The 44972-nt window shown below is 69.4% G+C and carries 38 protein-coding genes and 1 tRNA gene; 28 read left to right on the top strand and 11 right to left on the bottom strand.

Annotated features, from left to right (window positions below):
* Window positions 1-171 precede the first annotated feature (171 nt).
* The 8 genes from ACSSVZ_RS25070 to ACSSVZ_RS25035 all read left to right on the top strand — a co-directional run bounded on the left by ACSSVZ_RS25070 (window position 172) and on the right by ACSSVZ_RS25035 (window position 7297).
* Window positions 172-456: a GIY-YIG nuclease family protein gene (locus tag ACSSVZ_RS25070; RefSeq protein WP_453973524.1), complete on the top strand. Its 285-nt coding sequence runs from the start codon at window positions 172-174 to the stop codon at window positions 454-456.
* A 418-nt stretch (window positions 457-874) separates the two neighbouring features.
* On the top strand, window positions 875-2056 hold the full coding sequence (locus tag ACSSVZ_RS25065; protein WP_453973523.1) for an ABC transporter substrate-binding protein: 1182 nt from the start codon (window positions 875-877) through the stop codon (window positions 2054-2056).
* Window positions 2057-2235: 179 nt separating this feature from the next.
* Window positions 2236-3105, top strand: a complete 870-nt coding sequence (locus ACSSVZ_RS25060) for a branched-chain amino acid ABC transporter permease (protein ID WP_453973522.1) — start codon at window positions 2236-2238, stop codon at window positions 3103-3105.
* A gap of 2 nt (window positions 3106-3107) precedes the next feature.
* Window positions 3108-4106: a branched-chain amino acid ABC transporter permease gene (locus ACSSVZ_RS25055; RefSeq protein WP_453973521.1), complete on the top strand. Its 999-nt coding sequence runs from the start codon at window positions 3108-3110 to the stop codon at window positions 4104-4106.
* Complete coding sequence (locus tag ACSSVZ_RS25050; protein ID WP_453973520.1) at window positions 4103-4897, top strand: ABC transporter ATP-binding protein; 795 nt, start codon at window positions 4103-4105, stop codon at window positions 4895-4897. Before ACSSVZ_RS25055 ends, ACSSVZ_RS25050 begins: the two co-directional genes overlap by 4 nt.
* On the top strand, window positions 4894-5643 hold the full coding sequence (locus tag ACSSVZ_RS25045) for an ABC transporter ATP-binding protein (RefSeq protein WP_453973519.1): 750 nt from the start codon (window positions 4894-4896) through the stop codon (window positions 5641-5643). Before ACSSVZ_RS25050 ends, ACSSVZ_RS25045 begins: the two co-directional genes overlap by 4 nt.
* Window positions 5644-6023: 380 nt before the next feature.
* Window positions 6024-6338, top strand: coding sequence for a hypothetical protein (locus ACSSVZ_RS25040; RefSeq protein ID WP_453962299.1), 315 nt, complete (start codon window positions 6024-6026; stop codon window positions 6336-6338).
* A 119-nt stretch (window positions 6339-6457) separates the two neighbouring features.
* The gene (locus ACSSVZ_RS25035) at window positions 6458-7297 is read left to right on the top strand and encodes a DODA-type extradiol aromatic ring-opening family dioxygenase (RefSeq protein ID WP_453973518.1); all 840 of its coding nucleotides are present in this window, start codon (window positions 6458-6460) and stop codon (window positions 7295-7297) included.
* A gap of 935 nt (window positions 7298-8232) precedes the next feature.
* Here the strand turns inward: ACSSVZ_RS25035 and ACSSVZ_RS25030 are convergent.
* The 4 genes from ACSSVZ_RS25030 to ACSSVZ_RS25015 form a co-directional block, all read right to left on the bottom strand.
* Complete coding sequence (locus tag ACSSVZ_RS25030; RefSeq protein WP_453973517.1) at window positions 8233-8859, bottom strand: cysteine hydrolase family protein; 627 nt, start codon at window positions 8857-8859, stop codon at window positions 8233-8235.
* A gap of 176 nt (window positions 8860-9035) precedes the next feature.
* On the bottom strand, window positions 9036-9998 hold the full coding sequence (locus ACSSVZ_RS25025) for an amidohydrolase family protein (protein WP_453973515.1): 963 nt from the start codon (window positions 9996-9998) through the stop codon (window positions 9036-9038).
* Window positions 9999-10200: 202 nt separating this feature from the next.
* Window positions 10201-10941, bottom strand: coding sequence for a GntR family transcriptional regulator (locus ACSSVZ_RS25020; RefSeq protein ID WP_453973514.1), 741 nt, complete (start codon window positions 10939-10941; stop codon window positions 10201-10203).
* Between the two features lie 148 nt (window positions 10942-11089).
* Complete coding sequence (locus ACSSVZ_RS25015) at window positions 11090-11362, bottom strand: hypothetical protein (RefSeq protein ID WP_453973513.1); 273 nt, start codon at window positions 11360-11362, stop codon at window positions 11090-11092.
* Between ACSSVZ_RS25015 and ACSSVZ_RS25010 the strand changes: the two genes are divergently transcribed.
* Complete coding sequence (locus ACSSVZ_RS25010; protein ID WP_453973511.1) at window positions 11361-12215, top strand: creatininase family protein; 855 nt, start codon at window positions 11361-11363, stop codon at window positions 12213-12215. The two genes, ACSSVZ_RS25015 and ACSSVZ_RS25010, sit on opposite strands and share 2 nt — an antisense overlap.
* A 34-nt stretch (window positions 12216-12249) precedes the next feature.
* Here ACSSVZ_RS25010 and ACSSVZ_RS25005 read toward each other — a convergent pair whose 3' ends face one another.
* Window positions 12250-14394: a glycoside hydrolase family 3 N-terminal domain-containing protein gene (locus ACSSVZ_RS25005; RefSeq protein WP_453973510.1), complete on the bottom strand. Its 2145-nt coding sequence runs from the start codon at window positions 14392-14394 to the stop codon at window positions 12250-12252.
* Between the two features lie 243 nt (window positions 14395-14637).
* Here ACSSVZ_RS25005 and ACSSVZ_RS25000 point away from each other — a divergent pair, with 243 nt between their 5' ends.
* From ACSSVZ_RS25000 to ACSSVZ_RS24960, 9 genes are all read left to right on the top strand, one after another.
* Window positions 14638-16470 (top strand): ABC transporter ATP-binding protein/permease, encoded by a 1833-nt coding sequence (locus ACSSVZ_RS25000; protein ID WP_453973509.1) that lies wholly within the window; start codon window positions 14638-14640, stop codon window positions 16468-16470.
* The gene (locus tag ACSSVZ_RS24995; RefSeq protein ID WP_453973508.1) at window positions 16467-17747 is read left to right on the top strand and encodes a glucoamylase family protein; all 1281 of its coding nucleotides are present in this window, start codon (window positions 16467-16469) and stop codon (window positions 17745-17747) included. Before ACSSVZ_RS25000 ends, ACSSVZ_RS24995 begins: the two co-directional genes overlap by 4 nt.
* A 19-nt stretch (window positions 17748-17766) precedes the next feature.
* Entirely contained in the window at window positions 17767-19188 is a 1422-nt protein-coding gene (locus ACSSVZ_RS24990; RefSeq protein ID WP_453973507.1) for a glycoside hydrolase family 15 protein, read from the top strand.
* 182 nt (window positions 19189-19370) lie between these two features.
* A complete protein-coding gene (locus tag ACSSVZ_RS24985; RefSeq protein ID WP_453973506.1) occupies window positions 19371-20333 on the top strand; it encodes a TAXI family TRAP transporter solute-binding subunit in 963 nt (320 codons plus the stop codon).
* A gap of 6 nt (window positions 20334-20339) precedes the next feature.
* Window positions 20340-22283, top strand: coding sequence for a TRAP transporter permease (locus ACSSVZ_RS24980; RefSeq protein ID WP_453973505.1), 1944 nt, complete (start codon window positions 20340-20342; stop codon window positions 22281-22283).
* On the top strand, window positions 22280-23053 hold the full coding sequence (locus ACSSVZ_RS24975; RefSeq protein ID WP_453973503.1) for an IclR family transcriptional regulator: 774 nt from the start codon (window positions 22280-22282) through the stop codon (window positions 23051-23053). The genes ACSSVZ_RS24980 and ACSSVZ_RS24975 overlap by 4 nt, the downstream gene beginning before the upstream one ends.
* A 48-nt stretch (window positions 23054-23101) precedes the next feature.
* Window positions 23102-24121 (top strand): amidohydrolase family protein, encoded by a 1020-nt coding sequence (locus ACSSVZ_RS24970; RefSeq protein WP_453973502.1) that lies wholly within the window; start codon window positions 23102-23104, stop codon window positions 24119-24121.
* On the top strand, window positions 24118-25722 hold the full coding sequence (locus tag ACSSVZ_RS24965; RefSeq protein WP_453973501.1) for an FAD-dependent monooxygenase: 1605 nt from the start codon (window positions 24118-24120) through the stop codon (window positions 25720-25722). Before ACSSVZ_RS24970 ends, ACSSVZ_RS24965 begins: the two co-directional genes overlap by 4 nt.
* Before the next feature lie 183 nt (window positions 25723-25905).
* A complete protein-coding gene (locus ACSSVZ_RS24960; protein ID WP_453973500.1) occupies window positions 25906-26340 on the top strand; it encodes a hypothetical protein in 435 nt (144 codons plus the stop codon).
* 66 nt (window positions 26341-26406) lie between these two features.
* Here the strand turns inward: ACSSVZ_RS24960 and ACSSVZ_RS24955 are convergent, their stop codons facing one another.
* Together ACSSVZ_RS24955 and ACSSVZ_RS24950 are read right to left on the bottom strand one after the other, a co-directional pair.
* Window positions 26407-28722 (bottom strand): FdhF/YdeP family oxidoreductase, encoded by a 2316-nt coding sequence (locus tag ACSSVZ_RS24955; protein WP_453973499.1) that lies wholly within the window; start codon window positions 28720-28722, stop codon window positions 26407-26409.
* A 141-nt stretch (window positions 28723-28863) separates the two neighbouring features.
* Window positions 28864-29181, bottom strand: coding sequence for a hypothetical protein (locus ACSSVZ_RS24950; RefSeq protein ID WP_453973498.1), 318 nt, complete (start codon window positions 29179-29181; stop codon window positions 28864-28866).
* 287 nt (window positions 29182-29468) lie between these two features.
* Here ACSSVZ_RS24950 and ACSSVZ_RS24945 point away from each other — a divergent pair, with 287 nt between their 5' ends.
* From ACSSVZ_RS24945 to ACSSVZ_RS24920, 6 genes are all read left to right on the top strand, one after another.
* Window positions 29469-30542, top strand: a complete 1074-nt coding sequence (locus ACSSVZ_RS24945; protein ID WP_453973525.1) for an HlyD family secretion protein — start codon at window positions 29469-29471, stop codon at window positions 30540-30542.
* Entirely contained in the window at window positions 30539-33322 is a 2784-nt protein-coding gene (gene rbbA, locus ACSSVZ_RS24940) for a ribosome-associated ATPase/putative transporter RbbA (protein WP_453973497.1), read from the top strand. Before ACSSVZ_RS24945 ends, rbbA begins: the two co-directional genes overlap by 4 nt.
* Window positions 33323-33324: 2 nt before the next feature.
* The gene (locus tag ACSSVZ_RS24935; protein ID WP_453973496.1) at window positions 33325-34446 is read left to right on the top strand and encodes an ABC transporter permease; all 1122 of its coding nucleotides are present in this window, start codon (window positions 33325-33327) and stop codon (window positions 34444-34446) included.
* 356 nt (window positions 34447-34802) lie between these two features.
* Window positions 34803-34943 (top strand): hypothetical protein, encoded by a 141-nt coding sequence (locus ACSSVZ_RS24930; RefSeq protein ID WP_453973495.1) that lies wholly within the window; start codon window positions 34803-34805, stop codon window positions 34941-34943.
* A gap of 96 nt (window positions 34944-35039) precedes the next feature.
* Window positions 35040-36977 carry a TRAP transporter large permease subunit gene (locus ACSSVZ_RS24925; protein WP_453973493.1) on the top strand — a complete coding sequence of 646 codons (1938 nt, stop codon included), beginning with the start codon at window positions 35040-35042 and terminating at the stop codon, window positions 36975-36977.
* Between the two features lie 25 nt (window positions 36978-37002).
* A complete protein-coding gene (locus ACSSVZ_RS24920) occupies window positions 37003-38376 on the top strand; it encodes an amidohydrolase family protein (protein ID WP_453973492.1) in 1374 nt (457 codons plus the stop codon).
* Between the two features lie 56 nt (window positions 38377-38432).
* Here the strand turns inward: ACSSVZ_RS24920 and ACSSVZ_RS24915 are convergent, their stop codons facing one another.
* Window positions 38433-39407: a cation diffusion facilitator family transporter gene (locus ACSSVZ_RS24915; protein ID WP_453973491.1), complete on the bottom strand. Its 975-nt coding sequence runs from the start codon at window positions 39405-39407 to the stop codon at window positions 38433-38435.
* Between the two features lie 447 nt (window positions 39408-39854).
* Here ACSSVZ_RS24915 and mepA point away from each other — a divergent pair, with 447 nt between their 5' ends.
* Both mepA and ACSSVZ_RS24905 read left to right on the top strand, forming a co-directional pair.
* On the top strand, window positions 39855-40874 hold the full coding sequence (gene mepA / locus ACSSVZ_RS24910) for a penicillin-insensitive murein endopeptidase (protein WP_453973490.1): 1020 nt from the start codon (window positions 39855-39857) through the stop codon (window positions 40872-40874).
* Between the two features lie 162 nt (window positions 40875-41036).
* Window positions 41037-41510, top strand: a complete 474-nt coding sequence (locus tag ACSSVZ_RS24905; RefSeq protein WP_453973489.1) for a DUF4188 domain-containing protein — start codon at window positions 41037-41039, stop codon at window positions 41508-41510.
* Between the two features lie 14 nt (window positions 41511-41524).
* Here ACSSVZ_RS24905 and ACSSVZ_RS24900 read toward each other — a convergent pair whose 3' ends face one another.
* From ACSSVZ_RS24900 to ACSSVZ_RS24890, 3 genes are all read right to left on the bottom strand, one after another.
* Window positions 41525-42391 (bottom strand): CHAD domain-containing protein, encoded by an 867-nt coding sequence (locus ACSSVZ_RS24900; protein WP_453973488.1) that lies wholly within the window; start codon window positions 42389-42391, stop codon window positions 41525-41527.
* Between the two features lie 42 nt (window positions 42392-42433).
* The gene (gene msrA, locus ACSSVZ_RS24895) at window positions 42434-43099 is read right to left on the bottom strand and encodes a peptide-methionine (S)-S-oxide reductase MsrA (RefSeq protein WP_453973487.1); all 666 of its coding nucleotides are present in this window, start codon (window positions 43097-43099) and stop codon (window positions 42434-42436) included.
* A 95-nt stretch (window positions 43100-43194) separates the two neighbouring features.
* Window positions 43195-43518: a hypothetical protein gene (locus tag ACSSVZ_RS24890; RefSeq protein ID WP_453973486.1), complete on the bottom strand. Its 324-nt coding sequence runs from the start codon at window positions 43516-43518 to the stop codon at window positions 43195-43197.
* A 1009-nt stretch (window positions 43519-44527) separates the two neighbouring features.
* On the opposite strand from ACSSVZ_RS24890, the gene ACSSVZ_RS24885 reads away from it, so the two are divergent.
* Window positions 44528-44617: transfer RNA gene (locus ACSSVZ_RS24885), tRNA-Ser, on the top strand.
* Window positions 44618-44729: 112 nt separating this feature from the next.
* Window positions 44730-44888, top strand: coding sequence for a hypothetical protein (locus tag ACSSVZ_RS24880; protein WP_453973485.1), 159 nt, complete (start codon window positions 44730-44732; stop codon window positions 44886-44888).
* Window positions 44889-44972 lie beyond the last annotated feature (84 nt).

Below are 44972 nucleotides of genomic sequence, written 5' to 3'. Positions count from 1 at the left end.
GCAAGCTCATCACCCATCTCAACGCCATCGTCCGCAACGCCGAAACAGCACAGACCATCGCACCCTAATCCGACACGGTTGCTCATTCCAGCGAAAGCGGGAATCCAGGGCAACTTGCTCCACGCGCTGCTGTAGAATGCCACACATCGGCGTGGAAACGGACCGGTTTCGATGGCATTCTACGTCTATATACTGGCGAGCGGGCCGAACGGGACGCTCTATACCGGCATGACCGACGACCTCGCCCGCCGCATCTACGAGCACCGCGAGAAGGTCCGACCCGGCTTTACGCGGGCCCACGGGGTTGCGACGCTCGTCTGGTACGAGGGCCACGACACGCGCGAGGCGGCGTTCGTCCGGGAACGCCAGATCAAGAAATGGCGCCGCCGCTGGAAGCTCGAGCTGATCGAGGCAATCAATCCCATCTGGCGCGATCTCCACGACAGCCTGATCTGAGCCCTCTGGCCCTGGATTCCCGCCTTCGCGGGAATGAGCGGAGTGTTTGGCTGCCTCGCGCCCCCCCAATGCTCACTCTCCGGACGGCACCCGGAAGCGGGCGCGCCGGCCGAGCCATCGCCGAAGGGGGCCCCTGCGGGTGCCGGCCGTGACGATGTTCGATGGAGCTCCGGCCGGGTATGCACAACCTCCAACGCGAGCGAACCAGCAAGAGCGGACAAGGAAACCACCGCACCCGCCCCCACCCACCTCACCCCAAAAAAATCGAAAATCGCCCCCTCCTCCGCCCGCGCTCCCCGCAAAAACCACGGGACAGCCCGAAACCCTGAAAATGGATTTCTTTGACAAATTCGTTTTTCTGCTTTTTTCTGGTCGCGCCATCTTTGCAGGCGAAGACGCCGCATTCCGGAGGACCACCATGAAGATTTCCGCCCTCGCGGCCGCGCTCGGCGCCGTGCTCGTTGCCGGCGCCGCCCAGGCCGATCCCATCAAGATCGGCTTCATCTCGACCTTTTCCGGCCCCGCCGCCTTTTCCGGCGACTACGCCAAGAAGGGCGTCGAGCTGTTCCTCAAGGAGAACCCCGACGCGTTCGGCGACCACGAGGTCGAGATCATCGAGCGCGACGACACCGGCCCGAACCCGGAAGTCGCCAAGCGCCTCGCCCAGGAGCTGGTCGTCCAGGACGGCGTCGACGTGATCATGGGCATCCAGTGGTCCAACAACGCCTTCGCCATCCTCGACGTCGCCAACGAGGCGGAGGTGCCGGTGGTGATCTTCAACGCCGCCACCGCCTCGATCACCGAGGCCTCGCCCTACGCGGTGCGCGTCAGCCGCACCATGTGGCAGTCGTCCTACCCGCTCGGCGCCTACGCCTACGACACCCTCGGCCTGCGCAAGATCGCCACCGTGTTCGCCGACTACGCCCCCGGCAAGGACGCCAACCAGGCGTTCGCCGAGGGCTTCGAGAAGGCGGGCGGCGAGATCGTCGACCAGATCCCGCTGCCGTTCCCGCAGACGCCGGACTTCACGCCCTTCCTGCAGCGCATCAAGGCGTCGGGCGCCGACGGCGTCTACGCCTTCATGCCGTCGGGGCCCTACTCCACCTCGTTCGTGAAGACCTACGTCAACCTCGGCCTGAAGGACTCCGTCAAGCTGATCGGCCCCGGCGACATCGCCCCGCCGTCCGAGCTCGACAAGATGGGCGAGGGCATCGAGGACGCCATCATCGCCTTCCACTACTCCGCCGCCGTGCCGGGCGACGCCAACGCGAAGTTCCTGAAGGCGTGGAACGAGGCCTATCCGGACACCCCGGTCGATGCCTTCGCCGTGCAGGCCTATGACGGCATGGCGGCGATCGCCGCGGCCATCGAGAAGACCGACGGCGACTTCGACGCGGAAAGCTTCGTCGACGCGCTGAAGGGCTGGACGTTCGACAGCGCCCGCGGGCCGATCACCATCGATCCGGAAACCCGCGACATCATCGAGAACCAGTACATCCTCACCATCGTCAAGAACGACGACGGCAAGCTGGTCGAGAAGCTGGTCGACACCCTGCCGGACGTGAAGGATCCCTGGAAAGAGCTCCACTCCACCAAGTAGCGCTCCCGGAACCGGCGGCGGGCCGCGATCGGCGCCCGCCGCCTCCCGGCTCCCGGGCACAGGTCCCGTCCGGCTCGAACCGGCCGCGCCGGGCCTGCCCGCTTCCGACTGCGGTATCATTCCCCTCCGGTCCGGCCCTCGCCCGGCCGGGCAAGGCTCCAGGGCGGCCCGATCGGTTCATGACGAACCTCTTTTTCTCCATCGCCTTCGACGGCATCGCCTACGGCATGCTGCTGTTCACCATCACCATCGGCCTGTCGATCACGATGGGGGTGATGAACTTCGTCAACCTCGCCCACGGCGCCTTTGCCATGGGCGGCGGCTACCTGCTGGTGGTGCTGGCCGGCGATCTCGGCATCCCGTTCGTCCCGGCGCTGGTGCTGATCGCGCTGGTCTTCCTGGTGCTCGGCGCCGGCATGGAGGCGGTGCTGTTCCGCCGCTTCTACGGGTCGAGCCCGCTGCTCCAGGTGCTGCTCACCATCGGCATCGTGTTCATCTCCATCGCCGCCGCCACCTACGCCTTCGGTCCGCTCTCGGCCGGCATCCGCATCCCGGACTGGCTGCAGGGCCGCTTCGCCGTCGGCACCATGAGCTTCCCCGTCTACCGCACCATGGTGGTGGGCTTCGGCGTCGCCCTGGCGCTGGTGCTGTGGCTGGTGCTCGACCGCACGCTGGTCGGCGCCCGGGTGCGCGCCGCCGTGTCGAACCGGGCGATGGCGGAAAACGTCGGCATCAACGTGCCGCTGCTGTTCTCACTGCTGTTCGGCGTCGGCTCGGCGCTCGCCGCCGTCGGCGGGGCGCTCTCCATCGAGATCTTCGGCCTGTCGCCCACCTACGCCCTCGACTACCTGGTGCTGGTGCTGCTGGTCGTCATCGTCGGCGGCATGGGCTCGATCCGCGGCGCCTTCGCCGCCTCGCTGCTGATCGGCATCATCGACAACGCCGGCAAGTTCCTGCTGCCCCAGTCGGGCGCGTTCCTGATCTATCTGGTGGCCTTCGCCGTGCTGTTCTGGCGCCCGTCCGGGCTGTTCTCGACCGTGGAGCACTGACGATGGCGACCGGATCCACGCCGCGCGCGAAGTTCACCCAGGTCGAAGGCCCGATCTGGCTGATGATCCCCGTCTACCTGGCGGCGATCGCCTTCTATCTCCTGATGGGCAAGCAGCTGCATCTCGGCATGGCGGTGGTCAACATGATCATCCTGGCCCTGTCCATCGACTTCATCCTCGGCTTCGCCGGCATCAACTCGCTCGGCCAGGCGGCGCTGTCGGGCGCCGGCGCCTACATGGCGGGCTTCCTGCCGGTCTATTTCGGCTGGGCGGAGCCGATCACCGGGCTCCTCATCGCCGGCCTCGTCGGCGCCGGTATGGCCTACGTCACCGGCATCATCGCGCTGCGCGGCGGCGAGCTCACCGTGCTCGCCATGACCATCATCGTCGCCGCCATCCTCTACAAGTTCGCCAACACCTTCCAGGGCATCACCGGCGGCTTCGACGGCCTGCGCGGCATCGAGATCGACAAGCTCCTCGGCACCTTCAAGTTCGACCTGTGGGGCCGCACCGGCTTCCTCTATTCGCTCGCGGTGCTGTTCGTCGTCCACCTGGCGCTCCGCGTCATCGTCACCTCGCCGTTCGGGGTGATGATGCGGGGCCTGCGCGAGAACGCCACCCGCATGCGGGCGCTCGGCACCCCGGTGTTCCAGCGGCTGCTCGCCATCTACGCCATCGGCGGCTTCGTCGCCGGCGTCGCCGGCGGCCTGCAGACCCAGACCAGCGAGTTCGTCTCCATGGAGGTGTTCGCCTTCCATGTGTCGGCCACCGCCCTCACCGTCGTCATCATCGGCGGCCTCGGCCGGCTCTACGGCGCCTTCATCGGCGCCATCGTCTACGTCGTCTTCCAGGACGTGTTCGCCAAACTCGCCCCGCAGTACTGGTATTTCTGGCTCGGCCTGCTGCTCGTCCTCGTGGCGCTGTTCGCCCAGGGCGGCGCCGTCAGCCTGATCGACCGGACCGCCGCCCGGCTCGGCCTGGCGGGGAGGCGCGGCAAATGACGACGCTCACGCATCCCGCCGCCGCGTCCGCCCCGACCGGGACCGAGCCGCCGGTCCTCCAGGTTCGCGACCTCTGCCTGTCGTTCGGCGCCATCCGGGTCGCCCGCGACATCTCCTTCGACCTCGCCCGCGGCGAGCGGCTGGCGCTGATCGGCCCAAACGGCGCCGGCAAGACCACCCTCATCAACCTGCTCACCGGCATGCTCCGCCCCGACAGCGGCACCGCCACCCTCGCCGGCCGCAACCTCCTCGCTCTGAAGCCGCACCAGCGGGTCCGCGCCGGCCTCGGCCGCACCTACCAGATCACCTCGCTGTTCCGGGCGATGACGGTGTTCGAGAACATCTTCGTGGCGGTGTCGGAGCGGATGGGCGGCGCCGCGGTCCTCTGGCGGCCGGCGTGGTCGCGCGCCGACGTCTGCGCCGAGGTCGAGCGGATCCTGGAGATCGTGTCGCTCACCGACGTCGCCGGCGAGCAGATCTCCGACCTGCCCTACGGCCGCCAGCGCCTGGTGGAGCTCGGCCTGGCGCTGGCGCTGGAGCCGAAGGTGCTGCTGCTCGACGAGCCGGCCGCCGGCATCCCCCACCGCGAGGCCGAGGTCGTCCAGCGCACCGTCGACCAGCTGCCCGCCGACATCGCCATCATCCTGGTCGAACACGACATGGACCTGGTGTTCCGCTTCGCCCGGGAGATCCTGGTGCTGGTCGAGGGCGCGGTGCTCCGCCGCGGCACGCCCGACGAGATCGCCGCCGACCCGGAGGTGAAGCGCATCTATCTCGGGACCTCCGAATGACCGCCGCCACCCACACCCACGCCGCCGTCCCCGCCCGCGCCGCCGCCTCGCTGGCGCTGACGTCGGTCACCGCCGGCTACGGCGAGCTGAAGATCCTGGTCGATCTCTCGCTCCAGGTCGCCGCCGGCGAGACCGTCGGCATCATCGGCCGCAACGGCATGGGCAAGACGACGCTGCTCGCCACCATCGCCGGCCGCACCCGCATCCACGCCGGCGAGGTCGCCCTGTCGGGCCAGACCATCACCCACGACAGCCGGGTCGCCCGCAGCCGCCTCGGCATCGGCCTGGTCCCCCAGGAGCGCGAGGTGTTCCCGACGCTGACGGTGGAGGAAAACCTCCGCGTCGCGGCCCGGGCCGGCGGCTGGACCCTGGAGAAGGCCTACGCCCTGTTCCCGCGCCTGAAGGAGCGCCGGCAGAACCTCGGCGCCCGACTGTCGGGCGGCGAGCAGCAGATGCTGTCGATCGCCCGCGCCCTGATGTGCGACCCGTCGCTGCTGCTCATGGACGAGCCGTCCGAGGGCCTCGCCCCGGTCATCGTCGACGAGCTCTACGGAGCGCTCCGCCGGATCGTGGCGGAGGAAGGCCTCACCCTCCTCCTCGTCGAGCAGAACGTCCACCGCGCCCTTTCCTTCGCCGCCCGGGCCGTCGGCCTCCGCAACGGCGAGATCGTCTACGACGGTCCGTCGCGGGTGCTGCTCGAGGACGAAAGCCAGCTCGACCGCATCATGGGCGTGCGCGCCGAGTAATCCCCGTCCGCGCCGCCGAAGGCCCGGCCGGCGCCTGCGCACGGGGACAAACCCGGCAGTGCGCAGCAGACCCTGCGCACACGCCCCCAAAACACCGAAATAGCGCAGTTTGGTGCCGATGGTGGTCCGATCGCTGCGCACCGGGTCTGCGCACGCGCCACAAGCCTCTGATTTCCCATCGTTTTCCGCCTGTCAGGCGGAGGGTCCCAGGCGCGAACAGGGTGCGCACGGCGCGTCCGGCTGCGCACGCGCCGGGTGCGCACGCCCGCCGGGTCCCCCGGACGCACCCGCGGCCCGTTTTCGAACGTCTCAAAATATCGTTTTTCTCTTTGACAATCGAATTTCTGGTGACATGATCCGGCAGGCAAGGAGGTTCCGTCATGGCCAACGAATTCGATCCCGATCTGCCGTCCAACCGGATGGTCTTCGAGGTCCGCCGGGACAACGCGGTGTGGCCGCACTTCCCGGAGCGCTGCGAGGAGCTGATGGAGGCCTACGGCCTCAGCGAGCCGGAGAAGCAGGCGTTCCGCGACATCGACGTGCGCCGCCTCGGCGAACTCGGCGTCCACCCCTATTTCCTGCCGCAGATCACCCGGCTGTTCCACGGCGGGGCGCGCAACACCAGCAAGAGCGCCGCCGCCGAGGCCTACCGGAAGTCGTTCGGCGACCAGATCGTCGAGCACCAGAAGAAATAGCACCCTGCCGCCCGCCGCCCGGTGTCCACCGGGCCGGCCGGCCGAGGCTCCCGGCCCGGACGCCGCCTGCCGTTGCGGACGGACACGGCCTCCCCGGGAGCGTTTGAGGAGGAAACGACATGGCCGAATTCGTCTCGATCATGGGCATGGCCCACGCCCCCGGCGTGACCGGCTGGCTGGATTCCTGCCCCCAGGAGGAGCAGGACGCGATCCAGGCGGGCTACGGCGAGCTCGGCCGGATCATGAAGGACGCCCGGCCCGACGTGATCATCGGGGTGGCCAACGACCACCTCCTCAACCTGCCGCTCAAGAACCCGCCCCACTGGCGCGTCGACGAGGCCGCGGAGTGGAACGGCCCGGCCGAGTTCTTCAAGGCCTGGCTGAAGCAGCCCGGCTACCACGTGAAGGGCCGCCCCGACGTGGCCGCGAAGATCCACGCGCTCGCCAGCGCCGAGGGCCACAACATCGACAAGGGCTCCGGCCTGCTGTTCGACGACAACTGGTCGGTGCCGCTCTGGTACCTCGGTTACGACGTGCCGATCGTGCCGATCCACATGAACTGCATCAACCCGCCGGTGCCCACCCCGGAGGAATGCGTCGCGTTCGGGCGCACCCTGCGCCGCATCGTCCGCGAGGAACTCCCCGCCGACCTGCGCGTCGCGCTGATCGCCACCGGCGGCCTCTCCCACGAGCCCGGCGGCCCGCGCTACTTCACCATGGACGACACCTTCGACCGCTGGTTCCTCGACCTGATCTCCGAGAGCGACGCCGACCGCATCGTCAAGGAAGCGACGGTGGAACGTATGAACGAGGCGGGCGGCGGCGGCACCACCGAGCTGCTCGCCTGGATGGTCGCCATGGCGGCGGCCGGCGGCGCCAAGGGCCGCCCGACCTTCTACGTCCCCAGCGCCGAAATGCGCTGCGGCGTCGGCGCCGCGGTCTGGGAACAGTTCGCCTGAGGCCCTGCCCTCCGGCCTCCAGGTTCCATTCTGGGAGCCTTTTCCGCTCAGGTGGAATCGCCTGATCGCTAAGAAACGGCTCCAGGTTCGAACCCTTGAGCAATACGCAAAAGCCCGCGTCATCCGCGGGCTTTTTCTGTTGCCGGCACGTCCGCCTCTGGCACTCACCGGCCCCCAGCGAGATGGCTTCGCTCCCCCCGGCGAAAGCCGGCCCCGGCCTAGATTTTCACTCCGCTCATTCCCGCGAAAGCGGGGATCCATGGGGAGGTGCGGCAGATGCGGCTGTATGAGATTAGGCGCGGATTTGCTGCTTTGCGCGGCTCCCGACCAGGCCGGAGACCGGGACCGTCAGAACGGATAGAGCCCTCAACCCCCGCCCTATGGATCCCCGCTTTCGCGGGGATGAGCGGAGAATGGGGCACACGCGTGCCGAAAGACATCCATGCCCGACAGGCGGCGGCCGTCGCCGTCATCACCCGTCGTCGTCCTTCCCGAGCATCGCCTCAACCCACCCGCCCCCAGCGAAATGGCTTCGCTCCCCCCGGCGAAAGCCGGCCCCGGAGAAGATCTTCACTCCGCTCATCCCCGCGAAAGCGGGGATCCATGGGGAGGTGCGGCAGATGCGGCAGGATGAAATCCGGTGCGGACGCGCTGCTATCCGGGGCGCCGGGCCAGGCCGGACACCGTGCCAATCAGCACGGCATGAACCCACAGCCCCCGCCCTATGGATCCCCGCTTTCGCGGGGATGAGCGGAGTGTTTGGCTCAAGCCCGAGGGCCAACGAGCTTACCCTCTCCGGACAGCACCTTCCCGCGCACGACCGTGCGCCGGCCGGTCAGGCCGTCCACCCGGAGCCGGTGCGCACAAGCGTACCCGGCGCGAGCGGAGGAAATCGCGGGAATGAGCGCAGCAAGGGCGTGAGCCCGAATGCCCCCTCAGCCCTTCCAGTACCCGGCGATGGCCTCCCGCGGCAGCACGTCGCCGAACAGGAAGCCGACGTTGGCGATGGTCGCCTCGTGCAGCGGCGGGGCGTGGGAGGCGACGCAGTCGACGGCCAGCACGCCGTAGAAGCCCCGGCAGACCGCGTCGCGGAAGCTGGTCTCCACGCAGACGTTGGTCTGCACGCCGGCGAACACCAGCGTCTCGATCCCCCGGTTGCGCAGGTAGGCCTCCAGCTCGGTGCCGACGAAGGCCGAATAGCAGTGCTTGTCGAACAGCGGGTCCTCGGGGCCGGGCGAGACGCCGTAGAAGTCGTAGCCCCAGCTGCCCGGCGCGCAGCACACGCTGGTGGAGCGCTCGTGCTGCTTGGCCAGCATGCCGACCGGGATCTTGGAGGGCTCGTAGTCGGCCCGGACCCAGATGACGGGCACCCCCGCCGCCCGCGCATCGGCTGCCAGCGCCGCGATCGGCTCGGCCACGGCGCGGCACGGGCCGGCATCGCGGCCGACCACCGTCTCCACGTAGCCGCCCTCGGCGCAGAAGTCGTTCTGCATGTCGATGACGATCACCGCCGAGCGGGCGGGCGCGAGCCGCGCGTCGACGGTTTCCAGCACGTCCGGCATGTGGGGCCTCCTGCAGGCTGGCAAGTGGGGCGACGGCCGAAGCCGGCGGGGTGGCGGGCGAAGTCTGGCGCATTTCCGCTCCGGAGCAAAGCGATCCGGATCGAAAGGGTCGATCAACCCATTGAATCCGGGGCCATTTCGCCTCGGTCGGGTAACGCTGTCCGACGGGACGTGGTTCAGGTGAGTTCGCGGGCGGCCTGCAGGCCCGGCATCAGCGCCAGCGCGTTGTCGCGCTCGATGGCGGCGATGTCGGCGGCGGAGAGGCCGAGCCCGGCCAGACCGGCGATGGTGCTGGTCATGGTGTCTTCCGCGGCGAACGGGAAGTCGCTGGCGAACAGCACGCGGTCGCTGCCCACCAGCTCCAGCAGGGCGGAGAAGGCGAAGCGGTTCGCCGACAGCGCCACGTCGTAGTAATGGCGCTGCAGCTCGGCGATCACCCCGCCCGGAACCATCTTGCGGAAGTCCGGCCGGCGCTCCAGCCGCGCCATCCGCTCCGCCAGGAACGGCACGGCGCCGCCGGCGTGGGAGAAGATGAAGCGGATGTCGCGGCCGCGCGCGAAGCCGCCGGTGAACAGCAGGTTCGCCACCGCCCGGGTCGTCTCGAAGGGAAACTCCAGCGTCGCGGCGGGCAGCCCCTGCAGGTTGGCGCCCACCGATTCGGTCGGGTGGACGTGGACCACGGCCTTGCGGCGGTTGAGCTCGTCGAACACCGGCGCCAGCGCCGCGTCGCCCGGGTAGGTGGTGCCGTAGCTGGTCAGGATGCAGACGCCGTCAGCGTTGAGCGTGTCGAAGGCGTAGGCGATCTCGGCGAGGCTGGCGTCGACGTACGGCAGCGGCAGGGTGGCGAAATTGCCGAAGCGGCCGGGAAAGTCCTGCTGCATGCGGGCGACGTACTCGTTGCACGTGCGCGCCATCGCGACGACCGCCGCCTCGTCGGCAAACGGCAGCCCGGGCGCCGACAGCGAGGTGACCGCGGTGGCGATGCCGTTGCGGTCCATCGCCTCGACGGAGACCGCGGGCGACCACTCCGGGCAGCGGCCGGAGACGATCATGCTGGCGATGGCCGGCGCGCCGACCGCCTGCACGTAGGCCGGCGGCAGGATGTGATGCTGGACGTCGATGCGATGCGGATCCGTCACCGGTTCATGCCTTGTCTTGTCGATTTGGCGTCGCCGGACCCATGCAAGCGTCGCGGACGGGTCGCGGCGGGCCGCCATTCACTCCGTCCAATTTATTTCAGAAAATCGATATTTGCAAAATCTACCAGATTCCGACCGCGCTTTTTTCAACCGCCCGCCCGCTGCCGGGCCAACGGGGATAAACCGGCCCGAAGCGGCCGCCTCAGCCGCCGGCAGGCGGGAAAAGCGCCTTGGCGAGGCTGCGACCGGAGTTCTTGATGTGCACCTTGAGGAGTTCCGAGGCGAGCCCGGCGTTGCGCTCGATGGCGGCGTCGAAGATCGCCTTGTGCTCGCGCAGCAGGGTCTCCTTGGGCACCGCCTGGCGGGCGACGGCCTGGCGCCGGTAGCGTTCCGACTGCTCCGACAGCACCATCACGAAGCGCAGCAGCCAGGGCGAGCCGCAGTTCTCGATGAGCGCCAGATGGAAGGCGCGGTTCTCGCGCTCCCATTCGCCGGAGAGCTCCATCGGGTTGACGTCGAGGGTGACCTCCACCCGCGACAGCCGGTGGAACGCCGCCACCACGCCGCTTTCCCAGTCCAGCGTCGCCCGCTCGATGGAGCGCTCGAGCGCCTGCGGCTCCAGGAACAGCCGCATGTCGGTGATGTCGTTGAACTCGTCCGGCGAAACCGCCGCCACCCAGTAGCCCTTCTGGCCCTTGGCGGTGACGAGCCGGTCGGCGGCGAGCCGCGACAGCGCCTCGCGCAGCGGGCTCGATCCGAACCCGTACTGGGTACGCAGGTGGTCGAGCAGCAGCTTGCGGCCGGGCTCGAACTTGCCCGACAGGATGTCCTCCCGGATCATCGCGTGGGCTGCTTCGGATTGGGTGGCGAAGGCATCGGCGCCGGACCCGAGATCCGGCTTCGCCCTCAGTTTCTGCATCTCGCTCAGCGGATCCTCCGTCATCAGCGGTGTCGGACGGCGCGTTCCCAAGGATCCTGCCCCCGCGGTCGATGCGGAAGCGAGGGTCGCCTGATCGTCACCGACCATCGGGGACGGCGCCACCCCGGGGTCCAGCCGGACCCGGGCGCGGGCCATCCTCCACCGGTCGATGTCACTCGATCCGGCCACCATCGGCCGGACCATACTGCAAGAATCGGTATTGCTCCAGAATCCCCATAAGCGCGCCCGGAGACCAACGCCCACCGGCGCGATTCGGACCGCAAACCGGCGGCCACGACATCCCGTCGCACCCCAAGATATCGATTTTGAGCCAATGAACGACATTTTTTACACGCGAACCGTGCAGAAAGACCGTCCAAGCTTGTGAAAATGTGGATTTCTCGGCACGGTCGGCCGCAGCCGGAATGCTCCAGGGAACCGCCATGTCCGACCACCCAGCCGCCGCTCCGTCGTTTGCCCCCGGCGAGCCGATCCTGAAGGACACCATCGCCGAGATGACCTCGGGCGAGGTGGTGGAGGCGATCGGCCGCGGCGCCATCGCGCTGTGGGCCTTCGGCGTGGTCGAGCAGCACGGCCCGCATCTGCCCACCGGCACCGACATCTACATCCCCTCCGCCCGGCTGCGCGCGGTGAAGGCGTTGCTCGCCGGGGACGGCATCGAGGCGCTGATCGTGCCGCCCTTCTACTGGGGCGTGAACCACGTGTCGGCGAGCTTTCCCGCCTCGTTCCGGGTGCGGCCGGAGATCATGGTCGGGCTGATGTGCGACGTGATCGACAGCCTCGGCGGCGACGGGTTCCGCCATCTGTTCTGCGTCTCCGGCCACGGCGACGCCCTGCACAACACCGCCGTGCTGGAAGGCGTGGCCAAAGGCTCCAGGCCCGGCGGCATCCAGGCGGCGTTCGTCGCCGATCCCGGCCTGTTCGCACGGATCGGCGCCGATCCGGCGAGCCCGCACGCGCTGGCGACCCTGCCCGCGCCTGCTCCGGCCGGACCGTACGCGGACGTCCACGCCGGCGACTGGGAAACATCGCTGATGCTGGCCCTCAACCCCGAGGTGGTGCGCCGGGACAGGATCGCCGGCCTGCCGCCGACGAACCTGACGGCCGCCGATCTCGCCGAATGGCGCAAGGGCCACGACCATGCCCGCAAGGTGACGCCCGACGGCTATCTCGGCGACCCGGCCTCGGCCGATGCCGAGCGCGGCCGGGCCGACCTGATGCGCGACGCCCGCGCCATCGCCGAGGCGATCCGGGCGCGGCTGGCGGGAAAGCGGTAGCACCCGCCCGTCGCGGGTCCGCGGCGACGAGCGGTCACGCCGTCAGGCGGACCGTCGTCCGGTGGAGGCTGGCGGGGTCGGCCGACCGGCCGATGCAGATCTCGAAGGCCCCGGGCTCGGTGCGCGGTGTCAGATCCGGCCCCAGGAAGGCGAACGCGTCGGCCTCGAGCCGGAAGCGCAGCACGCCGCGGTCGCCGGGCGCGAGCCCGATGCGGGCGAAGTCCTTCAGTTCCAGCAGCGGCCGGGCGACGCTCGCCACCGGATCGCGCAGGAACACGAACACCGTCTCCTCACCGCCCCGCGCGCCCCGGTTCTCCAGCCGCACCAGAATGTCGACGGGCTCCCCCGGTCCGAACGTCCACGACCTGCCGTCGCCATCCGCCTCCGTGTCGCCGACCGCGACCGCGACGATCTCGATCGCCGCGAACGACAGGCCGTGGCCGAAGGGAAACTGCGGCGTCACCGGCAGGTCGAGATACTTGCTGGTGTAGTGGTCGTCGGCGTTGGCCGGCCGGCCGGAAGGGCGCTCGCCGGCATGGATCGGGATCTGGCCGACGGCGCGCGGCCAGGTCACCGGCAGGCGCCCGGTGGCGTCGGCGTGGCCGGTGAGGACGTCGGCGATGGCATGGCCCGCCTGGTGCCCGAGGAACCACGTGGCCAGCACGCAGGGCGCCCGCTCGAACAGCCACGGTGCGACCAGCGGCCGACCGGACGAGAGCAGCACCACGACGGGCCTGCCTGAGACGAGCACCGCCTCGGCGAGCGGCCGCTGGCCGTCGGGAATGCCGGGGTCGGCGCGGCTCGCCGCCTCGCCGCTCATCGCCGCCGTCTCGCCGAGGCAGAGCACGACGAGGTCGGCGGCCTGGAGCTCGAGGGACGCGGGATCGACGGCAACTTCGGGGTCGGTCGCGGCAGTCGCGATCCGGGCATGCGGCAACGCGGCGCGCAGGCCCTCGACGATGGTGACGGGGGTGGCGCGGTCGCCGGCGCCCCACCACGGCCCGACCATCTCGGCCCGGGCCTCGGCGAGCGGACCGACCACCGCAATGCGGGTGATGCCGGCCGCCAAGGGCAGCAGGGCCCCATCGTTCTTCAAGAGCACGATGGAGCGCCGGGCGGCCTCGCGGGCGCGCTCGCGGCGGGCGGAGGCGACGCCGGCGCCGGTGGCCTGCTGGCGGCCGGTGGGGGCGTCGAACAGGCCAAGCCGTTCCTTGAGGACCAGCACGCGGCGCACGGCGGCGTCGATGTCGGACAGGGCAACGAGGCCGCGCTCCAGCGCCTCCGGCAGGCCCTGCTCATAGGCCGGGCTCATCATGTCGATGTCGACGCCGGCGGCGAGCGCGAGCGCCGCGGCCTCGGCCAGGTCGCCCGCGACGCCGTGGTTCAGGAGCTCGGCAACGGCGTTGTAGTCGCTGATCAGCACGCCCTGGAAGCCAAGCTCGCCGCGCAGCCAGTCGCGCAGCAGCGGCACGTGGGCGGTCATCGGAATGCCGGCGATGTCGTTGAAGGCCGGCATGATGGCGGCGGCACCGGCCCGCACCGCCGCCGCGAACGGCGGCAGGTAGACGTCGCGCAGGGTGCGCTCGGAGATGTCGACGGAGGCGTAGTCGCGGCCGGCGGCGGGGGCGCCGTAGGCGGCGAAGTGCTTGGCCGTGGCGGCGACGCTGCGCGGATCGGCGAGCGCGGCGCCCTGGAAGCCGCGCACCTTGGCGGCGGCCATCCGTGAGGCGACCAGCGGATCCTCGCCCGGCCCCTCGGCGATGCGCCCCCAGCGCGGGTCGCGCGCCACGTCGATCATCGGCGCGAAGGTGAGGTCGATGCCGTCGGCGGCCGCCTCCTCCGCCGCCGTGCGGGCGGTCGCCTCCCACAGGTCCGGGTCGAAGGCGGCCGCCTCGCCGAGCGGGATCGGAAACACCGTGCGGTGGCCGTGGACGACGTCGAAGCCGAAGAACAGCGGGATGCCGAGACGGCTCTCCTCGACCGCGATCGCCTGCATGGCGGCCGTCTCGCCCACGCCAAAAAGATTGAGCAGGCTGCCGATGCGGCCGTCGCGCACGCCCGAAGTCGGGTCGCCGGCGGCGATGGGGCCCGTCACCGGGGTCCCGGCCGTCACCATCACCAGCTGGCCGATCTTCTCGGTCAGCGTCATCTCGGACATCAGCGCGTCGATGCGGGCCACGTCGGACTCCCGGACACTCAAACAGGACGCCAACCCTTCGGCCGCGCCGGGGCCGGTGTCAAACCGCTTGCGAGGCCCGGACGGCTCACGTCTAGATCGCGGCACGCTGGAGCGGAATGCAGGCGGAAATCCGGTACCCCCTTCTCCTCATCCTCCTTTCCTGCGGCGGGATGCGGAGGGAAAACCGGTATCCCCGTTTCCTCAACCCGCCCGTGGACCCGCCACACCTCGGAACCCGGACCCATGACAGACGCTCCACCGCCCGCAGCGCCGCCCCAGCCGGGAGGCGGCGAGACCTACCCGGCCTTCCCCAGCGTAATGGCGTTCGCGCGCTCGATGTTCACCTCGTTCCGCGCCTCGCCCACCCGCAACAGCGTGCTGTGGATCACCGGCGGCCTGGTCGGCGTGGTGCTGCTGACGGCGTACGGCCAGGTGCGGCTCAACGCCTGGAACCAGCCCTTCTACGACGCGCTGCAGCGGCGGGACCTCAGCGCGTTCCTGCAGCAGCTCGGCGTGTTCGCGGTGATCGTCAGCGCGCTGCTGGTGCTCAACGTCTCGCAGAACTGGCTGAATCAGATGATGAAGCTGAAGCTGCGCGAGGGCCTCGTCCACGAGCTCCTCGACCAGTGGCTGAAGCCCGGCCGCGCCTTCCGCCTGTCGGGCGCCGGGCAGATCGGCGAGAACCCGGACCAGCGCATCCACGAGGACGCCCGGCACCTGACGGAGCTCTCCACCGACCTCGGGGTCGGGCTGTTCCAGGCGACGATCCTGCTGCTGAGCTTCATCGGAGTGCTGTGGGTGCTGTCGGCCGACGTGGTGTTCACCGTGCGCGGCGAGACGTTCGGCGTGCCGGGCTACATGGTCTGGTGCGCGCTGTTCTACGCCGGCACCGCGTCCTTGGTGAGCTACTGGGTCGGCCGGCCGCTGTTCTCCCTCAATGCGGAACGCTATGCTCAGGAGGCGGAGCTGCGCTTCGGGCTGGTGCGCCTCAACGAGAACATAGACGACGTGACGCTGTCGCGCGGCGAGAGCGACGAGCGGGTCCGCCTCAACGGCGAACTCGCCGACGTGCTGCGGATGATGCGGCGGATCGTGACGGCGCAGACGAACCTGACCTGGGTCACCGCCGGCTACGGCTGGTTCACGCTGATTGCGCCGATCCTGGTGGCCGCGCCCGGCTATTTCGGCGGCGACCTGTCGTTCGGTCAGCTGATGATGGTGGTCGGCGCCTTCAACCAGGTGCAGCAGGCGCTGCGCTGGTCGGTCGACAACTTCTCCACCATCGCAGACTGGCGGGCGACCTTCGGCCGGGTGGCGGCGTTCCGCGAGGCGGTAATGACCATGGACGTGGTCGAGACCGCCGACGTGGAGCGGATCCAGTTCGTCGCCAGCCCCGAGCCGGTTATGGTGATCGACAACCTGAAGGTGGCGACGCCGGGCGGCTGCATCATGCTCGATCCGCCGCGGCTGGAACTGAGGCCCGGCGACCACGTGCAGGTGACCGGCGAATCGGGTTTCGGCGGGCACTTCCTGTTCCGGGCGCTGGCCGGGCTGTGGCCGATCGGTTCCGGGCAGATCGCGCTGCCGACGGGCGACGACATCGCCTTCATGCCGCGCCATCCCTACATGCCGCCGGACACGCTGCGTGCCGTGCTCGCCTATCCCACCGCGACGGATGCCTATGACGATGCCGAGCTGGGGGCCGCGCTTGCCAAGGTCGGGCTCGAGCGGATGGTGCCGATGCTCGACCGCCAGTCGCGCTGGGACCGGGAGTTGCCGCACGAGGAGCTGCAGTGCATCGCCTTCGCACGCATGCTGCTGCATCGGCCGAAATGGATCGTCATCGACCAGGCGCTCGGCGGACTGCAGGAACGCGGCAGCAAGCAGATCCTCGACGCCATCCAGTCCGACCTGCCCGACGCCGGCATCCTCAACATCGGCAGGACCGACGCGGAGGGCTTCTTCCAGCGCACGCTGCGGCTGATCCACGACCCGGCCGGCAAGCGCTTCTCCACCAGCCCGGAAACGCTCGCCAAGGCCGCGCCGAAGGGCGCCGCGAAGGCGGCCGTCCAATGAGCACGCCCATGCCCGCCGGCCGTCCCGCTCCGAACCTCTCCGACGACGACCTGCTGGAGGCGGTCCAGCGGGCGACGTTCGGCTTCTTCTGGGAAGGTGCCGAGCCCGCAAGCGGGCTCGCCCGCGACCGCTGCCTGAACTCCGCCGCGCCGGCCGCCGACGACGATCTGGTGGCGATCGGCGGCTCCGGCTTTGCGGCGATGGCGATCGTCGTCGCCGCCGCGCGCGGATGGGTGAGCCGGCAGGCGGCTTGCGACCGGCTGTCGACGATGCTCGCCGCGCTGGAACGCGCCACCCGCCACCACGGCATGTACCCGCACTTCATGCAAGGGCGCAGCGGCGCCACCATTCCCTTCTCCGAGCTCGACGATGGCGGCGACCTCGTCGAGACGGCGCTGCTGGTGCAGGGGCTGCTGATCGCGCGCGCCTATTTCGACCGGGCCGACGGGAACGAGGCGCGCCTGCGCGCCCGCATCACCGCGATCTGGGAGGCGGTCGAGTGGGACTGGCACCTGGACGGGGGCAACGTGCTTCTGTGGCACTGGAGCCCCCGCCACGGGTTCGCGATCCACCACGAGATCCGCGGCTGGAACGAGTGCCTGATCGCCTATGTGCTGGCCGCCGCCTCGCCGACGCATCCGATCCCGGCCGACGCCTATCACCAGGGATTCGCGAGCGGCCCGACCTTCGTGAACGGCCGGCAGTATCTCGGCATCGCGCTGCCGCTGGGCATGCCCTATGGCGGGCCGCTGTTCTTCGCACACTATTCGTTCTGCGGCCTCGACCCCCACGGGTTGACCGACCGCTACGCCGACTATTTCCCCCAGAACGTCGCCCACACCCGCATCAACCACGCCTGGTGCCGGGAGAACCCCGACGGTCATGCCGGCTACGGCGACGCCTGCTGGGGGCTGACGGCGAGCGACGACCCGGACGGCTACGTGGCGCACGCACCGGACGTCGACACCGGAACGATCTCGCCGACGGCGGCGCTGTCGAGCTTTCCCTACGCGCCGGAGCAAGCAATGGCAGCGCTGCGGCACTTTCTCACCGACAGACCGGAGATCTGGGGACGCTACGGCTTCGTCGACGCGTTCTGCGAGGACCGGGGCTGGGTCGCCGACACCTTCCTCGCCATCGACCAGGGGCCGATCGTGGCAATGATCGAGAACCATCGCAGCGGCCTGCTCTGGCGGCTGTTCATGGCCGATCCTGACGTGCGCGCGGGGCTCGGGCGGCTCGGCTTCGCAAGCCCTCACCTGGCGCCGGACGCCTGACGGCACGGAGGGAGGGAAAATGGGCATGGACGACGGCCTCGACGCCTGGATCGGCCACCAGACCGCGGCCTCGCGGGCGCGGATGCGGGCGGCGATCTCGCGGACGGACCTGGTCCACGAGCGTGTCGGCTTCGGATTTGACGTCCGGCCGGAGCCGGGCTCGGTGCTGGCCTGTCCGCTCTCCGCCCACTACGACCCGGACCCGGACTATTTCTTCCACTGGTTCCGGGATTCCGCCGCGGTGATGGAGGCGCTGCGGATTGATGCCGAGATCAGCGGCGAGAGCGCGGGGGCCCGCGCCATCTTCTCCGACTTCGTGCGCTTCAACGCCGGCCTTGCCGGCATCGACGGCCGGGCAACCGCGCTGCCGCAAGATGTGAATCCGGCATTCCAGCGCTATCTGAGGCCGCGCGCCGAACTCGATGCCGTCGACGGCCGCGCCGTCGTGCTGGAGGCCCGCGTCGAGGCGGACGGCACGCTCGACGTGACCCGCTGGAACCGACCGCAATGGGACGGGCCGGCGCTGCGCGTGCTCGTCCTCGCGCGCTGGTGGGACGCCGCCGATCCGGCCGACCGGCCGGCGATGCGCGGACTGATCGAGGCCGACCTGGCGCTGCTGGCGGGCGGCATTGCTGCGGAAAGCTTCGACATCTGGGAGGAGGAGTTCGGCCACCACCTCTACACCGACCTCGTCGTCGCCGCCGCCCTCCGGGAGGGTGCGTCCCGGCTCGGCGACCCGGCGCTGGAGGCGCGGAGCCGGGCCGCCGCCGAAGCCGTCGAAGCCCGGCTGCCGGCCTACCGCACCCCGGACGGCTGGCTGCGCAGCCGGCTCCCCGGGCCGGGCATCAGCGGGGACAAGACGCTGGACATGGCGACGGTCCTCGGCGTGCTGCATGCCGGGCGGACGACCGGGCCGGCGTCGCTGACCGATCCCGCCGTCCACGCGACGCTGACGCGGCTGGAGGCCCATTTCGCGTCCGCCTACGCCATCAACCTCGCCGGGCCGGGCGCCATCGCGCCGGCGATGGGCCGCTATCCCGGCGACGTCTACGTCTCCGGCGGTGCCTTTTATTTTTCGACCTTTGCCGCCGCGGAGTTTCATTTCCGGCTGGCGGTGGCCGTCGCGGAGGGTGCTGCGATGGAAGTGACGGCGGCGAACCGGCGCTTCCTCGGCGCCCTGGCGGGACCCGAGATCGCGAGCCGGCAGGGCGACGGCGCCTACGAGGAGGACGCAGCCGCCGTTGCCGCCGCCTGCCTGCGCCGGGGCGAGGCGTTCCTGGCGACGGCGCGGGCGTTTGCCCCGGCGGACGGGGCGCTGGCCGAACAGTTCGACCGCACCGACGGGCGGCCGGCCTCCGCCAAGGACCTGGCCTGGAGCCATGCCGCGTGTCTCACTGCGGTGGCGTGGCGGAGCCGGGCACGATCGCTCTCGCCGGACTGACGCCGCGCGGCGGTTCCAGCCGCCACCGGCGCGGAAAGCCGTCCCGGCACACGGGACGCTGCCTTGCCGCCATGAATTTCGGTTGCCAAACTCTGGCCGAAATCTCACACTGTGATAAAGTGACTTACTGCCAAACCACGAGATCGCCGGCATGAACCGGCACCAACGGGAGGAAAACCAGCATGATCAACAGGATAGTTGCGTCCCTCGCCCTGTCGGCGGGACTGGCGTTCACGGGCGCCGCAAGCGCCCAGACCGTGGGCATGGCGACGTCCAACCCGGGCTCGCTCTACCACGGCATCGGCTCCGCCGTGGCCAAGGCCGCCAACGACGCCGGCCTCAACACCACCATCCAGCCGGCGACCAGCCCGAATCAGTATCTGCCGCTGGTCGGCGCCAACGAGATGGAGTTCGGCGTCTGCAACCTGGAGGAATTCCTCTACGCCTACCAGGGCACCGAGTGGTTCAACGGCCGCGCCAATCCGGACCTGCGCATCGTCGCGCTGATCATGCCGCTTGAGGAAGCGATCTTCGTCCGTGCCGATTCCGACATCAAGACGATCGCCGACCTGAAGGGCAAGCCGATGGTCGACGGCTACACCGCCCAGAACACCATCCTGCCGCACCTGGACGCCATGTACGCCACCGCGGGGATGACCCGGGACGACGTGCAGCCGGTGCAGGTTCCGAGCGTGGTCGGCGGCGCCGACGCCTTCATGGCGGGCGATGCGGTCGGCTTCATCTTCTCCCACGGCGCCGGCAAGGTGCGCGAGGCCGACGCCTCGGTCGGCGGCATCCGCGCGCTGACGGTTCCCGACACCCCGGAAGCGCTGGCGCAGATCCGCGAGCACTGGAAGACGGCCGACATCGTCACCATCAATCCCGGGCCGGCCTATCCGGGCGTGCTCGAGCCGGGCACCTACATGGAATACCCGCAGGCGATCTTCACCAACGCCAACGTCTCCGACGACGCCGTCTACAAGATGACCAAGGCGATCTACGAGAGCCAGAAGCTGCTCGGCGACACCTTCCCGCCGTTCAAGCGGTTCGACCCGGCCAAGCACATGGTGGGCGACGTGAAGCCGGGCTCGTACCATCCCGGCGCCATCAAGTTCTACAAAGAAGCCGGCATCTGGAAAGAGTAGCACCGGATGACCGATACCCTGGTTCGGGAGCCCGGTTCCTGGCTCCCGTTTTGGCTCTGGCGCCCGGTCGCCACGGCCCTCGCCGCCGCGGTCACGCTGGTCGCTGGCGCCTGGTCGCTGGGCGTGCCGCGCATGGTCGGCATGTCGTTCTATCCGCAGCAGTTCCTGGCGCTCATCCTGGCGCTGGCGCTGGCGCTCGCCATTCTTCTGACAACGCCCAAGCGCACCAAGCGCACCGGCGGCCTTGCCTGGTACGATGCGCTGCTGGCGCTCCTGGGCCTCGGCGCCGGCCTCTACGTCGCGGTGGTCTATCCGCAGATCGTGAACCAGATCTTCTTCAGGCCGCCCGAGGCCTACGTCCCCGGCCTGATCCTCGTGCTGCTGTCGCTGGAAGCCGTGCGGCGCACCACCGGCTGGGCGCTGGTCGTCATCATCACGGTGTTCCTCGCCTACGCGCTCTGGGGCGACGCGATGCCCGGCCGGCTGGCCGGCCGCGCCTCCGACTGGCAGAAGCTGTCGGGCTACATGGGCTTCGATTCCAACGGCATCCTCGGCATCCCGATCGCCGTCGCGGCGACCGTCGTCACCGCCTTCATCTTCTTCGGCAGCCTGCTCAACGTGACCGGCGGCTCGCGCTTCTTCACCGACGCGGCGCTGCTGTCGATGGGCAAGCTGCGCGGCGGGCCGATGAAGATCGCGGTTGCCGCCTCCGCGCTGTTCGGGTCGATCTCCGGCTCGGCGGTCGCCAACGTGGTGGCGACCGGCGTCGTCACCATCCCGATGATCAAGCGCAGCGGCTATCCGGGCCACAAGGCCGGCGCCATCGAGGCGGTCGCCTCGACCGGCGGCCAGCTGATGCCGCCGGTGATGGGGGCGGCCGCCTTCCTGATGGCCGAGTTCCTGCAGATTCCTTACTCCGACGTCGTGCTGGCGGCGCTGATCCCGGCGCTGCTGTACTACGGCGCCCTGTTCGTCCAGGCCGACCTGGAGGCCGCGCGGCTGGGCATCGAGGCGGCGCCCGACGACGATATTCCGACCCGGCGCACGGTCATCGGCGGCCTGCACTTCGCCTTCGCGTTCGCGCTGCTGATCTACGCCCTGTTCGTCATGAACTGGCAGCCCGAGCGGGCGGCGATCCTGGCCTCGGGGGCGGTCGTCCTGACCGCGTTCCTGTTCGGTTACGACGGCGTGCGGGCCTCCGTCGGCGCCATCGCGCGGGCGTTCGTGACCACCGGCGAGAGCGTGGTGGAGATCATCGTCATCTCGGCCGCCGCCGGCATGGTGATCGGCGTCCTCAACATCTCCGGGCTCTCCTTCAACCTGACCTACAGCCTCGTCCAGATCGGCGGCGGCAGCGCGATCCTGCTGCTGGTGCTCTCGGCGCTGATCTGCATCGTGCTGGGCATGGGGCTGCCGACGCTCGGCGTCTACGTGCTCCTGGCGGCGCTGGTAGCGCCGGCGATGGTCGAGGTGGGCATCGAACCGATCGCGGCGCACCTCTTCGTGCTGTATTTCGGGATGATGTCGATGATCACGCCGCCGATCGCGCTCGCCGCGTTCGCGGCAGCGTCGATCGCCGAGGCCGATCCCATGCGGACCGGAGTGGCAGCGGTGAAGTTCGGCTGGGCGGCGTACGTGGTGCCGTTCCTGTTCGTGTTCTCCCCTGCCCTGATCCTGATCGGCAGCCCGGCCGAGGTGGTGCTGGCGGTCGTCACCGCCGCACTCGGCGTCTGGCTGGTGTCGGCCGCGCTCGCCGGCTACTTCGCGTCGCGGCTGTCGGCCGGCATGCGGGTCCTGTTCGCCGCGTCCGGCCTGATGGCGCTGGTGCCGTCCGGGGCCTTCCAGGGGGCGATCTACACCGACCTCGCCGGCGTGGTCATCGGCCTCGGGCTGATGGCCTACTCGCTCTACGGCGCGCGGGCGCGCTCGTCGCCGGAGCCGGTCGGATGAGCGAAAGCAGCAGCCTGGAACGGATGCTCGACATCCTCGGCCTGTTCGACGAGGCGCGGCCGGAATGGACGCCGGCGGAGCTCGCCGGGCAGCTCGGCTATTCGCGCCCGACGCTCTACCGCTACCTGAAGACGCTGAAGGGCGCCGGCCTCATCGCCAGCGTCGACCAGTCCACCTACACGATCGGGCCGCGGGTGGTCGAACTCGACTATCTGCTGCGCCGGGCCGATCCGCTGGTCCCGGAAAGCGACGCCGAGATCGAGGCGCTGGCGACCCGCTACCCGGGCACGGCCTTCGTCTCGCGCTGGTACCGCGACCGGGTGCTGTGCATCAATTCCGCCAGCATATCGGAGGACGTGGTGTCGAGCTTTCCGCGCGGCCGGCCGATGCCGGTGGGGCGCGGCGCCACCTCCCACGTGATCCTCGCCCATCTGACGCGCCGCCAGCTCCTCCCGCTGATCGAGCCGCGCCTCGACGACTACCGCCAGATCGGCTTCGGCGCCGACCGCGACAGCGTGCTGGCGCGCTACCGGGCCATCCGCAAGGACGGCTACATCGTCTCGCGCGGCGAGGTGCAGCCGAACGTCGTGGGCACCGCCGCCCCGATCTTCGGGGCCGGGCCGATGCCCATCGGCAGCCTGTGCCTGACGCTGTCCGACCGCCAGTTTGCCCACTACGAGCCCGCCGCCATGGGACGCGAGATCGCCGCGACGGCGGCCCGCATCGGCGCCCGGCTCGCCTCGCGCCGCCATCTCGAGGCGGCCGCATGAGACCCCGTTCGTATCCCCTGTCCACGTCCGAGTAAGAGGACCCATCGCGTGAAGAAGATCGACGTCTACAACCACATCTGGCCGAAGCCCTATTTTGACGCCCTGATCAAGGCCACCGGCGAGATGCAGGCGATCACCGCCCGCTCCGGCCGCGTGCCGATGATGACCAACCTCGACCGCCGCTTCGAGGTGATGGACATGTTCGGCGAGGACTACCAGCAGATCCTGTCGCTGGCCGCCCCCGCTCCCGAGGCGATCGCCGACCCGGCGAAGGCGCTGGAGCTGACCAAGATCGGCTCGGATTCCATGGCCGAGCTGTGCCGCGACCATCCGGACCGCTTTCCGGGCTTCATCGGCACTGCCTCGCTGACCAGCGGCCAGGCCTGCGTCGACGAGTGCCGCCGCGCCGTCGAGGAACTCGGCGCCGTCGGCATGCAGATCTACACCAACGTCAACGGCAAGCCGCTCGACCTGCCGGAGTTCGAGCCGTTCTTCGCCTACATGGCCGAGGTCGGCAAGCCGGTGTGGATGCACCCGCTGCGGGCCCAGGACTTCCCGGACTACAAGACCGAGGACCGCTCGGAATACGAGATCTGGTGGACGTTCGGCTGGCCCTACGAGACCTCCGCGGCGATGGCGCGGATGGTGTTCTCCGGCCTGTTCGACCGCTGCCCGGGCCTGAAGCTGATCACCCACCATGCGGGCGGCATGATCCCGTTCTTCGAGGGCCGCGTCGGCGCCGGCTGGGACCAGATGGGCAAGCGCACGACCGACCGCGACCTCGGCGCCGTGCTGAAGACCCTGGAAAAGCCGCACCTCGACTACTTCAAGGACTTCTATGCCGACACCGCGACGTTCGGCTCCAAGAAGGCGATCGAGCACGCGGTGGAGTTCTTCGGCGAGGAGCACGTGCTGTTCGCCTCCGACGCGCCGTTCGATCCGGAAGGCGGGCCGCTCTACATCCGCCAGACGATCGCCATCATCGACAGCCTGGAAGACGAGGCGCTGAAGCGGAAGATCTATCAGGACAACGCCGTGCGTCTCCTCGGACTGAAGGCGCCGGCGTGAGCGAAGCGGCTTTCGACGCAGACGTCGTCATCGTCGGCGGCGGCCCGGTGGGAATCGGGCTCGCCATCGACCTCGGCCAGCGCGGCGTGCGCACCATCGTGGTGGAACGCTACCCCGAGCTGCAGCCGGTGCCGAAAGGCCAGAACCTGACCCAGCGGACCATGGAGCACTTCCAGGTCTGGGGGATCGAGGACGAGGTCCGGGCCGCACGCACCGTGCGGTCCGACTACGGGATCGGCGGGCTGACCACCTACCGCACGCTGATCTCCGACTACACCCACGACTGGCTGCAGCGCGAGCTGGTGCGGCCGTTCTACCACGCCGACAACGAGCGCCTGCCCCAGTACCAGACCGAGGCGGTGCTGCGGAAACGGGTGGCCGAACTGGACTGCGTCGAGGTCATCTACGGCTACAAGGCCGACGACGTGCGCCAGGACGCCGACGGGGTCGAAGTGTCGCTCAGCGAGCGCAAGGGCGACGGGACGCGGACCATCCGCGCCCGCTATGCCGTCGGCTGCGACGGCGCCAAGTCGGTGGTGCGCGAGACCGGCGGCATCACCCAGACGCGGTCCGACCACGACCGGCTGATGGTGCTGCTGGTGTTCCGGTCCACCGAGCTGCACGAGCTCCTGAAGCGGTATCCGGGCAAGTCGTTCTACAACGTCCTGCACCCGGACCTGAAAGGCTACTGGCTGTTCTTCGGCCGGGTGGACCTGGGGACCACGTGGTTCTTCCACGCGCCGGTTCCAGCCGACACGACGAAGGACAACTTCGACTTCACCGCCTATCTGCATCGGGCGGCGGGGGCCGAGTTCGCGGTCGAATACGACCACATCGGCTTCTGGGACCTGCGCTTCTCGCTGGCCGACAGCTACCGCAACGGCCGCATCTTCGTGGCCGGCGACGCGGCGCACAGCCACCCGCCCTATGGCGGCTACGGCGTGAACTCCGGGCTGGAGGACGCCCGCAACCTCGGCTGGAAGCTGGCGGCGGTGCTGCAGGGATGGGGCGGCGAGGCGCTGCTCGATTCCTACGACCTGGAGCGGCGGCCGACGTTTGCGTCCACCGCCGGCGACTTCATCGAGAAGGCGATCTTCACCGACCGTGACTTCCTGGACACCTACGATCCGGCGGTCGACCGGGAGGCCTTCGAGCGGGAGTGGACCAAGCGCGGCTCCGGCGCCCAGAGCGAGGTGAACGCGTTCGAACCCCACTACGGCGCTTCGCCCGTGGTGACGGGCGCGGCGGGGGACGACACCTCGTCGGTCGGCAAGCACACGTTCGCCGCCCGGCCGGGCCACCACCTGGCTCCGGCGACGCTGTCCACCGGCCACAACGTGTTCGAGGCGCTGGGCGGCGGCTTCACGCTCCTCGCCTTCGGCGCCGACGACGCGTCGGTGGCGGCGGTCGAAGCGGCGGCGGATGCGGGTGGCGTGTCCCTGACCGTGGTGCGCGACCAGGCCGGCGGCGAGCCGGACCGCTACGAGGCGAAGCTGGTGCTGGTCCGGCCCGACCATTTCGTCGCCTGGGCCGGAGACGAGGCCCCCACCGACGCGGCCGGCCTGCTGCAAAAAGTGTGCGGTGCGGCGTCGACGGGCTAACCGGGCACGATTTCGACGCAACCAACGACCCAACACGTTGAATCCTGTGCCGTTTCCTGTCGATCAGGTGTTTTCACCCGATCGGAAAAGGTTCTAGGTTGTGGTCACCGCGGGGTCCGGCATCTGCCGGGCCCTGCGGTGACGGCAACAACGAACGCTGCTTGCGTGAATGAAGGTGAGCTCATGAGTGGGTGGGGGACCTGCCCGGATCGCAAGGCGACGATCCGGACATCGGTCATATGTGCGGCCGCGCTGGCCATGGGCATCGGCCTGACGCCGCTGGCGGCGCAGGAGAACAGCAAGACCGACACCGAAGCGACCCGCTATGCGGTCGGCGCGACCGGCATCGAATGCGCGACGTCGCCGTGTCCGCGGCGCGGCATCTGGGTCACCCACGGCAAGAACGAGACGCCCGCCCAGATCCGCCACACGCTGCTGTTCGCCGACGAGGACGGATCGATCGAGCTCCCCAACGTGCACGGATCGGCCGCCGCCCGGTCTGCCGTCGATACGGCCTGGCGCAACGGATCGTGCATCGTCGTCGAGGGCGCGTTCGGCCCGCACCCGGCGACCGGCATTCCGCAGCTCACGGTCAACCGCGTGGTCGGGCCCTGCTGAGCGGCTGAGACATGCGCGGCCGGACCGGCCCTGCGCGGGCCGCTCCATCTACGCAGGCTGCTCCATCTACGCCGCCGCGACCGCGGCGGACGCGTCGCGCACGATGCGCACGGGGACCGACTTGGCCGCCGGCACCTGGCTCTCCAGCGCGTGCTGCCACAGCGGGATGAGCGGGTTGCACTCCGGATAGTAGGCCCCGATCGCCCCTTTGGGCACCTCGTAGGCGACCACCCGGAAGCCGTCGACCCGGCGCGCCATGCCGTCGTCCGCTGCCGACACCAGGCCGATCTCCTCGCCGTCGGCCAGTCCGAAGCGGGCAATGTCGGCCGGGTTCATCATCACCACCATCCGGGTGCCCTCGATGCCGCGGAAGCGATCGCGGTAGCCGTAGATCGTGGTGTTGAACTGGTCGTTGCTCCTGAGCGTGATCAGCCGCAGCACGTCCGGGTCGGCGCCGTCGTCGAAGCTGGCGTGCAGCGCCCGGGGCAGCTTGAAGTTCGCCTTGCCGGTGTCGGTGTTCCACTTGCGCTCGTCGGCCGGGATCGGCTTGCGGAAGCCGCCGGGCGTGAACATGCGTTCGTTGAAGCGCTCGAACTTCTCCGGGTAGGTGCGCTCGATGGCGTCGCGGACCAGGGCGTGGTCGCTCGCCCAGTCGTCCCAGGGCACATTCGGGTTCGGCGGCAGGCTCGCCTTGGCGATCTCGGCGACGATGCGCGCCTCCGACAGGAGATGCGGGCTCGCCGGATCGTGCACCGACGTCGAGGCATGGATGCACGAGGTGCTGTCCTCCACCGTCACGACCTGCCGGCCGGTGGCCTGCTCGTCGTGCTCCAGCCGGCCGAGGCACGGCAAAAGATAGGCCACCTTGCCGTTGATCAGGTGGCTGCGGTTGAGCTTGGTGGCGATCTGTACAGTGAGGCGCAGGTCCTGCCAGCGTTCTTCCATCAGGTCGCGTTCCGGGATGGCCCGGACGAAGTTGCCGCCGAGGCCGAAGAACGCCTTGACGGAGCCGTCGACGATGCCTTCGCAGGCCTCCACCGTGGTGACGCCCTTCTCGCGCGGCGGCTCGAAGCCGTACAGGTCCTTCAGCTTGTCGAGGGGCGCGAGCGCAGGCTTCTCGGTGATGCCCACGGTGCGCTGGCCCTGCACGTTGGAATGGCCGCGGACCGGGCAGATGCCGGCGCCGGGCTTGCCGATGTTGCCGCGCAGGAGCAGCAGGTTGACGAGCATCTGGACGCTGTCGACGCCGAGCTTGTGCTGGGTCAGGCCCATGCCGTAGACGCCGATGACCGCCTCGCACGCGGCGTAGCGGCGGGCGGCGGCTTCCATCTCGTCGCGGCTGAGGCCGCTTTCGCGCTCCAGTTCGGCCCAGTCCTGCGCCTGCACGAATGCGGCGAAGGCCTCGAAGCCATGGGTGTGCGCGGCGATGAACTCGGTGTCGAGGATGCGCGGCCGGCCTTCGGCCGCGGCGCGGGCGTCCTCGGCGAGCAGCCACTTGCACATGCCGGCGATGGCCGAGATGTCGCCGCCGGGGCGCACCTGGTAGTATTCCTGGCTGATCTCCGTCTCGCCGCCGGTCAGCATCATCACCGGATCCTGCGGATTGGTGAAGCGCTCCAGGCCGCGCTCGCGCAGCGGATTGAAGGTGACGATGGTGCCGTCGCGCTCGCGGACCGCCTGCAGCTGGTGCAGCATCCGGGGTGAGCTGACGCCGACGTTCTGACCGAAAAAGAAGATGCCGTCGGTCTTGTCGAAGTGCTCGAGCGTCACCGTCCCGACCGGCACGCCGATGCTCTGGGGCAGCGCCACCGAGGTCGACTCGTGGCACATGTTGGAGGAGTCGGGCAGGTTGTTGTTGCCGTACATGCGCGCCAACAGCGCGTACATGTAGGAGGTCTCCAGCGAGGCCCGACCGGAGGCGTAGAAGACCACCGATCTCGGATCCTCGGCGCGGAGCGCCGTCAGCTCGGCGCCGATCTCCGCGAAGGCCCGCTCCCAGCTCACCTCGACATAGCGGTCGCTGTCCGCGTCGTAGCGCATCGGCTGGGTGAGCCGACCCGCCATCTCCAGGTCGTAGTCCCGCCAGTTGCGGAGCTCGCTCACGGTGTGCTCGGCGAAGAAGGCCGGTGTCGCCCGGTCGCGGGTCAGCTCCCAGAACGTCGCCTTGGCACCGTTCTCGCAAAACTCGGCGAGGCCGGGCTTGGCCGGCTTCGCCCAGGCGCAACTGACGCAGGCGAAGCCGTCCGGCTTGTTCTGCCTGGCGACGGCGGAAAGCGCGCCCGGCAGCGCATGCTCATGAACCGCGTGACGGGCGAGCGATCGCATCGATCCCCAGCCGCCGGCGGGGCCGGAATAGGGCTCGATCTTGGGGTGTTCGGACATGGGAACCACACTCCAGGCCGGTATTGAGGTGTCAAGGTTCAACACCGCACAACCGCGGATCGTTCCCGAAGAGGACAAGCCGGCCCGACGACGGCCTGCTGGGCCGGATCGTCGGGGCCGGTATCCATCGGCCGTTGCCGATCAGTTGGAGGTCGGCGCGGTGCCCTGCTGGCTGTTGGCCTTCTCCAGAACATCGTTCTGCGCCATCACCAGCGCTTCGAGGCACTGCTGTTCCTGGCCGGCGGTCCGGGCCTGGCGCGCCTGGGCGAGGTGGGACTTGGCGGTTTCGGTCTCCAGGCCGGCGTTGTCGGCCTGGCCGATCAGGTTCTCGATCTGCGGCAGCGCCTGCTGGCACGTCGGCGTGGTGCGTGCGGCGCCGCCCTGCGGCGCGGCGGTCTGGGCCAGAACAAGCGACGTCGACATCGCCAGAGCGGCGGCAGAAGCCAGAATAACCTTCATGTAAACCTCCAATAATACAACGAAGTACACACTTCGCCTTTCGGTAATTCTTCAGTTATTCTTGAAATCTGTCACGAATATGCACCGAAGAAGATCATTCAGTGGAGAGGCGCCGCGTTTCGACCATATCGAGGGCACCGTCGGCGATCCCGCAAGGCGCAGGAGCCGGGGGTCCGGCGCCGCATTTGATGCAGCGCAATGTGACGGCGACCTCCCCGGGCGACACTCCCGATCGCGGGCCTTGGTGTGCCCGATCATCCCCGTCGCCAGGAAAGGCCTTGTCGAACATGCAGAACGGCACCCGCGCGTGGTGGATCCGCATCCTCGTCGTGGTCGTGCTGGCTGCCGCGGCGGGCTTCGCCTGGATGTCGTTGCGCGAGGAGGCGCTGCCGCCCGGCTTCGCGGCCAGCAACGGCCGCATCGAGGCGGTCTCCATCGACATCGCCAGCAAGGTCGCCGGGCGCATCGACAGCGTCCTTGTCGACGAGGGCGACCCGGTCACCGCCGGCCAATTGCTGGTGCGCATGGACACGGCGACCCTGCGCGCCCAGCACCGCGAGGCGGAGGCCGAACTCCGGCGCGCCAACATCGCCATCGAGACCGCCACCGAACTGGTCAAGCAGCGCACCTCGGAGAAAGAAGCCGCCGACGCCGTCGTCGCCCAGCGCGAGGCGGAGCTGAACGCCGCCCGCAAACGCCTCGATCGGACGCAGCGCCTGACCGAGCGCGGAACGACTTCGCTCCAGGCCCTCGACGATGACCAGGCGGACTTCGAGGGCGCGCGGGCGGCCCTTGCCGCAGCCAACGCCCAGGTCGCCGCGTCGGAAGCCGCGATTTCCCAGTCGAGGTCCCAGATCGTCGCCGCCGAGGCCGCCGTGGAGGCGATCAGGGCGCAGATCGAGCGCATCGACACCGAGATCGCCGATTCGTCGCTGCGCTCGCCGCGCGGCGGCCGGGTGCAATACCGGGTCGCCCAGCCGGGCGAGGTGGTCGCCGCCGGCGGAACCGTGCTGAACATGGTCGACCTGACCGACGTCTACATGAACTTCTTCCTGCCGACGGCCGCCGCGGGGCGCCTGCACGTGGGCTCCGAAGCGCGGCTCGTCTTCGACGCGGCGCCGGAATATGTCGTGCCCGCGACGATCTCCTACGTCGCCGACGTGGCGCAGTTCACCCCGAAGACGGTGGAGACCCAGGACGAACGGCTGAAGCTGATGTTCCGGGTGAAGGCGCGGCTGGCGCCGGATCTCCTGCGCAAATATTTCAACATCGTGAAGACCGGGGTTCCCGGCGTCGCCTACGTGAAGGTCGATTCCGATGCCGCCTGGCCGGCCGACCTCCAGGTGAAGCTGCCGGAATGAGTGCGGCCGCCCACGCCGGCGACGCGCCCTCCGCTGCCGCGCCGGTGGTGCGGCTCGCCGGCGTGTCGCTGCGCTACGGCAAGACGCTGGCGGTCGACGCCGTCAGCCTGGACATTCCCGCCGGCCGGATGATCGGCTTCATCGGCCCCGACGGGGTCGGCAAGTCGAGCCTCCTGTCGCTGATCGCCGGCGCGCGGGCGATCCAGGCCGGAACGGTGACGGCTCTCGGGGCGGACATGGGCCAAACCGCTGCCCGCGAACGGGTCATCCCCCGCATCGCCTACATGCCCCAGGGCCTTGGCAAGAACCTCTATCCGACGCTGTCGGTGCGGGAGAACCTGGAGTTCTTCGGACGGCTGTTCGGGCACGCCCGGGCCGAGCGCGACCGGCGGATCGACGAGCTCACCCGGGCCACCGGGCTGCGCCCTTTCATCGACCGGCCGGCGGGCAAGCTCTCGGGCGGCATGAAGCAAAAGCTCGGGCTGTGCTGCGCGCTGATCCACGACCCGGACCTCTTGATCCTCGACGAGCCGACGACCGGCGTCGACCCGCTGTCGCGGCGGCAGTTCTGGGACCTCATCCGCACGCTGAGGAATGATCGGCCGGGCATGAGCGTCATCGTGGCGACGGCCTACATGGAGGAGGCCGCGTCGTTCGACTGGCTGGTGGCGATGGATGCCGGCCGGGTGCTGGCCACCGGCCCCGCAGGCGAGCTTCTGGCGCGCACCGGCACCACGACGCTGGAAGCGGCCTTCATCGCGCTGCTGCCCGCCGAGGTCCAGGCCGCGCACCGTGACGTGACGATCCCGCCGCGCACCGACGGCGACGGCTTGGCCATCGAGGCGGAGGGCCTCACCAAGCGCTTCGGCGCGTTCACCGCGGTGGATCATGTGAGCCTGGCCATCGAGCGCGGCGAGATCTTCGGATTTCTCGGCTCCAACGGCTGCGGCAAGACCACCACCATGAAGATGCTGACCGGACTGCTGCCGCCGAGCGAAGGCTGGGCGCGGCTGTTCGGCAATGCGGTCGATGCCGACGATCTCGCGACGCGCCGGCGCGTCGGCTACATGTCCCAGGCGTTCTCGCTCTACACCGAGCTGACGGTGCGCCAGAACCTCGCCCTGCACGCCCGGCTGTTCCAGGTGCCCGCCGCCGAGATCGGACTGCGGGTGACCGAGACGATCGGCCGCTTCGATCTCACCGACGTCGCCGACGCCCTGCCCGACGCACTGCCGCTCGGCCATCGCCAGCGGCTGTCGCTCGCCGTCGCGACGATCCACAAGCCCGACATGCTGATCCTCGACGAGCCGACCTCGGGCGTCGATCCGATCGCCCGCGACGCGTTCTGGCAGCTGCTGGTCGATCTCTCCCGCAACGACCGGGTGACGATCTTCATCTCGACGCACTTCATGAACGAGGCGGAGCGCTGCGACCGCATCTCGCTGATGCACGCCGGCCGGGTGCTGGTCAGCGACGCCCCCGCCGCGATCGTCGCCGAACGCGGGGCGGCGTCGCTGGAGGACGCCTTCATCGCCTATCTGGAAGAAGCCGTCGCCGGCGATACCACCGGCGACGATGCGATGCCCGCCACCGACGTGCCGGCGGACCGCGCGATGACCCCGCCGGAGCATCCTCCGGCGAGCTGGCGGCACGTCTTCGATCCGCGCCGGATGCTCAGCTATTCGCGGCGCGAGGCGCTCGAACTCCGGCGGGATCCGATCCGGCTGACGCTGGCGATCGTCGGCTCGCTGATCCTGATGTTCGTGATGGGCTACGGCATCAGCCTGGACGTCGAGGACCTGACTGTCGCCGTCCTCGACCGGGACGACACCACGGTCAGTCGCGACTATGCCCAGACGCTCGCCGGCTCGCGCTATTTCGTCGAGAAGCCGGCGATCGGCAGCTACGCCGAGCTCGACCGGCGGATGCGCGACGGCGAACTCAGCGTCGCCATCGAGATCCCGTCCGGCTTCGCCCGCGACATCTCGCGCGGCCGCGACGTGGCCGTCGGCGCGTGGATCGACGGTGCGATGCCGACCCGGGCCGAAACGATCCTCGGCTACGTACGCGGCATGCACGCGACCTGGCTGTCGCAGAAGGCGACGGAGACCGGCAACGCCGCGCTGGTGGCGGAACCGGCGACCGTGGAGATCCGCTACCGCTACAATCCCGACGTGAAGAGCCTGGTGGCCATGGTGCCGGCGGTGATCCCGATCCTGCTCATGCTGATTCCGGCAATGCTGGCGGCGCTCAGCATCGTGCGGGAGAAGGAGCTCGGCTCGATCGTCAACTTCTACGTCACGCCGACGACGCGGCTGGAGTTCCTGCTGGGCAAGCAGTTGCCCTACGTGATCGTGTCGATGGCGAGCTTCCTGATGCTGGTGGTGGCGGCGGTGACCGTCTTCGACGTGCCGATGAAGGGCAGCTTTGCGACGCTGTTCGCCGGCGCGCTCATCTACGTCACCGCCTCCACCGCCGTGGGGTTGCTGATCTCGACCTTCATGAGGAGCCAGATCGCCGCGATCTTCGGCACCGCGATTCTGTCGATCCTGCCGGCGGTCAGCTTCTCCGGCATGACCGACCCGGTCGCCTCCCTGGAGGGCTTCGGACGGGTGGTCGGCGAGATCTATCCGACCACCCATTTCCTGACGATCGCCCGCGGCACCTTCTCCAAGGCGCTCGGCTTCTCCGACCTGCACGCCCCGTTTGCGGCGCTGCTGATCGCCGTGCCCGTGCTGCTGCTGGTGACCTCCGCCCTGCTCCGCAAGCAGGAGCGCTAGCGATGCGGCTCTCCAACGTCTTCCAGCTCGGCATCAAGGAACTGCGCTCGATCGCCCGCGACCGGACGATGTTGATCCTCATCGTCTATGCGTTCTCCGTGGCCATCTACATCGCCGCGAGTTCGATGCCGGACTCGCTCAACCGCGCGCCGATCGCCATCGTCGACGAGGACCGCTCGCCGCTGTCCCAGCGCATCACCGACGCCTTCTACCTGCCGTACTTCGTGCCACCGAAGCTCATTGGCCACGGCGAGATGGACGCGCGCATGGACGCCGGCACCGACACCTTCGCCCTCGACATTCCGCCGAACTTCCAGCGCGACGTGCTGGCCGGACGGCAGCCGGCGATCCAGCTGAACGTCGACGCCACCCGGATGACCCAAGCCTTCACCGGGTCGTCCTACGTGCAGACCATCGTCTCCGACGAGGTCGCCGCCTTCGTCCAGCGCTACCGGGACAACGCGCCGCTCGCCATCGACCTTGTGCCCCGCACCCGCTTCAATCCGGAGATGAACAAGTCCTGGTTCGGCTCGATCATGGAGATCATCAACAACGTCACCTTGCTCTCCATCGTGCTCACCGGAGCGGCCCTCATCCGCGAGCGCGAGCACGGCACCATCGAGCATCTGCTGGTGATGCCGGTGACCCCGCTGGAGATCATGACGGCAAAGGTGTGGGCGATGGGGCTGATCGTGCTCGTCGCCACCGCCTTTGCGCTCATCGTGATCGTGCAGGGGCTGCTCGCCGTCCCGATCCAGGGCTCGGTGCCGCTGTTCATGGCGGGCGCGGCGCTGGAGATCTTCGCCTCCACCGCGCTGGGCATCCTGCTTGGCACGGTGGCGCGCTCGATGCCCCAGTTCGGGCTGCTGCTGATCCTGGTCCTGTTGCCCATGGAAATGCTGTCCGGCGCCATGACGCCGCGGGAAAGCATGCCGGAGTTCGTGCAGGTGGTGATGCTGGCGGCGCCCAACACCCATTTCGTGCTGCTGGCCCAGGCGATCCTGTTCCGCGGCGCCGGCATCGGCGTGGTGTGGCCGCAGTTCGTGTCGCTGGCGGCGATCGGCGCGATCCTGTTCACCATCTCGCTGACCCAGTTCCGCAGGAGCATCAGCACCATGGTCTGAACGGTGCCGGTCCCTCCGGGGAGGCTCCCCGTCACCGCCCTTTGGTCCCGCCGCCGCCCTCTCACCCTTGGGTAGAAACCCGCCCGCCCCCACGCTTCCGCCTGCCGAACAGGCCGGGAAGAGCTGCTGCAATCGATTGCATTTCGGCGACCGGATCGCTAGCCTGTCGCCACTGACCTTGCAGCCCCGGAAGAGGGCGCAGTGCCGGTCCATCCGTGGGCCGGCCACCCCGACAGCCTCGTCCGATCGGCCGGCAACGGCGATCGCGAGGACGCGGGTCCAATTCAACAGGCGAGCCGTTCCCGGCCGTCCGATCGCCGCGATCCGGACGGGAAGCGCTCCAGGGAGAATGCGCCATGCTGACGCTCGATCGACGGACCATGCTTGCCGGCATGATCACCGCGACCGCCGCCGCCCCGCTGACGACATCCGGAGCGAGGCAGACGGTGCGCGCCGTCGACACCGCGCCGCGGCGCGGCCGCTCCGCCCACGTCTGAGCCCGATCCGCCCTGCCCGACGGCAGGGATCGCCGATCTCCGGCGGCCGCAACGCGCCGCCGTCGCTCCCTGCCCCTCCCACCTCATGAGTCGTCCATGACCGCAGCCGGCCATCCGGAGACCGCCCCCGCCACTTCCCGGCTCGACCGGCTGACAGGCTTCGTGCCGCTTGCGCTCTCGGTCATCGCATCCAGCACCATCGTGGTGATGATGCTGGCCATCTGCGCCGACATCGCGCTGCGGTTCCTGTTCAACCGGCCCATCTACGGGGTCACCGACTTCGTCGCGAACGGCATCGTCGCCTGCGTCTTCCTGCAGTTGGGCGCGACGATCCGCAACGAGCGGCTGATCGGGGTGGAGTTCATCCTCGCCCCGCTGACGACCTACCGGCCGATGGTGGCCGCGGTGCTGAACACGCTGTTCTTCGCCACCGCCACCTTCCTGTTCTACCGGATGTTCGCCTACCTGCTGGAGGACTTCGTCGACGCCTACGTGAGCGGCGAGTTCGACGGGGCGGTCGGCGCCTACCAGATGGCGCTGTGGCCGTTCAAGCTGGCGGTGGCGATCGGCGCGGCGGTGGCCCTGTTCGAGGTGGTGCGGCGCATGGGGCTGTCGCTCAGCACGGCGATCCGCCTCGGCCGCGACGACCTCGGACGCAACATCGTCCCGCTGGCCATCGTGCTGGCGTTCGTCGTGGGCGCGGTGCTGCTGTTCGGCTATGGCGGCCTCGACCGGGTGACACTGGGCATCGCATGCTTCCTGGGCCTGCTCCTGCTGGTCACCTGCGGCATGCCGATCGCCTTCGCGCTGCTGGCCATGTCGTTCATCGGCGTCTGGCTGGCGCGCAACAACATCGTCGTCGCCGACAACGCCCTCGGCATCGCCGCCAGCGGCGCCATCAAGTCGTTTGAGTTCGGCGTGGTGCCGCTGTTCGTGCTGATGGGGCTGATCCTCGACAAGGCCGACGTCGGCCGTGACGCCTTCCAGGTGGCCGTGCTGGCGCTGCGCCGGGTGCGCGGCGGCCTCGGCATCGCCACCGTCGCCGCCAACGCGGTGTTCGCCTCCATCACCGGCTCGTCGATCGCATCGGCCGCCGTGTTCAGCCGGATCGCGGTGCCGCCGATGCTGGAGACCGGCCACACGCGCCGCTTCGCCGTCGGCACCGTCGCCGGCTCCTCTGTGCTCGGGATGCTGATCCCGCCGAGCCTGCTGCTGATCATCTACGGCCTGCTCGCCGAGGTCTCGATCGGCTCGCTGTTCATCGCCGCGATCGTGCCGGGCATCCTGCTCGCCTGCGCGTTCTCGGCGCTCATCCTGGTGCTCGCCCGCTTCTTCCCCGGCTTCACCGGCGAGGCCGCGCCGCTGGCGGAATACGAGGCGATGTCGGCAGCGGGCATCGCCGGCCGGCTGCTGCCGGTGGTGTTCATCGTGTTCGTGGTGATGGGCGGCATCTACGGCGGCGTCTTCGCGCCGACCGAGGCGGGTGCCGCCGGCGCCTTCGGCGCGCTGGTGGTGGGGCTCGCCCGCCGCAAGCTCACCTGGAAGGTGATGCGGTCGCTGGCGCTGGAGACCGGCTACATCACCGCCGGGCTGCTGTTCCTGATCATCGCCGCAAACCTCTACGGCCGGATGCTGACGCTGACGACGATCCCGATGCAGATGACGGAGTTCATCGCCTCGCTCGACGTCAACCTGCTGGGCTTCATGCTGCTCTATCTGGCCGTGGTGGTGTTGCTCGGCATGATCCTCGATTCCGTCTCGATCATGCTGATCATGCTGCCGATGGCGCTGCCGGTGGTGAGTGCGCTCGGCGGCGACCTGATCTGGTTCGGCATCGTCACCGTGATCGCCATCGAGATCGGACTGCTGACGCCACCGTTCGGGCTGAGCGTGTTCGTGGTGAAGGGCTCGCTGCCACCGGGCTTCGTGTCGCTGTCCGACATCTTCTCCGGCGCGGCGCCGTTCGTCATCACCATGGTGCTGGTGACCATTCTCCTGGTGCTGGTTCCGGCGATCAGCACCGTGTTCCTGTAACCTTTCGACAGACGAGGCAGGCACGATGGCCTTCACACTCATCAAGGGTGGCCAGGTGGTCACCATGGATCCCGACCTCGGCGACTTCACCCGAGCCGACGTCCTCATCGAGGACGACGTCATCCGTGCGGTGGGCCCGGACCTCAACGCACCGGAGGGCGCCGCCGTCATCGACGCGCACGACCGCATCGTCATGCCGGGCTTCGTCAACGCCCACATCCACACCTGGCAGACCGGGCTGCGCGGCCTGGGCAGCGACTGGACCGGGACCAACTATTTCCGCGCCATGCACGCGGGGCTCGCCGGCTTCTTCACGCCCGAGGACATCTATCTCGCCAACCTGATGGGTGCGCTCAACCAGATCAACGCCGGCGTCACCACCCTCGTCGACTGGCACCACAACAACCCGACGCCGGATCACACCGACGCCGCAGTGGACGGCCTCATGCAGGCCGGCATCCGGGCGGTGTTCCTGCACGGGTCGCCGAAGCCGGATCCCAAGCCCGGCCAGAAGCCCTACACCGAGATCCCCATGCCGCGCTCCGAGGTCGAGCGGCTGCGCAAGGGCCGGCTCGCCAGCGACGACGCGCTGGTGACCATGGGGCTCGCCATCCTCGGCCCCCAGATCGGCACCGAAGAGGTGCTGCTGGAGGACCTGCGGCTCGGCCGGGAGTTCGATCTCGTCACCTCCATGCACCATTCCCAGGCGATGATGAACGCGCCGGACGGCTACCAGCGTGCCGAGGCCGAGGGGCTGATCGACCGGCGCTTCAACGTGGTGCACGGCAACGAACTCACCGACGCGGACCTCTCCCGCCTCGTCGACAACGGCGCCAGCTTCGCGGTGACGGCGGAGGTGGAGATGCAGATGTGCTACACGGACCCGCTGTCGGGGCGGCTGCTCGTCATGGGCGGGCCGATCGCGCTGGGGTCGGACGTCGAAAGCGCCTTCGCTGCCGACATGTTCGCCGTGACCCGGCTGTCCCTGCAGACCGAGCGGCACCTGACCAGCCTGCGCATGAAGGCGGTGAGCGGCGAGCGCCCCCATCCGATTCCGGTGACGGTCAAGCAGGCGCTCGGCTGGGCGACCACGGGCGGCGCCCGCGCCTTCCGGCTGGAAGATCGGGTCGGCGCGCTGGCGCCTGGCAAGAAAGCCGACATCGTGCTGCTGCGCGCCGACGACCTGAACATGATCGGCGTGCAGGAGCCGGCCAACGCCGTGGTCTGCTACGCCAATCCAGGCAACGTCGACACCGTGCTGGTGAACGGACGGGTGATGAAGCGCGACGGCAAGCTGCTCGTTGACGGGATCGGCGAAATGGCGGACCGCCTCGTGGCGTCGGGCCGCCGCATCGTCGCCGACTTCAAGGCGAACGCGCCCACCGCCAGCTTCGCCTGAGCTTTCCTCCCCGGTGTGCCGGGGAGAACGGATCGACCAGAACGGGTCGACCCCGATCAGTGGGCGTGGCCGTGTGGCGGCGCGGTGCCGGGGGTGCAGATCTCGGCCTCGGCGACCGTCTCCCGCCCCGGCGCTTCCAGCTCGACGGTGGCGTGGCCGACGCCGAACTCGTCGGCAAGGCGGGCCCGGATGCCGGCCGCCGCCATCGCGGCGTCGGCATCGTCGGCGACCACCGCGTGCAGGGTGACCAGCACCTTTTCCTCCGACAGCGACCACAGATGCACGTGGTGGATCTTCTCCACCCCCGGCACGCTGGCGGTGAGATCGGCGGCGATCTTGGCGGGCTCGATGCCGCGCGGCGCCCCTTCCAGCAGGATATGGGCGGATTCGCGCATCAGCCGGATCGTCGTGCGCAGGATCAAGAGCCCGACCAGGATCGACAGGATCGGGTCGATCATCGTCCAGCCGTAGAACAGGATGACGCCGCCGGCGATGATCGCCGCGACCGACCCGAGCAGATCCGACAGCACGTGCAGCACGGCGGCGCGGATGTTGAGGCTCTCCTTGTTGCCGCCCGACAGCACCAGGAAGGCCGCGACGTTCACCAGCAGCCCGAGCCAGGCGACGATGAGGAGCGGGATCGAGGCCACCGGCTCCGGCGCGGCGATGCGCCCGGCCGCCTCGATGAAGATCCAGACGGTCAGCAGCAGCAGCACGATCGCGTTGGCGAAGGCGATCAGCACCGGCATCCGGTGATGACCGAATGTAAGCTCCGGCGTCGCCGGCTTGCGGAGCTGGCGAAACGCCCACCACGCCAGGAACAGCGCGACGGAATCGGTCATCATGTGGGCGGCGTCGGCGAGCAGCGTCAGCGAGTTGGCGATGATGCCGCCGGCCGCTTCGGCGATCATGAAGCCGCCGGTGAGAATCGCCGCGATCAGCGTCGCGCGCTCGTTTTCCGACGCATGGCTGTGCGAATGGCCGCCGCCGTGGGAATGGCCGTGGCCGTGACCGTGTTCGTGCGCTGCCATGGTGTCCTTTCGGCGCTTCGGCACGCCCCTGGCGAGCCGCTTCAGATCCGCTGGCCGCCCCGATCCAGCAAGGCTCCAGTCCGCACGGTGCGAGCATTTCCCTGTCGTCACGACAGGCCTCCCTCCGACGCGCAATGCTCTACGGGATCGGCGCCGGGAGCTCAAGATCCCAGCGTCCATTTTTCTTGTGACGATCCGACGAACATCGCGAAAAATCGCGCAAACCTGCGGATGCACAAAGCAAATCGTCACGGAAGACGAAAGAGTAACTTTATAACACCTCTCGTCTTCCGCCGTTTTCCATCGCGCAGGTCCCGGAAGAAGCATCCCCCTCCGCTCGTCGCACGGGCCGCGACGACAGGCTTCCGGCACGGACCGGTACGTCTCGACCGCCGGAGGGCGAGTCGGTCATAGTCGCCGGGACCCGCTGCCGCCGGAGACCGGCCGATGCCCGCGCCTGCGCACCGACGCCTTCGCACCGCCCTCGTGCTGCTGCTGTTGAGCACCGCCGCGGCCGCCGCCGCGGACGATGCGGCACCCGCCCCGCGGCCGGATCCCGACGCGCCGGCGCCCGCCGGCATCGTCGAGCTCGAGGCGCTCCCGACCCCGCTGCCGGAGCGAAAGCCCGCCGTGCCAGACGGTTACGTGTCGCCCCCGCCGGACCTCTCCCAGCCGGCGCGCTACCTGTTCGGCGCCGAAACCGCCCCGGCGCCGCTGGCGACACGGTCGATCGGCTCCTACGCGCGCGGCTGCCTCGCCGGCGCCGTGGCGCTGCCCGTCGACGGGGCGACCTGGCAGGTGATGCGGCTGTCGCGCAACCGCAACTGGGGCCATCCGAAGCTGGTCGCCTATCTGGAACGGCTGGCGGCGGACGCGCCCGAGCTCGGCTGGAACGGGCTGCTCGTCGGCGACATGGCGCAACCGCGGGGCGGCCCGATGCTGACCGGCCACGCCAGCCACCAGATCGGCCTGGACGCCGACATCTGGCTGACGCCGATGCCCGACCGCACCCTCTCGCCGGACGAGCGCGAGGAGATGAGCGCGGTGTCGATGCTCAAGGACGCCGGCATGAGCGTCGATCCGGCGATCTGGACCGATGCCCACGCCCGCCTGATCGCGCGCGCCGCCTCGGACCCCGAGCTGGAGCGGATCTTCGTGCACCCGGCGATCAAGCGCGCGCTCTGCGACGGCGCGGCCGACGATCCGGCCGCTGCCGAGTGGCTGCGCCACGTGCGACCCTGGTATGGCCATCACTACCATTTCCACGTCCGCCTGAAGTGCCCCGACGGCGACAGCAGCTGCCGCGACCAGGCACCGCCGCCGCCGGGCTCGGGATGCGGGGCCGAGCTGGCGTGGTGGTTCACCGACGCGCCCTACGAGCCGAAGCCCGGTGCGCCGTCGAAACCGACCGAGACGATGCTGCCGGACCTGCCTGCCGCCTGTCGCACCGTCCTCCTGGCCGAGTAGGCACGCTTGCCGGAATCACTGCCGTGGCGCAAGCCGGAGGGGCCGCTCGCTCGTGAACCGGTCGACCGCGCTCGACGTAGAACGGCGGATAGAAGCCTGGAGCCTGTCCCCCGACCATGGCAACCGGCCAGATCGGGCGCGGCTCTCGTTGGGACGAGACCCGTGGGCACCGTGATCGATCAACGCATGACGGCCCATATCGACGGCGATTTCGTCGTCTTTCTGATCGGGGTGCGTTTCAACAAGCCGTGGAAGGTCCACAAATGGCTGCCCGTGGTCCGGGCCATGATGCGGATGACGGCCGAGCTGGACCGCCTGCCCGCCGCGGAGACGGGCTTCCTGGGACGGTCAGGCGCCGGCCCCGGCACAATGGTCCAGTATTGGCGGAGCTTCGACCACCTGGAGGCCTATGCCCGCTCAACAAATGCGGCACATTTTCCGGCCTGGACCGCCTTCAACCGTCGGATGAAGGCCAGCCGCGGCGACGTCGGCATCTGGCACGAGACGTTTGTGATCAGGTCCGGAGAGTACGAGACGCTGTATTCCGGCATGCCACCGTTCGGCTTGGGGAAAGCCGCGGAGCTGGTTCCGGCCACCGGCACCCGAAGCGAGGCCCGGGCCCGCATGACCGGCTGAGCCGACGCCGCCGCTCAATCCGCACGGATGGCATCCCGGAACGCCTTCGGCTTGTCGGCATAGAGCTTTGCGCCGAGCCGGAACGCCTTCTTCTGCAGCTTGGCCCGCCGCGCGTCGATCACCTCATGGAGGCGATCGGCCGTGCGGCCGTCTCCGGCCAGCAGCGGATCGTCCAGGAGCCGGGCGGCAAGAACGGCATGATCGTGCTCGACGCCGAGAAGTTCACCGAGGGCGTCCAGGTCGGCCACGACCTTCTTCGCCGTCGCCTTGCCCGCTCCTTTCACCATGCGGCTCAGATGGTAATGATGCTTCACGCGCTTGCGCCAGTCGTGAAACGGCTGTTCGCCGCGGCCGGACCCTGCCACCGCCATTGCCTTGCGGGCGGCCTTGTAGGCGCGCGCGAGCTCGGTGCGGAACAGCGTCTTGCCGTCGTCGGGCTCGGCCATGGCCTCGGCTTCCGCCTGGGCGGTCCGCAGCCGCGCCATGACCGCCTCGACCGGCGTCGCCGTCGCGTGGGCCGCCTCCGCCTCGCGGGCGACGCGCACCGCGATGTCTCCGATCACCGGCCTGAGCTTGCCCGGCGCATGGTCCACCAGGTTGGCGGCGGTGGCGGCCATGACGTCGAGGTCGCGGGTTCCGGACAGGTCGCCGGCGGCAGCGCGCAGATCGGCCCGGCGGCGCGCGTAGTCGCCGCCCAAGTGGGGCTTCAGGACGCGCAGGAGCGAGCGCGCGCGCTTCAGCTTGCGACGGGCGGCGTGGACGCGGGCCTCTTGCGGGCGCGCCGCGTCACCGAGCGCGGCCACCGCGTCGGCAAGATCCGCGACCAGCAGGCGCTTGAGCTCGCGCCCCGCATCGTCCGATTTCAGCAGCAGTTCCGGCATGCGGCGCGCGCCCTCTCCGACCCGGTCGGCGCGCCCCGGCGGTCACGAAGCCGGCGCGCCGAGGCCCGTCGGGCAACTCACACCGGTTCCGCCGAGACCGCAATAGCCATGCGGAACCTTGTGCAGATATTGCTGATGGTAGTCCTCGGCATAATAGAACGGCGCGTCGGCATGGATTTCGGTGGTGATCGGCGGGAAGCCGCGGGCGGCCAGCGCCTTGCCGTAGGCGGCCTTGGAGACCTCGGCGGCGGCGTGCTGGGCCTCGGTGCTGGTGAAGATCGCGGAACGGTACTGGGTACCGACGTCGTTGCCCTGGCGCATGCCCTGGGTCGGGTCGTGACCTTCCCAGAACGCCTTCAGGAGCGCCTCGAAGGAGATCACGGCCGGGTCGTAGACCACCTTCACGCCTTCGGTGTGGCCGGTCTGGCCGCTGCACACTTCGTTGTAGGTGGGGTTCGGCGTCGGACCGCCGATGTAGCCGACGGCGGTGACCCAGACCCCGTCGAGCTGCCAGAACAGGCGTTCCGCCCCCCAGAAGCAGCCGAGCCCAAACACCACCGTCTCGGTGCCGTCCGGATAGGGGCCCTTCAGGGGCCGGCCGTTGACGGCATGCAGCTCGGCAGTGGGGATCGGCTCCGGGCGGCCGGGCACCGCATCCGCGCTCGACGGCAGCGACAGCTTCTTCGACAGCATGGTCAGGAGAGACATGGGTTCACCTCGTTCGTTGAAGCGGCGCCGGAGACCGGAGGCCGGCAGGGACGACGCGGCCCCTGGCCGCCAGGGCTCCCGCACTGCCCTGCATCCTATCTGGGGGGCGCGAGCACGCGCGCAAGCACCAGCAGCAAGATACCGAGCACGCCCAGCACCGCCCAGCCCGGCGCCACCAGCAGGCCCTGGATGTAGGGATCCCAGAGCGCCGGGCTGATATAGCGCTGCACCACCGCCTGGGAGACGTTCAGGCTCGCCGGATCGATCGCGTACCACCACGTCCCGAGCGCCGTGGAAGCGTTGCGGCCGATCTGGACGCTGTGGAAGACATCGTAGCCGCCGGCAGCGAGGCCCGCCAGCACCAGGACCCAGCCGGCAAGCTGCAGCGGCAGGCTCAGCATCCAGAGGAATGCGCGCATCGGATCCCTTCTCCGCGGCCGTTGCCGGGCCGCTGGAGCGGCATGAGGAAAGCGGAAACCGATTTTCCGTCCGCATCCCGCTCCAGGTTATAAGCGTCGATCCCGTTTCATGAGACCAGGTCGATCAGACTTGGTCTCATCGTGAATTGCCGTCTGTATCGCGCCGTCCGGGGCGGACCGGCCGAAGACGCGACGCCCGGCCCGCCGGGCCCGTGCGCCGTCTCGTCGCCGACCGGACCGCCGACGGACAGCGCTCCGCGCCGGTGGTTCCGGCCGCCCGTTCCGGTCGCCGTGATCGCCGCAGGCTGCGGCGAGCCAGTCGGCCCGGGTGCGGGCGCCACAGCCGGGCGAGCCAGGGGTAAACGAGGATCGGGCGCCATCGGCCCGGTCCGCTCATCCCGTCTCGCTTGCCGCCCTTCCCTGAGGGCCACCGGCCGATCTCGACGCACGCCCTTGCGTTGTCGCCGATGCGGCCGGGCCCGTCCAGCGCCACGGCAGTCGACAGGTGCTGCCGGCCGGTGCGCCCGGGCCCGCACCGGCGGCCATCGCCGTCGCGGCCCGCCGGCCAGGAGCCCGGCCCCGCCCATGCGGGATGACGTGGCATTGCCGCTGCCTGCCGTCCGCATGGGTCGCGCCGGGAGTTGACCCATACCCTGCCTGGCGTCCTGCCGATCCGGCCCGAGGAAGGATGCCTGAGGCCGCGCGCCGCTCCGCGCGATCGCGACCGGCAGCATGCCGGGAAGCCATGTCTCCCTTTCACGCGCCGGGCAGCGGATCGGATCACCGGCCGACCAAACCGCCGCCTCCGACGCGGTTCTCGTTGGGGAACGTGCACGTCAGGCGTCTTTGCTCTTGAACGCCGGCCCGCGGATCGGCTAGACCCTGCACTCTCCTTCGATCAAGGACGCGTCATGACGCCCCGGCGGCGCGCGCAGCCTCGATCGGACGAGACGCGGATCTGGGAGGCCGGCGCAGCGCGCCCCGTCTCCTGTCGCGTCGGAAGAGTGCTGGATGGGTGGCCGAGTGGTCGAAGGCGCACGCTTGGAAAGCGTGTAGGCGGGAAACTGTCTCGTGGGTTCGAATCCCACCCCATCCGCCATGCCCCTCCGAATAACCTACTGATATCTATAATTAATTCGTATTATCTTGACGCGGTTCGGCTTCCTGCGGCCTAATATCGTCCAACATTCTGTCCAACGTTGGATGCCGTCATGAATGATTTCCTCGGCCGCCGAGACGGCATCTGGTGCTACGTCCGACGCGTTCCCACCGAGTTCGCCGATCTCGATCGCCGCGGCATCATCAAGCTCTCCACAAAGGTCCGAATCGCCGACGATCCCCGCGCCATCCGAGCCCGGAAAGTTCTCTAATCGCATTGGTCAAGCTGGTTGATCGGGCTTTGCGCCCACGCCGGGTTCATGGTTCTCTCCGCGGTCGGTCTCGGTGGACCGCCG

This window comes from Amorphus sp. MBR-141 (assembly GCF_053628695.1).
Note: the sequence above shows the minus strand (reverse complement) of the source record. Positions and strands in the feature narration are given on the sequence as shown.

What these genes read in the sequence shown, in the direction of transcription:
- ACSSVZ_RS25070 (WP_453973524.1), top strand. Translation starts at nt 172, where the DNA reads ATGGCATTCTACGTCTATATACTGGCGAGCGGGCCGAACGGGACGCTC.
- ACSSVZ_RS25065 (WP_453973523.1), top strand. Translation starts at nt 875, where the DNA reads ATGAAGATTTCCGCCCTCGCGGCCGCGCTCGGCGCCGTGCTCGTTGCC.
- ACSSVZ_RS25060 (WP_453973522.1), top strand. Translation starts at nt 2,236, where the DNA reads ATGACGAACCTCTTTTTCTCCATCGCCTTCGACGGCATCGCCTACGGC.
- ACSSVZ_RS25055 (WP_453973521.1), top strand. Translation starts at nt 3,108, where the DNA reads ATGGCGACCGGATCCACGCCGCGCGCGAAGTTCACCCAGGTCGAAGGC.
- ACSSVZ_RS25050 (WP_453973520.1), top strand. Translation starts at nt 4,103, where the DNA reads ATGACGACGCTCACGCATCCCGCCGCCGCGTCCGCCCCGACCGGGACC.
- ACSSVZ_RS25045 (WP_453973519.1), top strand. Translation starts at nt 4,894, where the DNA reads ATGACCGCCGCCACCCACACCCACGCCGCCGTCCCCGCCCGCGCCGCC.
- ACSSVZ_RS25040 (WP_453962299.1), top strand. Translation starts at nt 6,024, where the DNA reads ATGGCCAACGAATTCGATCCCGATCTGCCGTCCAACCGGATGGTCTTC.
- ACSSVZ_RS25035 (WP_453973518.1), top strand. Translation starts at nt 6,458, where the DNA reads ATGGCCGAATTCGTCTCGATCATGGGCATGGCCCACGCCCCCGGCGTG.
- ACSSVZ_RS25030 (WP_453973517.1), bottom strand. Translation starts at nt 8,859, where the DNA reads ATGCCGGACGTGCTGGAAACCGTCGACGCGCGGCTCGCGCCCGCCCGC.
- ACSSVZ_RS25020 (WP_453973514.1), bottom strand. Translation starts at nt 10,941, where the DNA reads ATGACGGAGGATCCGCTGAGCGAGATGCAGAAACTGAGGGCGAAGCCG.
- ACSSVZ_RS25010 (WP_453973511.1), top strand. Translation starts at nt 11,361, where the DNA reads ATGTCCGACCACCCAGCCGCCGCTCCGTCGTTTGCCCCCGGCGAGCCG.
- ACSSVZ_RS25015 (WP_453973513.1), bottom strand. Translation starts at nt 11,362, where the DNA reads ATGGCGGTTCCCTGGAGCATTCCGGCTGCGGCCGACCGTGCCGAGAAA.
- ACSSVZ_RS25000 (WP_453973509.1), top strand. Translation starts at nt 14,638, where the DNA reads ATGACAGACGCTCCACCGCCCGCAGCGCCGCCCCAGCCGGGAGGCGGC.
- ACSSVZ_RS24995 (WP_453973508.1), top strand. Translation starts at nt 16,467, where the DNA reads ATGAGCACGCCCATGCCCGCCGGCCGTCCCGCTCCGAACCTCTCCGAC.
- ACSSVZ_RS24990 (WP_453973507.1), top strand. Translation starts at nt 17,767, where the DNA reads ATGGGCATGGACGACGGCCTCGACGCCTGGATCGGCCACCAGACCGCG.
- ACSSVZ_RS24985 (WP_453973506.1), top strand. Translation starts at nt 19,371, where the DNA reads ATGATCAACAGGATAGTTGCGTCCCTCGCCCTGTCGGCGGGACTGGCG.
- ACSSVZ_RS24980 (WP_453973505.1), top strand. Translation starts at nt 20,340, where the DNA reads ATGACCGATACCCTGGTTCGGGAGCCCGGTTCCTGGCTCCCGTTTTGG.
- ACSSVZ_RS24975 (WP_453973503.1), top strand. Translation starts at nt 22,280, where the DNA reads ATGAGCGAAAGCAGCAGCCTGGAACGGATGCTCGACATCCTCGGCCTG.
- ACSSVZ_RS24960 (WP_453973500.1), top strand. Translation starts at nt 25,906, where the DNA reads ATGAGTGGGTGGGGGACCTGCCCGGATCGCAAGGCGACGATCCGGACA.
- ACSSVZ_RS24955 (WP_453973499.1), bottom strand. Translation starts at nt 28,722, where the DNA reads ATGTCCGAACACCCCAAGATCGAGCCCTATTCCGGCCCCGCCGGCGGC.
- ACSSVZ_RS24950 (WP_453973498.1), bottom strand. Translation starts at nt 29,181, where the DNA reads ATGAAGGTTATTCTGGCTTCTGCCGCCGCTCTGGCGATGTCGACGTCG.
- ACSSVZ_RS24945 (WP_453973525.1), top strand. Translation starts at nt 29,469, where the DNA reads ATGCAGAACGGCACCCGCGCGTGGTGGATCCGCATCCTCGTCGTGGTC.
- rbbA (WP_453973497.1), top strand. Translation starts at nt 30,539, where the DNA reads ATGAGTGCGGCCGCCCACGCCGGCGACGCGCCCTCCGCTGCCGCGCCG.
- ACSSVZ_RS24935 (WP_453973496.1), top strand. Translation starts at nt 33,325, where the DNA reads ATGCGGCTCTCCAACGTCTTCCAGCTCGGCATCAAGGAACTGCGCTCG.
- ACSSVZ_RS24930 (WP_453973495.1), top strand. Translation starts at nt 34,803, where the DNA reads ATGCTGACGCTCGATCGACGGACCATGCTTGCCGGCATGATCACCGCG.
- ACSSVZ_RS24925 (WP_453973493.1), top strand. Translation starts at nt 35,040, where the DNA reads ATGACCGCAGCCGGCCATCCGGAGACCGCCCCCGCCACTTCCCGGCTC.
- ACSSVZ_RS24920 (WP_453973492.1), top strand. Translation starts at nt 37,003, where the DNA reads ATGGCCTTCACACTCATCAAGGGTGGCCAGGTGGTCACCATGGATCCC.
- ACSSVZ_RS24915 (WP_453973491.1), bottom strand. Translation starts at nt 39,407, where the DNA reads ATGGCAGCGCACGAACACGGTCACGGCCACGGCCATTCCCACGGCGGC.
- mepA (WP_453973490.1), top strand. Translation starts at nt 39,855, where the DNA reads ATGCCCGCGCCTGCGCACCGACGCCTTCGCACCGCCCTCGTGCTGCTG.
- ACSSVZ_RS24900 (WP_453973488.1), bottom strand. Translation starts at nt 42,391, where the DNA reads ATGCCGGAACTGCTGCTGAAATCGGACGATGCGGGGCGCGAGCTCAAG.
- msrA (WP_453973487.1), bottom strand. Translation starts at nt 43,099, where the DNA reads ATGTCTCTCCTGACCATGCTGTCGAAGAAGCTGTCGCTGCCGTCGAGC.
- ACSSVZ_RS24890 (WP_453973486.1), bottom strand. Translation starts at nt 43,518, where the DNA reads ATGCGCGCATTCCTCTGGATGCTGAGCCTGCCGCTGCAGCTTGCCGGC.
- ACSSVZ_RS24880 (WP_453973485.1), top strand. Translation starts at nt 44,730, where the DNA reads ATGAATGATTTCCTCGGCCGCCGAGACGGCATCTGGTGCTACGTCCGA.